Source organism: Paracoccus sp. J55, from assembly GCF_000513975.1.
In the GTDB taxonomy this organism is placed as follows: domain Bacteria; phylum Pseudomonadota; class Alphaproteobacteria; order Rhodobacterales; family Rhodobacteraceae; genus Paracoccus.
Window position 1 is genome coordinate 1 of record NZ_AZVA01000037.1, and the last position, 40703, is coordinate 40703.

Genomic DNA, 40703 nt, shown 5'->3' on the forward strand with positions numbered 1-40703 from the left:
ATCCGGCTGGCGCAGGCGCGCATGCTGCTGGCGCGCACCGACCGCACCGTGACCCGCATCGCCGAGGAGACCGGCTTCTGCGACGCCTCGCACCTGATCCGCGTCTTCCGCGAGACCGAGGGCAGCACGCCCGACCTCTGGCGCCAGAGCCGCGGCCTGCCGGCCGGGGAGGCGCCCTAGCCGCCCGTTGCACGGCCCTTTGCGGCAACGCTGGCGCCTCTGCCGGATAATGGCCCGGCCATTCGGATGAGGAGAGGGACAGATGCCGAACAAAGCCACAGTCAGGGGGGTGCTGGTGGACGCGACGCTCGCCCCGGTCGCCGCGGGCAAGATCGTCGCCACGCTGCAGGGCTCGGACATTTTCGACGGCGGGGTGCGGGTGGTGACGCAGAAGGTCGAGGCGACCACGAATGCGCGGGGCGAATGGGCGCTGGCGCTGATCGTGAACGGCGAGGGCGAGACGGCGGGCACGAGCTGGACCATCGAGGGCTACAACCAGTATGTGGCCAAGGTCTTCGAGGCGAAGGCGCTGTTTCTGGCCTCCGGCCTGGAGATCACCCTGGGCGACCTGGAAAAGACCAGCGCCCAGAACCTGAAGGCGGCGCGCGAGGCCGGCCTCGCCCGGCTGATCCTCGCCGCCGATTACGACAGCTATCAGGCCATGCCGGAAAACCAGAGGCGCCAGAACGATCTCGTGGTGGTCAAGCCGTAGCCACCCGCCCGGCACTGAACTGGCCCGCCTGCCGGAGCTTCGGCAGGCGGGCCACACCTGCCCGCACCACCGGCAGCCGGCGCCGCACGCCCACGCAGAAGGGCCGGAAAAGGTGGCGCTTTTTCTTTGAGCATGCGCCCTGGGGGTCTGGTGCCTGTTCGGCGGCCGAGACCGAAGCCCGTTCCGGGCGGCCTGATCGCAACCTGCAGGCCGCGATGATCGGCCATGTCGTTGATCCCGACCCACTCCGTTACAACAGCCGTGACCTTCGCCCGTTTCCCCCAGACCGCGACCTGGCGGGCGCGGATGATCGCGCTTTCGGATGCAGCGCCCCTGTCTGGGGAATTGAGGACCCCGTGCCCCCGCGCATCCCCAGCCTGAGATCGGCGCAGCGGCCAACGGCTTCGCCTGCATGACGTCGATGGATCACGCCGCGCCGGCAGATTGGGCGGCACACTGACCGAGGTCGTGCCGGAACCGGCGGGAAGCTGGTCGCGAAGATCCCCCCTGCCGACGATGCGATCCCAAAAACATGCGTGATCGCGTTGCCTCTGCGGAAAGGGATGGCCCTTCGAATCCGGTAAATGGAAGGCTGTCACGATCGATGCGAGCAGGCGAATGCCAAGCGTTTCGAGGAAGGCTGCGCAAATCCCTGACAGCGCATCGCACCGGCCCGAGCCGGCGGGTGAAAAAGGAGCGTAGCAGGCTGATCGGGCGAAGGAAGAGGATGAACCCTCGAACGTCACGCGCTTGTCGATGCGCAGGGCCTCGATCCTCCGCGATGACAAGCTGCCCTCTCTGACCAGCCTGTCCCAGGTCGACCGAGTGCCGGCGCAGTGAAGCCATGGCGCTGAATGGTAGAGATGCCCTTGAAAGACAAACGACAAGCAAGCCTGTCAGACCCGGCAAGGCCCCAGCAAACGTCTCAACAGGATCGAGACATGTCCGGCAGGACCAAGGACTGACCGCATCGCCCTCGCCGCAACCGCCCTGTCCGGATTTTGAATCTGACCTCCTGAGGTCCGAGCTCTGCCGGCTTGAGCCCGTCGCCGGATTGCGGGTCGGCATCTGACACTTGTGGCAGCCCCCTGACCTGTCGGCATCACACTCGTCTTGAAAGGCTGATCGCGGCCTTTGCCGGACCACACACCGGACGGAGGACAGTCCATGGCCGCCTCATCGCCAGGGACGGCCCGGGAGAACGGTCAGGGACCAGCTTCCGCCAGCCGTGTCCGAAGCCGCCGGGCGGCCTCATGCAGCACGTTGATCCGGTAGAGGCTCAACTCGTCAGGTTCCTGGCCGAGATTCAATTCGATATCCGCAAGGGCGACATCGGCAGAAACCTCGCGTTCCAGAACCCATGCGATGGTTTCGTCGGGCAGTTCCTCTACTCTGGTCATTCCGAACCTCCTGTCCTGACCGGCGCCGTGGATGCCGGGACAGAGATATTACGACAAAGTTAATCGTTTTTTCAAGAATGAACCGTTCCCCCTGCGGAGAACCAGTTGCCAAATTTGACCCGGGAACGAGAAGAAAATCCCTGCCCGCCGCAAGGACTGGCCGGCAATGTGACGCGGACCTGCCGGCGCCTGCGGCACCATGCGATGCGTCTTGGAGGGAAATGGTAGCGGAGGAGGGATTTGAACCCCCGACACAAGGATTATGATTCCTCTGCTCTAACCAGCTGAGCTACTCCGCCACGGGTGCGTGCGATTTACGGTGAGCGGCGGGGAGCGTCAAGGGGCCGAAAGCAGCTTTGTCAAAGTTTTTGGCCCGGATCGAAAATCGCTCCCCGTCCGGCACCAGGCCCCCCGCCACGCGACCAGGGTCCAGCCTGCGGACGTGCCGCGCCGCTTCGGCGCGAACCTCCCAGAAGGAAAAGGACAGGGGCCCGATGCGGCCGGCTCGTCAGACCGAGATGCCGTTGCGCCCGGCCAGATCGGTGAAGAACTGCCAGGCCACCCGGCCCGAGCGCGCGCCGCGCGTCGCCTGCCACTCGATCGCCTCGGCGCGCAGCTGCTCTTCGGGGACCTGCAGGCCGTAGGCATCGCAATAGCCGCGCACCATGGCCAGATATTCGTCCTGCGAGCAGGGATGAAAACCCAGCCACAGCCCGAACCGGTCCGAAAGCGAGACCTTCTCCTCGACCGCCTCGCCGGGATGGATCGCGGTCGAACGCTCGTTGTCGATCATGTCGCGCGGCATCAGGTGGCGCCGGTTCGAGGTGGCGTAAAGGATCACGTTGGCGGGACGGCCCGAAATGCCGCCGTCCAGCACCGCCTTGAGCGACTTGTATTGCGTGTCGTCATGGCTGAAGGACAGGTCGTCCGAAAACAGCACGAAGCGCCGGTCCCGGGCCCTGCCCAGGATCGCCAGCAGCCGGCCGACCGAACCCAGATCCTCGCGCGCGATCTCGACCAGCACCAGGGGCAGGCCCTGACGCACCGCCTCGGCATGCACCGCCTTGACGAGCGAGCTCTTGCCCATGCCGCGCGAACCCCAGAGCAGGGCGTTGTTGGCCGCATGGCCGCGGGCGAATTGCAGCGTATTGGCCAGAAGCGTGTCGCGCGCCCTGTCGATGCCGATCAACTGCACCAGATCGACGCGGTTGACCTCGGCCACGGGCTCCAACCGGTCGGGATCGGGATGCCAGACATAGGCTGTGGCCTCGGTAAAGCTCGGCTCGGGGGCGGGCGGCGGCGAAAGGCGCTCCAGCGCCTCGGCCACGCGCAGCAGGGCTTGTTCAGACATCGGCTTGCCGTTCCTCCAGTTCGCGCTTCTTCTCGATCCGGCGCACGAGGAAGATCGACGCCTCGTAAAGCCCATAGATCACCGTGAACAGCACGATCTGGCTGATGACATCGGGCGGCGTCACCATGGCGGCCAGCACCAGGATCACCACGACGGCATAGCGCCGCACGCTCGCCAGCCCCTCCGAAGACACCAGCCCCGCCTTGCCCATCAGCGTCAGCGCCACCGGCAGCTGGAAGGACAGGCCGAAGGCCAGGATGAACTTGGTGGTCAGCGTCAGGTATTCCTCGACCGAGCCCTGGAAGACGATGCCGGCCCAGGGTTCCTTGGCCGAGGCCACCGCTCCGGCCGCCTGCGTGGCCGCCGCGGCAGGATCGTCGGGCAGCGCCAGCGGCCCCTGCTGGAAGCCCAGGAAGAAATCGAAGGCCCAGGGCAGGATGATGTAATAGGCGAAAGCCGCACCGATCAGGAACATCACCGGCGAGGCGACCAGGAAGGGCAGCAGAGCGTTCTTTTCGCTGCGATAGAGCCCCGGCGCCACGAACCGCCACAGCTGGTAGCCGACCACGGGAAAGGCCAGCACGAAACCGCCGAAAAAGGCGATGCGCATGGCGACGAAGAACCCTTCCTGCAGCTTCAGCAGGATCAGCCCGCAGGTCTGGTCACGCTTTTCCAGCGCCTGGCAGATCGGCTGGGTCAGGAAGTCGAAGATCGGGTTCCAGATGAAATAGCACGCCACCATCGCCACGACGAAAGCCAGCACGGACCAGATCAGCCGCGTTCGCAGCTCTGCCAGATGCTCGATCAGCGGTGCGGAAGTGTCGTCGATATCGTCCGGCTTGGCTGATTTCATCGCCACGGAGCGGCCTCTTCTGTCAATCGTGTCAAGCGCGGTCCGAGCGGCGCACGGCATGCAGGCGCCGGCGGCCCTCGGCGGTGTCCAGCGCCTCATCCGTCGCAACCGCCGGCGCCGCGATGCCCGGCGCGGGCGGCAAAGGGGCGGGCGTGGCGCTGTCATTGGCCGTGGGCCGCGGCGGCAGCGGGGCCGAAGGATCTGGCAGGGGCGCGGCCTTGCGGCCGGCTTCCTGCTTGGGGTTCAGCGGGTCCCATTTCTCGAACCGCTCGGTGGCGCGCTCCAGCGCGTCAAGGCCAAGCGTGCGTTTCGAACTCAGCGCGTTCACGTCCTTCAGCGTCTTGGCCGCATCGTCGAGGCCCGAGGATTTCGCCGCATCCTCCATGGCGCTGCTGAACTCGCGCGCCATGGACCGGGCGCGCGCCGTGATCCGCCCCAGGCTGTGGAACAGCTTGGGCAGGTCCTCCGGGCCGAGGACGATCAGCGCCACGACGCCGATCAGCAGCAGCTCGCTCCAGCCGATATCCAACATGAGCGCCGGACCCGGGGGATCAGAGCTTGGTGGTGTCGGTCGGCGTCACGTCGCGCAGCGTGCTGTCGGCAGTGGCGCGGGCGCGCTCGGCCTCCAGCTTGGCGCGTTCTGCCGCGATCTCGGCGCGGGCGCGCTCGATATCGTCGGTGGTCTTCAGCTGCTCCAGTTCCTTGGGCTCGCTGCGGGCGGCAGCGTCGATATCCTCGCTGCCCTCCTTGACGCCTTTCTTGAAGGCGGTGATCCCCTTGCCGACCTCGCCCATCAGGGACGAGACCTTGCCGCGCCCGAAAAGAACCAGAACGACGATTGCGATCAGCAATAGCGCCATGGGTGAAGGTGCGTGCATCTGTTTACCTCCGTGGCCGGGCCCCCTTGGGCCCTGCGGTGCCTCTATTCGTTCCGATATAGGTCGGGATCGGCTGTTTCGAAACCCCCAAACGCGTGATCGGACGGTTTGACGCGCGGCCCCGCTTCCCCCTCCGAAGGTTCCGCGCAATACTGCCGGCCATGGAAAGCACACAGATCATCAGCGCCTTCGTCACGCTTTTCGTGGTCATCGACCCGGTGGGGCTGGCGCCGCTCTTCATCGCGCTGACCCGCGGCATGTCGCCGCAAAGGCGGCGGCGAATCGGCTGGCGGGCGCTGGCCATCGCCGCGGCGCTGATGACGCTCTTCGGCCTGGCGGGCGAGGCGATCCTGGCCGGGATCGGCATCTCGCTTTCCGCCTTCCGCATCGCGGGCGGGCTGCTTCTGTTCCTGACCGCGCTCGACATGCTCTTCGAGCGCCGCACCGAGCGACGCGAGGGCCAGGCCAGGGACGACGACGACGACCCTTCGGTCTTTCCGCTGGCGACGCCGCTCCTGGCCGGGCCCGGGGCGCTGGCCTCGATGATCCTGCTGGTCGGCCAGGACGCCAGCCCCGGCCACACGCTGATGATCCACCTCGTGATGCTGGCGGTGCTGGGGATCGCCGCGGCGCTTTTCGCCATGGCCGGGCCGATCGCCCATGTGCTGGGCCGCACCGGCACCATGGTGGTCACGCGGCTCTTCGGCATGCTGCTCGCGGCGCTGTCGATCCAGTTCGTGATCGACGGGCTCAAGGGCTCGGGGCTGGTGTGATGGGCGAGGAATTCGGCCGGCTCGCCTATCTCGTGCTGCTGCTGATCGCGATCGGCGGCTTCCTGCTGGTCGAGCTGCGCAACCGCCCGGGCAAGACCCTGCGGCAGGCGGCGGCCTGGGGGCTGATCTTCCTCGGCGCCGTGGCCCTGGCCGGGCTCTGGGACGACATCCGCGGCGCGGTCTCGCCCCAGGCGCGCATGCTCGAAGGCGGCCGGATCGAGGTCCCGCTGGGCAATGACGGCCATTACCACCTGACGGCCGAGGTGAACGGCACGCCGGTGCGCTTCGTCATCGATACCGGCGCCAGCACCATCGCGCTGGGGCCGAGGGACGCGGCCCGGGTCGGCATCGATCCCGACAGCCTCGCCTATGCCGGCCAGGCGCGCACCGCCAACGGCATCGTCCAGACCGCGACCGTCCTGCTCGATACGGTCGCCATCGGCGAGATCCGCGACAGCCGCGTCCCGGCGGTGGTGCTGCGCGCCGACCTCAGCCAGTCGCTGATGGGCATGTCCTACCTGTCACGCTTCGCCCGCGTCAGCATCGAGGCCAACCGCCTCATCCTCGAACGCTGACCCGCTTCTTTCTTGCCCAAATATCCCGGGGGGAGCGCGCCCTGCGCCCCGCCAAGGGGTGCAGGGCGCGCGGGGGGCAGAGCCCCCGACGCCCCGCGCTACTGCCTGCGTTCCCAGCGCCCCCCCGCCTCGGACCAGTATTCCGCCGCCACGCCTTCGGCCGTCAGCGCCCGCCATTGCGCACGGGCGCGTTCCAGCGCCTCGGGGTCGTTGCCGTCGAACAGGATGCAGGCCCGCTCCAGCGCCCCGCATTCCGCGGCCGAGACCTCGGCGCCCTCCAGCGCGATCAGGCAGCGCGCCGCATTCGCCGCCGCCTGGCCCTCGACCGTCAGCAGCACCGGCTGGCGGGCATCATGCGGTCCGCCGGCCAGGCCGTGCGGCAGGAAGCCCTCGCCCAGCCACAGCCTCTCGTCCAGCGCCACCTGACGCGCCCGGTCCCTGCCCCGCAGCTCGACCCGCCAGCCCGCCTGCAGGCTCTTGCCGATCAGCATCGGCAAGAGCTGCCCGGGACCCGAGCGGGTCAGGTGATAGAACAGGGCCGAACCCATCAGCCCTGCTTCTCGAAACGGTCGCGCACCAGCCGGTCCAGCGTCATCACGCCCCAGCCCGAGGCCCCCTTGGGCGCCAGCGCGGTCTCGGCAGGCGGCAGGGCCACGCCGGCGATGTCCAGATGCACCCAGGGCACGTCCTCGCGCACGAACCGCCGCAGGAACTGCGCGGCGGTGATCGAGCCCGCCGGCCGGCCGCCGGTATTCTTGACGTCGGCCAGCCGCGAATCGATCAGCTTGTCGTAGCCCGGTCCCAGCGGCAGGCGCCAGGCGCCCTCGCCCTCGGCCCTGGCGGCGTTCAGCACCTGCGTGGCGAAGGCGTCGTCGTTCGAGAACACCCCGGCATTCTCATGCCCCAGCGCGATGATCACCGCCCCGGTCAGGGTCGCCAGATCGACGACGGCGGCGGGCTTGAAGCGTTCCTGCGCATACCAGAGCACGTCGGCCAGCACGAGCCGGCCCTCGGCATCGGTGTTGACGACCTCGATCGTGTCGCCCTTCATCGAGCGCACGATGTCGCCCGGACGCTGGGCACGGCCGTCGGGCATGTTCTCGACCAGCCCGACCAGCCCCACCACATTCGCCCTGGCGCGGCGCAGCGCCAGCGCCCGCATGACGCCGGCGACCACGCCCGCGCCGCCCATGTCCATGGTCATCTCCTCCATGCCGGCGGCCGGCTTGATCGAGATGCCGCCGGTGTCGAAGACCACGCCCTTGCCGACCAGCGCCAGCGGCGCGGCCTCGCCGCCGCCGTTCCAGCGCATGACCACCACCTTGGACGGGCTTTCCGAGCCCTGCCCCACGGCCAGCAGCGCCCGCATGCCCAGCCTGGCCAGCTCGTCCTCCTCCAGCACCTCGACCTCGAGCCCCAGCTCGCGCATGGCCAGCAGGCGGTCGGCGAAATCGCTGGTGGTCAGCACGTTCGCGGGCTCGTTCACCAGATCGCGGGTGAAGAACACGCCCTCGGCCACGGCGGCGCCGTCGGCCGCGGCGCGCCCCAGCGCCTCGGGGTCCTTGTGCATGAAGATCACCCGGCCGCGCAGCGTCCCGGCCGGGGCCGCGTCGGCCACAGGCCCGGGCCCGCCGGCGGCATCGGACAGCCGCGCATCCTCGGCCGCGCCGGTGCGGCTGGTGCTGGCGGCGGGCTCGGCGGGCGCTTCGCCCTCGGGGGCGGCGCCATCCCCGGTCTTCCTGGTCTTGTAGGCCGAGAAGTCATAGGCCCTGAGCGCCAGCCCCAGCGCCACCTCGGCGGCGCGGGCATGGTTGCCGGCCAGGACCAGGGTCTCGGCCTTGCCCAGCTTCGCGCCGATGCTGGCGCCCGCGGCCCGGGCCGTCGCCACATCCGCATTGGCGGGCAGCAGGACGAGCTGCAGCGCCTCGGCCTTCAGCCCGGCGGGAAAGGCCAGCTCCAGCGCCTTGCCGGGCTTGACCGCCTTCCACGCCTCCGAGGCGAAGGCCCGCGCCAGCGCCTCGCGCGTGGCGCGCGGCAGGCCGCCCGGCAGCCGCCCGGCCTTCGGCACCAGAATGGCGACGCGGCCGGGCCGCTCGGCCAGCCCCGCGGCATCCATCGCCGTGAAGGAAATTTCGACCGGGTGAGTCATGGTCCTGCCCTCTTGCGTTGCTCCATCTCGGCGGAAACTAGTCACGCGCGGGCGACTTGACCAGAGCCGGGGCTTTCCCAACGCCCGCGCAGCGGCTAATCAGACGGGGTCCGAGCCCGCGAAAGCCCCCATGCCCCGCATCGACCGCTACATCCTGTCGCAATTCCTGACCCTGTTCGGGTTCTTTGCGCTGGTGCTGGTGTCGGTCTACTGGATCAACCGCGCCGTCTCGCTGTTCGAGCAGCTGATCTCGGACGGGCAGACCGCGCTGGTGGTGCTGGAATTCACCGCGCTGACCCTGCCCTTGGTGATCTCGGTCGTGCTGCCCATCGCAGCCTTCGCGGCCAGCGCCTACGGCACCAACCGGCTGGCCTCGGAATCCGAGTTGGTGGCGATGCAGGCGACCGGAATCTCGCCCTGGCGGCTGGCGCGGCCGGTGCTGGTCTTCGGCGTGCTGGTCGGGCTGATGGTGGCGCTGCTGGTGCATTCGCTGGTGCCCATGGCGCGGGGACGGCTGGCCGACCGCCAGGCCGAGATCGCGCAGAACGTCACCGCGCAATTCCTCCGCGCCGGCGCCTTCCAATACCCGGTGCAGGGCGTGACGCTTTACATCCGCGACATCGCGGCGGACGGGCGGCTGGTGGACTTCTTCCTTGAGGACGCCCGCGACCCGGGCAACCAGACCACCTATACCGCGACCGAGGCGCTGCTGGTCCGGACCGAGGCGGGCCCGCGCCTGGTGATGATGCAGGGCATGGTGCAGAACCTGCGCCATTCCGGCGACCGGCAAAGCCTGTCGGTGACGCGGTTTTCCGAGCTGGCCTATGACCTCGGCACGCTGATCGACACCGGGTCGAGCCGCCTGCGCGACCTGCGCGCCTATTCGACCCTGCGGCTGCTGGACCCCGATCCCGAGCTGCTGGCCGCGACCGGCGCCACCCCCGACAAGGCGCTGGCCGAGGCGCATGAGCGGCTGGCCAAGCCGTTCCAGGCGCCGGTCGCGGCGCTGCTGGGCTTTGCCATGCTGCTTCTGGGCGGGTTCAGCCGCTTCGGCGTCTGGCGGCAGGTGATCTGGGCGGTGATCGCCCTGATCGTGGTGCAGTTCCTGGGCACGGCGGCCGAGAACCAGGTGGCCGGCAATGCCGCGCGCTGGCCGCTGATCTATGTCTCGCCGCTGGTGGGCGCGGCGATCTGCGCCGCGGTTCTGTGGCTGGCCGCGCGGCCGCGGCGCCTGCGCGGCGGGGCGAAGGCGGCGGCGGCAAAAGGGGGGCCGGCATGATCCTTTCGACCTATGTCGCGCGGCGCTTCCTGCGCATGCTGGTGATGATCGCCGCGATCTTCGGCGCCATCCTGTTCCTGATCGACATCGTCGAGCAGATCCGCCGCTTCTCGGACGAGAATATCGGGCTTTCCGGCGCGGCGGGCCTGTCGCTGCTGAACATCACCGCCAGCTTCTATTCCATCCTGCCGCTGATCACGGTGCTGGCGGGGATCGCGCTGTTCCTGAACCTGTCGCGCAGCTCCGAACTGGTGGCGATCCGCGCTTCGGGGCGCTCGGGCATCCGGGTGCTCTGCGCGCCGGCGGTCACGGCGGCGCTGGCGGGGATGCTGGCGGTGGCGGTGCTGAACCCGGTGGTGGCGGCGACCACGAAACGCTATGACGACGCGGTGGCGCGCATGCGCAGCGGCGAGGACCAGACCGTCAGCGTCGGCGACAACGCGGTCTGGCTGCGCCAGGCCCTGCCCGCGCGCGACGCGAACGGGGCCGAGACCTCGGGCCAGGTGGTGATCCGCGCCGGCCGCGCCAGCCCCGATGCGACGACGCTTTACGACGCCACCTTCATGGTCTTTTCGCCCGAGACCGGCCCGACCCGGCGCATCGACGCGGCCCGCGCCCGGCTGACCCAGGGCGCCTGGGAGCTGACCGACACCAAGGAATGGCCGCTGACCCAGCCCAATCCCGAGGCCATGGCCCGCACCGCGCCGCGGCTGGAACTGCCGACCGACCTGACCGCCGCCCGCATCCGCGACAGTTTCGGCCGGCCCGAGGCGATTCCGGTCTGGCAATTGCCGGCCTTCATCCAGGGGCTGGAGCGGGCGGGCTTCTCGGCCCAGCGGCACAAGGTCTGGTTCCAGATGGAACTGGCCCGGCCGCTGCTGCTGGCGGCCATGGTGGCCATCGCGGCGGTCTTCACCATGCGCCACATGCGCGGGCGACGGATGGGGCTGCTGGTGCTGGGCGCCTTCGGCTGCGGCATCGGCCTGTTCTTCCTGCGCAACCTGGCGCAGGTGCTGGGCGACAATGGCGGCATCCCGCCGGCCCTGGCCGGCTGGGCGCCGCCCGTCGCGGCGCTGCTCTTTGCGCTGGGGGCACTCTTGCGGCTGGAGGACGGATGATGACGCGCAGGCACAAGACCCGGCTGGGCGCAGGGACGGCGCGCGCCGCGCTGCTGGCGGCGGCCCTGCCCGGCTTGGCGCTGGCCCAGAGCCTGACGCCCGAGGGCCAGACCCTGCCGGTCTACGGCCCGACCGACCCGTTCCTGCAGGACCCGGCCGGCCCCGCCCTGGCCCCGACCGAGGACCCCGGCGCCGTGACCCGCTTTGCCGACGGGACCGAGGCCTCGCATACCCCCAGCGTCGCCAGCCGGCCCGGCACGGTGCGCATCGCCGGCAGCGGCGAGGAAGCCCAGGGCAGCCCGGCGACGCTGCTGGCCGACGAGGTCACGCTGGGCGCCGACGACAAGCTGACCGCCCGGGGCGGCGTGGTGATCTGGTATCGCGGCGCGCGGCTGATCGCCTCGCGCGTGGTCTATGACAACCGGACCGGCGCGGCCGAGATCGAGGGGCCGATCCACCTGACCGAGCCGGCCCGCGCCGGCACGCCGCAGGAAACCATCCTGATCGCCGACAGCGCGCAGCTGGACCCGAACATGCAGGACGGCATCCTGCGCGGCGCCCGGCTGGTGCTGGCGCGCGAGATGCAGATGGCGGCGCGCGAGATGCGCCGCAGCCAGAACGGCGCCGTCACCCGGCTGGACAACGTGGTCGCCTCAAGCTGCCAGATCTGCGCCGAGGACCCGATCCCGCTGTGGGAAATCCGCGCCCGCGCCATCACCCACGACGCCCGCACCCGCAAGCTGCATTTCGACCGCCCGCAGCTGCGCGCGCTTGGCCTGCCCGTCGCCAGCCTGCCCTGGCTGACCGCGCCCGATCCCAGCGTCGAGCGTATGACCGGCTTTCTGCAGCCGCAGTTCCGCACCACCTCGGGGCTGGGCTTCGGGGTCAAGCTGCCCTATTTCGTGACGCTGGGCGACCATGCCGACATCACGCTGACGCCCTATGTCGCCGCCTCGCGCACCAGCACGCTGGAACTGCGCTATCGCCAGGCCTTCAGCAACGGCGCGATGGAATGGAATGGCGCCATCTCGCGCGACGACATCGAGGAGGGCGAGACCCGCGGCTATCTGTTCGGCGGCGCCCGCTTCGAGCTGCCGCGCGGCTATATGCTGGGCCTGCAGATCCAGATGGCCAGCAACCGCGCCTATCTGCTGGATTACGACATTTCCGAGGCAGACCGGCTGTGGAGCGGCCTGACCCTGGACCGCGTGCGCCGCGACCGCATGGTCATGGCGCGGATCGGCAATTACGAATCGCTGCGCGACGACGAACCCGAGGCCTCCACCCCCTCGATCGTGGCCGACGCGCTCTGGAAGCGGCGCTGGACGCCGGACCGGATCGGCGGCATCGCCAGCCTGGAATGGTCGCTGCATGCGCATCACCGCTCGTCCGGCGAGGACGTGCTGGGCCGCGACATGGCGCGCGGCTCGGTGGCCCTGGGCTGGCATCGCAGCGAGATCCTGCGCGGCGGCCTCGTCGGCACCGTCGAGGGCCATGTGAACGCCGACATCTACCGCATCAACCAGGACAGCGACTACGAGGACTGGGTGGCCCGCGCCGATCCGACGCTGGCGGCCGAGCTGCGCTGGCCGCTTGCCCGGTATTCGGGCAGCGTGACGCATATCCTGGAGCCGGTGGCGCAGCTGGTCTGGTCGCCCGAACGCTCGCGCGAGGACGACGTGCCCAACGAGGACAGCCGCCTGATCGAGTTCGACGAGGGCAACCTGTTCTCGCTGAACCGCTTTCCGGGCTGGGACGCACGCGAATCCGGCTTTCGCGCCAATCTGGGCGTCAGCTGGACGCGGATCGACCCGGCCGGCTGGTCGCTCGGCCTGACCGCGGGGCGCGTGTTCCGCACCGAACCCGACCCGGCCTTTGCCCAGGCCGGCCCGGACGGCCCGGCCTTCACCGGGCCGCAGGGCAAGAAACGCTCGGACTGGCTGCTGTCGACCACCTATCAGGGCGCGAACGGGCTGGCGCTGGTCAACCGGGCGCTGTTCGACGACAGCCTGACCATCAGCCGCAACGAGCTGCGGCTGGGATGGTTCAGGCCGGGGCTTCAGGTCTCGGCGGGCTATCTCTGGCTGGACGCGGACGAGAACGAGAATCGCGCCCAGGATGTTTCGGAACTGACCATGGCCGGCGGCTGGCAGGTCGCCCGCGGATGGTGGGCCACGACCGAGACGCGCTACGACTTCACCGCCGACCGGGCGCAGAAGGCGCAGATGGGTCTGGAATACCGCAACGAATGCGTGACCGTCGAGATGTCGGTCGAGCGGCGCTTCACCTCCTCGGAGGAGGTGCGGCCGGACACCCGCTTCGATCTGGGCATCCGGCTGGGCGGCTTTGGCCAGCAGAAGCCGGGTCCGGGAACGGTGGCGCGCCGCGCCTGCCTGCGCTAATGTCCGGCAAAACCATGCGGCGAGGGAGCTGATGCGGCGAATTCTTCTGGGGGCGGCCATGGCCGCGATGCTGGCGGCAAGCGGGGTTTCCCCGGCCTTTGCGCAGGGCAATCCGTTCCAGCCGCTGGTCTATGTCAACGATTCGGCCGTCACCCGCTACGAGCTGGACCAGCGGATGCGCTTCATGCAGCTGCTGCGGGCGCCGGACGCCGACCGGGCCTCGGCCGAGCAGGCGCTGATCGACGACCGGCTGCGGATCTTTGCCGCCCGCCAGCTGGGCATCACCGCCAGCGACGAGCAGATCGACGCCGGCCTCGCCGAATTCGCCGGCCGCGCCAATATGGGCGTCGAGGAATTCGTGCGCGCGCTCGGCCAGGCCGGGGTCGAACGCCAGGCCTTCCGCGATTTCGTCGCCGCCGGCGTGGTCTGGCGCGACGTGGTGCGCCAGCGCGTCGTGCCGCAGGTCCAGGTCGATGATGCCGAGATCGAACAGGAGATGCAGCGCGCGCTGGAGACGCCGCGCGTCACCCATGTCGCCCTGTCCGAACTGATCATCCCCGCCCCGTCCGGCCAGGAAGAGCAGGCCATGGACCTTGCGGAATCGGTGGTGCAGAACGTGCGCTCGGAGGCGGATTTCGCCGCCGCGGCGCGGCGCCATTCCGCGACGCCCTCGGCCCCCGAGGGCGGGCGCCTGCCCTGGACGCCGCTGGCCAACCTGCCGCCCTCGCTGCGGCAGATCATCCTGTCGATGCAGCCGGGCCAGATCAGCCAGCCGCTGAGCGTGCCGGGCGCGGTGGTGCTGTTCTATCTGCGCGACACCCGCGGCACGCTGCGCCCCGGCGCCACAGACCAGGTTCTGGATTTCCTGCGCCTGCGCCTGGCGAGCGCCGAGGAGGCGAACCGCATCGCGGCACTTTCCGATACCTGCGCCGATGTGTTCGTCCATGCCCGCGGCCTGCCGCCCGAGCAGATCCAGCGCCAGACCCTGCCGCAGGGCCAGATCCCGACCGGCGACGCCCTGCGCCTGGCGGTGCTGGACGACAACGAATCCACCGTCATCAATCAGGGCGGCGCGGTCGAGCTGTTGATGCTGTGCAAGCGCCGGCCCGCGCTGCTGGCGGCGGGGGCGCAGGAGGCGGCGGTGCCGGTGACCGCCGAGGAAGAGGGCGCCGCGGCGCCCGGGCCCGACGCGCTGCCCGACCGCGAGGAAGTGCGCAACGTCATCTTCAACCGCAAGGTCGGCCAGGCGGCGGAAAACTATCTGGCCGAGTTGCGGGCCAATGCGATCATCCGCCGGCCGTGAGCCCGGTCGAGGCCGGGGGCGCTTCGCCCCCCGGACCCCCAGAGGGTATTTGGGAAACAGAGAAAATGACTGAAGCCCGGCCGATCATTCTGACCTGCGGCGAGCCTGCGGGCGTCGGGCCGGAGCTGGCCCCCAAGGCGCTGGCCTCGGGCGTGCCCTTCCTGTTTCTGGGCGATCCGCGGCATCTGCCGGAAGGCACCGCCTGGGCCGAGGTCGAGGCGCCGGGCGAGCCGGTGCCGCCGGGCATGCTGGGGGTGCTGCGGCATGATTTCCCGGCCCCGGCCCGACCCGGCCGGCCCGATCCCGCCAATGCGCCCGCGGTCGTCGAGGTCATCGCCCGCGCCGTGGATCTGGCCATGTCCGGCGCCGCCGGCGGCATCTGCACCCTGCCGATCAACAAGGAGGCGCTGAAGCGCGGCGCCGGTTTCGGCTTTCCCGGCCATACCGAATATCTGGCGCATCTGGCCGGCGACGTGCCGGTGGCGATGATGCTGGCCTCGACCTCGGTCGAGCCGGCCTGCCGGGTGGTGCCGGTGACCATCCACATCCCGCTGTCCGAGGTGCCGTTGGCGCTGACGCCCCTGCGACTGGAGCAGGCCGTCCGCATCACCGATGCCGCGATGCGGCGCGACTTCGGCCTGGCGCGGCCGCGTCTGGCCATCGCCGGGCTGAACCCCCATGCCGGCGAGAACGGCGTCATGGGCGACGAGGAGGCGCGCTGGATGGTCCCGCTGATCGAGCGGCTGCGCCGGGAAGGGTTCGACCTGCGCGGCCCGCTGCCGGCCGATACCATGTTCCATCCGGCGGCCCGGGCGCGATACGACGCGGCGCTGTGCGCCTATCACGACCAGGCGCTGATCCCGATCAAGACGCTGGATTTCGCCGGCGGGGTGAACGTGACGCTGGGCCTGCCCTTCGTGCGCACCTCTCCCGATCACGGCACTGCCTTCGACATCGCCGGCCAGGGAATCGCCGATGCGCAGAGCGTCATTGCGGCGCTGCGCATGGCGCATGAGATGGCGGCGCGGCGATGAGCGCCATCGACGGGCTGCCGCCGCTGCGCGAGGTGATCGCGCGGCACGATCTGCGGGCGAAGAAGCAATTGGGGCAGAACTTCCTGCTGGACCTGAACCTGACCGCCAAGATCGCGCGCGCCGCGGGCGACCTGACGGCCTGCGACGTGATCGAGGTCGGGCCGGGGCCGGGCGGGCTGACGCGCGGGCTGCTGGCCGAGGGCGCGCGCCATGTTCTGGCCATCGAAAAGGATGCCCGCGCCCTGCCCGCCCTGGCCGAGATCGCCGCCGCCTATCCCGGCCGGCTGGAGGTAATCCATGGCGACGCGCTGGAGGTCGATCCCCTGGCGCATCTGTCGCCGCCGATCCGCATCGTGGCGAACCTGCCCTATAACGTCGGCACCGAATTACTGATCCGCTGGCTGACGCCGCCGGCATGGCCGCCCTTCTGGCAGTCGCTGACGCTGATGTTCCAGAAGGAGGTGGCCGAGCGCATCGTGGCCCGGCCGGGCGGCAAGGCCTATGGCCGGCTGGCGGTGCTGGCGCAATGGCGGACCGAGGCGCGGATCGTCATGGCCCTGCCGCCCGAAGCCTTCGTGCCGGCACCCAAGGTGCATTCGGCGGTGGTGCAGCTGACCGCCCTGCCCGAGCCGCGCTTCCCGGCCGATCCGGCGGTGCTGAATCGCGTCGTGGCGGCCGGATTCAACCAGCGCCGCAAGATGCTGCGCGCCTCGCTGAAGGGGCTGCATCCGCGCATCGAGGAGCTGCTGGTCGAAGCCGGCATCGCCCCCACCGCCCGGGCCGAGGAGATCGGCCTGGAACGGTTCTGCGCGCTGGCGCGGGGCCTGGCCGCCGCGCCGCGCTGAACTCAATCGCCCGAGGCGCCTTCCGGCTGGCTCTTGGCAGCCTTGGCGCCGCCCCGGCCCGAGGATTTCGCGGCCGCGGTCTTGCCGCCCTCTTCGGCCGGCTTCTTGCGGCTGCGCGGCGCGGCGGTCGTGCTGCGGCTGCGACGGCGCGGGGCCGGTTCGGCGGCGGGCTCTCCGGGGGTTGCCGCGGGCTCTTCCGGGGCCGCGGCAGGCTCGGCCGGAACATCGGCAGGCGCAGCGGCAGTTTCCGGGGTCTCGACCGGGCCGGCGGCATCCTCGTCCGAGGCGATCGCCGGGGGCAGGCCGGGCTGGGCCGCTGCGGGGCGCTCTTCCGCCCGGGGCGCGGGCTGGCGCTCGTCGCGACGGTCGTCGCGGCGTTCCTCGCGCCGGTCCTGGCGGTCCTGGTCGCGACGATCCTGACGGTCCTGGCGATCCTGATGGTGGCGGTGGCCGTTATGGCCGTTGCCGTTCTCGGCCGCAGCGGCCTGACCGCCGGTCTCGGAATCGTCGTCGCGGCTCTGGTGCTGCTGGCTCTGGCGCTCGGCCTGCTCGCGCTGCGCCTCGCCCAGCATCCGGGTGTAGTGTTCTGCGTGCTGAAGGAAGCTCTGCTCCGCCACGCGGTCGTTGGAGAGCTGGGCGTCGCGGGCGAGAGTGAGGTATTTCTCGATGATCTGCTGGGGCGTGCCGCGCACCTTGCCCTCGGGACCCGAGGAATCGAAGACGCGGTTGACGATATTGCCCAGCGAACGCTGTCGGTTCGACTTGTTACGCGAACGGGATTTGGATGATCTCATCAGCTTGTTGTCAGTTTATGTCCGGCAAAGGCCGGCTGAGGTTGGGGTCATTCTAAGGCGGGCGTCAGCGCAGGTGCGGCGTTTTGCTCCGGCTCCCGCGTCACCAGTGAAAGGCTGGGTATCTGAGTGTGACTGACCCGTGCGTGGGCGGTGCGCCCCCGTCACAATTGCGAATAAACACGCCGCAGCGTCGCTTACAAGCGAAAATTTTGTCGAATCCCGCGAAAAACGCGGAAGTTTGCCGGATCAGCGCGGCTTTCTGGCGGCCACGACCCGGTCGCGCCCGTCCAGATCGGGCAGGATGCGGGCTTCGGTCAGCCCGGCCTCGCGCATCAGCGCGGCCACGGCGGCGCCCTGGGTCGGGCCGATCTCGACCAGCAGGCGGCCGCCGGGCGACAGATGCGCAGGCGCGCCGGCGGCAATGGCGCGATAGGCGGAAAGGCCGTCCGCCTCGTCGGTCAGGGCCTTGCGCGGCTCCCATTCCCGGACCTCGGGGGACAGATCCGCCATTTCGTCCAGCGCGATATAGGGCGGGTTCGAGACGATCAGGTCGAACTCTCCGCTGACCGAGGCGAACCAGTCCGATTCCAGGAAATCCGCGCAAACCCCAAGCTTGGCGGCATTTTCCTGCGCCAACTCCAAGGCGGCAGGCGAGATGTCGGTGCCCAGTCCGCGCGCGCCCGGCCGCTCGGCCAGAAGCGAGATCAGGATCGCGCCGGTGCCGGTGCCGAGGTCCAGCACCGCGGCGAAGGGCTCGGCCAGCGCCGCCTCGACCAGCGCCTCGGTCTCGGGCCGCGGGTCGAGCGTGTCGCGGGTCACGCGGAACTCGTGCTTCCAGAAGGCGCGGCGGCCGAGGATCTGGCTGACCGGCTGACGGGCGGCGCGCGCGGCAAGAGCTGCGTCGAAACGTCGCAGCGCCTCGGGCGGCAGGGGCGCGGCCAGCGCGGCAGCCAGGTGGCGGCGCGGCAGTTCGAGGGCATGGGCCAGCAGCAGCCGGGCATCATCGGCGGCCGCCGGAACCCCGGCTGCGGCGAGTCGGGCGGCACCCTGCCGCAGCGCCTCGGCCCCGGTCATGGAATCACGCGCCCTGCGCGGCCAGCCGCGCCGCCTGGTCATGGGCGGCCAGCGCATCGACGATCTCGGCCAGATCGCCCTGCATGATGCGGTCGAGCGCATAGAGCGTCAGCCCGATGCGGTGATCGGTCATCCGGCCCTGCGGGAAATTGTAGGTGCGGATGCGTTCGGACCGGTCGCCCGAACCGACCTGCGACTTGCGGTCGGCGGCGCGTTCCGCATCGGCGCGCGAGCGTTCGATGTCATAGAGGCGGGCGCGCAGCACCGCCATGGCATTGGCGCGGTTCTGATGCTGGGACTTCTCGCTGCTGGTCACCACGATCCCGGTCGGCAGATGGGTGATGCGCACCGCCGAATCGGTGGTGTTGACATGCTGGCCGCCGGCGCCGCTGGCACGCATGGTGTCGATGCGGATGTCGCCGGCGGGGATGTCGATATCCACCTCCTCGGCCTCGGGCAGCACGGCGACGGTGGCGGCGCTGGTGTGGATGCGGCCACCCGATTCCGTCTCGGGGACGCGCTGGACCCGGTGGACGCCGGATTCGTATTTCAGCTTGGCGAATACGCCCTCGCCCTCGATCCGGGCCACGGCCTCGCGCACGCCGCCGAGGTCGGATTCGGCCAGTTCCAGCAGCTGGAACTGCCAGCCTTGCGCCTCGGCGAAGCGGCGATACATGGCGAGCAGGTCGCCGGCGAACAGCGCCGCCTCTTCGCCGCCGGTGCCGGGGCGGATCTCCAGGATCGCGGGCCGGGCATCGGCGGCGTCGCGCGGCAGAAGCGCGATGCGCAGCGCATGTTCCAGCCCGGGCAGCGCGGCGCGCAGCCGGGCCAGCTCGTCCTCGGCCAGCTCGCGCATCTCGGGATCGGCGAGCATGGCCTCGGCCTCCCGGATGCCGGCCGCGGCATCGCGCCATTCCGCGATCTGCGCCACGACCGGCTTCAGCTCGGCATATTCGCGGCTGATCGCGGCGATCTCCTCGGCTGCGGGGCCGGCATTCAGCCGCGCCTCGAGATATTCGAAACGCTCGACGATCTGGGTAAGGCGGTCTTCCGGAAGCATTTGATGCAATTAGCCGTTGCGCCAACGCCCGGCAAGGCGGAACCTCGGCGCGATCTGACCCAGATCAAAGCGCGGCGTGCCGCCAGGGTGCAAAGTCTGCCCACACGCGCCGAACCAAGCCAAGAAGGAGGCATAACGTGAAACTCGTCCCCCTGCTGACAGCGACGAGTCTCGCCCTGTCCGCTCTGCCGGCCATGGCGCAGACCGCAGCCATCGACAGCAGCGCCCTGCGCGAAGAAGCCAAGGGCGTGTTCGAGGCGATTCCGGAAAAACTGACAGCCATCAAGCAGACCGAGGACAATCCCGAAGGCGTCGCCCTGACGGCGGAAAAGATCGAGCTGGGCAAGGCCCTGTTCTTCGATCCGCGCATGTCGCGCTCGGGCCTGATCTCGTGCCAGACCTGCCATAACGTCGGTCTGGGCGGCGTGGACGGCCTGCCGACCTCGGTCGGGCACGGCTGGCAGAAGGGACCGCGCAACGCGCCCACCATGCTGAACGCGATCTTCAACGCCGCGCAGTTCTGGGACGGCCGCGCGCCCGACTTGGCCGAGCAGGCGAAGGGACCGGTCCAGGCCAGCGTCGAGATGAGCAATACCCCCGACGAGCTGGTCAAGACCATCGCCTCGATGCCCGAATATGTCGAGGCGTTCCAGAATGCCTTCCCGGGCGAGAACGATCCGGTCAACTTCGACAACTTCGCCGCCGCGATCGAGCAGTTCGAGGCCACGCTGATCACGCCGAACAGCCCCTTCGACCGCTTCCTGGCCGGTGACGATTCGGCGATGAGCGAGCAGCAGATGCGCGGCTTGCAGGCCTTCATGGAGACCGGCTGCACCGCCTGCCATTACGGCATCAACCTGGGCGGTCAGGATTACTACCCCTTCGGCCTGGTCGCCAAGCCTGGCGCCGAGATCCTGCCCGCCGGCGATACCGGCCGGTTCGAGGTCACCAATACGGTTGACGACGAATACGTGTTCCGCGCCGCGCCGCTGCGCAACGTCGCGCTGACCGCACCCTACTTCCATTCGGGCGTGGTCTGGGACCTGCGCGAGGCGGTGCAGATCATGTCCTCGTCGCAGCTGGGCACCGAGCTGAACGAGGCGCAGGTGGACGACATCGTCGCCTTCCTCGGCGCCGTCACCGGCGAGCAACCCCTGATCGAGCATCCGATCCTGCCGGTGCGCACCCAGGAAACGCCGCTGCCCGCGCCGATGTAGGCCCGAGCGGCTGGAAAAACGGAAAAAAAGGGGCCCGGCGGGCCCCTTTTGCTTGCGATCCCGCGGCGGCTCAGCCGGCCTTGACGGCCTCTACGGTGATCTTGATCTCGACCTCGTCCTCCACCGCCGGAGCGAACTTGCCCAGGTTGAACTCGGAACGCTTGATCTCGGCCTCGGCGTCGAAGCCGGCGGCTTCCTTGCCGGTCATCGGATGGGCGGCGATCTGGTTCAGGTCGACATCCAGCACGACCTGTTTCGTCACCCCGTTCAGGGTCAGATCGCCGGTGACCTTCGCCTCCTTGTCGCCATCGGGCTCGACCTTGGTGGACTTGAAGGTCGCGACCGCCTGGGCCGCGTCGGTGTTGAAGAAATCCGGGCCGAACAGATGCTTGTCCAGCTCTTCCGAGACGGTGCGCAGGCCGGACAGCGGAATGCTCGCCTCGACGCTGGAATTCGCCGGGTTTTCGGCATCAAGGGTCAGCGTACCGGTCACGCCGTTGATGATGCCGGTGCTGGTCGAAAAGCCCATGTGGTTGTATTCGAAAACCACCTGGCTGTGCGAGGGGTCGAAATCATAGACCACGGGCTCGGCCATGGCGGCGGTGGCGCCAAGCAGCGTGATTGCGGCGACAGGGGCGAGGATGGATTTCATGCTGAACTCCCGATGAAAAGGTCATGCGCGTTCTGCCAGAAAATGCCCCAGCATCAACAAGGGTTTCCGACAAGTTTCCTGACATTTTCGTGTTTCGCCGCAGCGCGGAAACTGTATCGCCGCCAGGGCGACTGTCAGGGAGTTTCCGGGGTTTTCCCTTGCATTCCCCGGCACGGCCGCTATAAGGCCGCATCCTTCCGCAAATGCGAAACCGGCGCAGCCTCTCGTGGCGGGGCGCGGAAGGGCTGTCCCGCCGTTGAAGTGCGCCCCGAAAAAAGGTGCAGACATGCCGCTTTATGAGCATGTGCTGATCGCCCGTCAGGACCTGTCGAACACGCAGGCCGAAGGGCTGATCGAACATTTCTCGACCGTGATCGCCGACAATGGCGGCAAGGTCGTGGACAACGAATACTGGGGTGTGCGCACCCTCGCCTACAAGATCAACAAGAACCGCAAGGGCCATTATGCCTTCCTGCGTTCGGACGCCCCCTCGGCCGCCGTGCAGGAGATGGAGCGCCTTGCCCGCCTGCATGACGACGTCATGCGCGTGCTGACCGTCCGCGTGGACGAGCACAAGGACGGCCCCTCGGTCCAGATGCAGAAGCGCGATGAGCGCGAGCGCGGGGATCGTGGCGACCGCGGCGAACGCCGCGAACGCCGCGACCGCGACGACCGGAACTAAGGGAAAGGAACCAGGATCATGGCCAACAAACCCTTCTTCCGCCGCCGCAAGGTCTGCCCCTTCTCGGGCGACAACGCCCCCGCCATCGACTACAAGGACACGCGCCTGCTGCAACGCTATATCAGCGAACGCGGCAAGATCGTGCCCTCGCGCATCACCGCCGTCTCGGCCAAGAAGCAGCGTGAACTCGCGCGCGCCATCAAGCGCGCCCGTTTCCTCGCCCTGCTTCCCTATGCCGTGAAGTAAGGAGAGACGATCATGCAAGTCATCCTGCTGGAACGTGTGGCCAAGCTGGGCCAGATGGGCGAGGTCGTGAAGGTCAAGGACGGTTTCGCGCGCAACTACCTCTTGCCGCAGGGCAAGGCGCTGCGCGCCTCGGACGCCAACGTCAAGGCCTTCGAAGAGCGCAAGGCCGAACTCGCCGCCCGCAACGACGAGAGCCGCGCCGAGGCCGAGAAGATCGCCGCGAAGCTCGACGGCCAGGCCTTCGTCATCATCCGCTCGGCTTCGGATGCCGGCGCGCTCTACGGCTCGGTCACCCCGCGTGACGCCGCGGATGTCGCCAATGCCGAAGGCTTCGCGATCGAGCGCCGTCAGGTCGTCCTGACCGCCCCGATCAAGGAGCTGGGCCTGCACGAGGTCCGCGTGCACCTGCACCCGGAAGTCGACGTGACCATCAAGCTGAACGTCGCCCGCTCGGCCGAAGAGGCCGAACTGCAGGCTTCGGGCAAGTCGATCCAGGAACTGGCCGCCGAAGAGGAAGCCGCCGCGGAATTCGAGATCGCCGAACTCTTCGACGACATCGGCTCGGCCGGCCGCGACGAGGACGAAGCCGCGAACTGATAGCGCCTTCGCCGGAACAGGAAAAACGCGCCGCGATCCGGCGCGTTTTTTCATGCCCGGACGGCAACGCCTCTTGCCCGCGGCGCGCGGCTTGCGGAACATTCCCCGGCTTGCGGGGTTGAACCGCAAAGCACCCTGCCGCCAGAGGATTTTCCGGAATGCGCCACCAGGACGACCCGCCGCCCATCACCCATACCGAGGCCGACGAGACCAGCCAGACCCGCTTCGGCCCGCGCCCGGTGCCCGAGGGCCATCGCCGCCCGTCGGGGCCGATGGAATCGCGCCGCATCCCGCCGCATGGCGATGTCTCCCCCGATGGCAGCCATCCCTGGCCGCATCCTTCGCGCGGCGCGAAATGGCTGGTCTGGGGCGGCACCGGCCTTGTTGCGGCGGCGCTGACCGCCGGCACCGTGATCGCCGCCCGGCATCTGATCGACCTGGTCTCGGAGAAGGACGGGGACCCCCGCCGTCCGGCCGCCCCGCGGGACAGCCTGCCCCCCCGCTACGCCGCGTCCGGGCGCGACATGCGCGAGCCCCCCGCCGCCAGCCGCCCCGACCGCATCCGCGCCGAGGCACAGCCCGGCCGCCCGGCCCGCCCGGCCCGTCGCGCGCCGCGCCAGGGCCTGCTGCAGGAGGTCGAGGCGAATACCGCCAGCCTGTCCCATGGGGTCGAGAACGTCATGCAGGCGCTGACCGCCGCCCTAACCGGTTTCCGCACCGTGGCGGGGCAGGCCGGAACCATCATGCGGGAATTCGGCGATGCCGCCACCCTCGTGCGCGAGATCATCGACCGCAAGCCGGCAGCGCCGCAGCCCCGCAGCACGCCGCGCGCCCGCCGCGACGCGCATCGCGAGGACCGCGCCGATGACCGCCATGGCACGCATATGCCGGACCTGCGCGACGATCCGCTGCTGCACGACCCGATGGAAGGCCCCGATCCCGGCGGTCCCGCCGATCACGACCCGCGCCTGCATCGGCTCTGATCCGACAGTCATTTCTCCGTTTTCCAAATACTCGAATGCCCCGGCGGTGCCGCTTGCCCACCCGCGGAGCTCTTGCCGCCGCCGCTTCGTCCGTCGGCCACGGCGGCGGGCGAAGCCTTGCGGACCTTCCATGCGGCCGCCGGCCTGAAAGCAAAAGGCCGCCCCCGAGGGGACGGCCTTTCTCGTGGCAGTCAAAGCGAGGGATCAGGCTTGATCCAGCGCCTCGATGGCCTTTTCCAGCTCTTCCTTGGTCACCGGCTTTTCCGAAACCTTGGCGCCCTCGACGATATGGTCCACGACCTTGTCCTCGAAGATCGGCGCGCGCAGCTGCTGCTGGGCCTGCGGATTCTGCTGGATGAACTCGAAGAAGGCGCGCTCCTGGCCCGGGAACTGGCGGGCCTGGCGCAGCACGGCCTGGGTCATTTCCTGATCCGAGACGGTGATCTCGGCCTTCTGGCCGATCTCGGCCAGCAGCAGGCCCAGGCGGACGCGGCGCTCGGCAAGCTTCTTGTGCTCGTCCGTCGGTTCGATCTCGCCATGGTCATGGCCATGCTCTTCCGGGTGATCCTCGTGCCAGAGCTGATGCGCGATCTGATGCGCCTCGGCCTCGACCAGCGATTCGGGCAGGTCGAACTGGACCAGAGCGTCCAGCTTGTCCAGCAGCGCCCGCTTCAGCACCTGACGCGAGGCGCCCTTGTATTCCGCCTCCAGCCGCTCGCGGATCTGGCCCTTCAGCGCCTCAAGGCTCTCGGCCCCGAATTTCTTCGCCAGCTCGTCGTCAAGCTCGGCGGGCTTCGGCGCCTTCACCGCCTTGACGGTGGTCTCGAAGACCGCGTCCTTGCCGGCCAGGGCCGGATGGCCGTAATCCTCGGGGAACTTCACCTCGACCTTGATCTCGTCGCCGGCCTTGGCGCCGACCAGCTGGTCCTCGAACCCGGGGATGAAGCTTTTCGAGCCCAGCACCAGCGGATAGTCCTCGGCGGTGCCACCCTCGAAGGCCTCGCCATCGACCATGCCCTTGAAGTCGATCACGATCTGATCGCCTTCCTTGGCCTTGCTGCCCTTCTTGCGGTCCTCGAAGGACTGGGCATTCTTGGCCAGGTTCTCCAGCGCCTCGTTCACCTGCTCCTCGCTGGCCTCGACCACCAGCCGCTCAAGCTCGACGCCCGACAGGTCGGCCTCGGGGATGGCCGGCAGGGCCTCGTAATTCACGGTGACGACGACATCGTCGCCCTCTTTCCAGGTCTCGCCGTTGACCATCTCGATCTTCGGCTGCACGGCGGGGCGGTCGCCGGATTTCTCCAGGTGATCGCGCAGCGCCTTGTCGATGGCCTCCTGCATGGCATCGCCCATGACGCGCTGGCCGAACTGCTTCTTCAGCAGCGCCATCGGCACCTTGCCCTTGCGGAAGCCCTTCATCTCGATCTCGGGCTGGGCCTCTTTCAGCTTCGCATCCACCTGCGCCGCCAGATCGGCCGCGGGCAGGGTGAATTCATAGCCCCGCTTCAGCCCTTCGTTCTGGGTTTCCTTGACCTGCATTTGTCTTCCTTCATTCACGAACCATCGCGCGGGTCGAGGCCGCGCGGCCCCATCGGCGCCCGGACCTGCCGTCCGGCGCCGCCGCCTGTTTCAGCGCGCTAGCTATGGGATTTCGCCCCGCATAGCAAGGACGAAGGCTGGATTCGCCGGGTCTTTGCCGGTGCGGCGGGCAAATGAAATCCGCACCACGGCGGCCCGGCATTGCGGCAAGGCCGCACCGCCGCCGCGCCTTCCGCACCGACCCGGGACGGCGCCGAGGACCGAGGGCATGGACCGGGGGCATGGTCGCTCGCCTCATGGTGGAATTGATCAATTCGGTCTCGCGCGCCAGACTTGAGCCGTCCAAACGGGCTGACGTTGCGTCACTTTCGGCAGGCGGCAATCCGCCGGAACGCGGTTTCCGCAGCCTATGGTTGCACCGCTCGGGAAATCAACAGGCTGCCATTATTAGGTCAGTAAATAATATCTAACTTAAGGATATATTCCCTTCTCCGCGCGGGCGGGGCATACAGGCATCGTTGTGTAAGCGGTTGTTTGTTAACCTTGGTAAGCGGTGCTTTGGTCCTCTGTTCAGACCTGACCGGGCGGACGCGCGTTCCTGCGTCCGCCCGGCCATGAATCCGCGAAACTGCGTCGGATTTCCTCATGCCATGGTTGCAGGGCGGCTTGGCGGGCTTTGACCCGGTTCGCCTGTGGCGATTCCGCCGCCCGCAACCGCGTTCAGGCAAAACATGCAAATCCGGTCCACGGCTTGCGCCGCATGACCGTCCCGGAATGACAAAGGCCGCCCCAGGGACGGCCTTTTCGCGACGATGCGCCGGCGTGCTTCAGCCGCGCGCCCGCACCACCTGCAGCAGCGGCATCACCTCCGACATGTCCGGGCCATGCGCCTGGCCGGTCAGGGCCTTGCGCAGCGGCATGAACAGGCCCTTGCCCTTGCGGCCGGTCGCCGCCTTCACCGCATTGGTGAACTCGCCCCAGGTCGCGTCGGTATAGGGCGGCGGCGGCAAGAGCTTCATCGCCTCGGCGATGAAATCGGCATCCTCGGGATCGACCTGCGGCTCGGCGCCGTTCGAGAAGATCTCCCACCAGCCGGCCAGATCGTCCAGCCTGGTGATGTTCTGCGAAGCGACGCGCCAGAACCGCTCGGCCAGCTCGTCCGGCACGCCAAGCGCGGCGATGCGATCCCTGACCTCGGCGAAGGGACGCGCCTGGTTGGCTTCGCGCGTCAGCGGCCAGAGGTCCTCGGCGTCGAACTTGGTGGGCGAGGCGCCGAACTGGCTCAACTCGAACCCTTCGGCCAACTCGTCCAGCGACATCCTCAGTTCGACCGGCTGCGACGAGCCCAGCCGCGCCATCAGCGACAGCAGCGCCTCGGGCGCCACGCCGCTTTCGCGCAGGTCCTTGATGGACAGCGTGCCGAGGCGCTTCGACAGCTCCTCGCCCTGCGCGCCGGTCAGCAGGCTGTGATGGGCAAAGGCCGGCGGCTCGGACCCCAGCGCGCGGATGATCTGGATCTGCGTCGCGGTATTGGTCACATGGTCGGCGCCGCGCACGATATGGGTCACGCCCATCTCTGCGTCATCGACCGAACTCGCGAAGGTGTAAAGCACCTGACCGTCGGCGCGGATCAGCACCGGGTCCGAGACCGAGGCCGCGTCGATGGAAATCTCGCCCAGGATGCCGTCCCGCCACTCGATCCGCTCCTGGTCCAGCAGGAAGCGCCAGTAGCCGTCGCGGCCCTCGGCGCGCAGCCGGTCCTTGTCCCCGGCCGAAAGCTTCAGCCCGGCGCGGTCATAGACCGGCGGCTTGCCCATGTTGAGCTGCTTCTTGCGCTTCAGGTCCAGCTCGGTCGGGGTCTCGAACACCTCGTAGAGCCGGCCGGCCTGGCGCAGGCCCTGCGCCGCCTCGGTATAGCGGTCCAGGCGGTCCGACTGCCGCTCGATCCGGTCCCATTGCAGACCCAGCCATTCCAGGTCGCGCTGGATGCCGTCGGCATATTCCTGCTTCGACCGCTCGCGGTCGGTATCGTCCAGCCGGAGGATGAAGGTGCCGCCCGCCTTGCGCGCGATCAGATAGTTCATCAGCGCCGTGCGCAGGTTGCCGACATGGATGTGGCCGGTGGGCGAAGGGGCGAAACGGGTGGTGGTCATGGGTGTCTCCTGTCGGCTTCGCTCTTTCACAAACGGCGGTTTTTGTCCATATCGGGACCAAAGACGAGGTTAGCCGATGCTTGACTGGAAAGACGCCGAGGCCCCCGACGCGGCCATGATCGAGGAACTGGCGCGCGAGGCCATCGCCGGGCTGCCGCCGGAATTCGCCGGACCCGCCGCGCAGGTCGTGCTGCGCATCGAGGATTTCGCCAGCGAGGAATTCCTCGACGAGCTGCAGATCGACGACCCGCTGGAACTGACCGGGCTTTACGACGGCGTGCCGATGACCGAGAAATCCGCCAGCGAGCCGCAGCATTTCCCCGACACGGTCTGGCTGTTCCGCCGCGCCATCCTGGACGAATGGGCCTCGCGCGGCGACGTCACGCTGGGCGCGCTGGTCGCGCATGTCGTGGTCCATGAATTCGCCCATCATTTCGGTTGGTCCGACGACGATATCGCCGCCATAGACCGGTGGTGGGAATGATGGAGCAGGCGCCGATCCTCACCATCACCCTGAACCCCGCCCTTGACGTCACCACCGCCGCCGAACGCGTGGTGCCCGACATCAAGCTGCGCTGCGCGGCGCCGCGTTTCGATCCGGGCGGCGGCGGCATCAATGTCAGCCGGGCGATCCGCGCCATGGGCGGCGACAGCACCGCGCTGGTCGCGCTTGGCGGCGCCACCGGCCAGCGCATCGCCGGGCTGCTGGAGGAAACCGGCGTCCCGCTTGTCACCCTGCCCGCTCCGGGCGAGACGCGGCAGTCCCTGACCGTGGACGACCGCACCATCCGCCAGCAATACCGTTTCGTCATGCCCGGCCCGGAATGGTCCGAAGCCGATGTCGAGGCCGCGCTGGAGGCCGCCGCCGACGCCGCCGAGCCCGGTGCGCTGGTGGTGCTGTCGGGCTCGAACCCGCCGGGCGTGCCGGCGGGCTTTGCCGCCCTGCTGGCCGAGCGGCTGCGCGGCAGCGGCGCACGGCTGGTCGTGGACACCTCGGGGCCCGCGCTGGCCGAGGTCGCCGCCGCCAGCGACCGAAGGGTCGAGATCCTGCGCATGGACGACGAGGAGGCCGAGGGACTCGCCGGCCGGCCCCTGCCCTATCGCGCCGACACCGCCGATTTCGCGGCCAGCCTGGTCGCCTCGGGCGCCGCGCATGGGGTGATCGTGGCACGCGGCCGCGACGGCAACATCATCGCGACCGACAAGGGCATCTGGCATGCCGAGGCGGCGCGGGTGCAGGTGGTCAGCAAGGTGGGCGCAGGCGACAGTTTCCTGGCCGGCTTCACGCTGGGCCATGCCCGCGGCTGGCCGGTCTGCGACGCGCTGGGGCTGGCGGCGGCCGCCGCCTCGGCCACGGTGCTGACGCCGGCGACCGAACTCTGCCGGGGCGAGGATGTCGAGCGGCTGTTCGCCGCCCGCGTGGTGACGCAGATGCGCGGCGGCACGGCCGCCTGAATGGGGCCGAGGCCCTAGGCGCGCCCGTCCATGCGCACGAAGTCCAGCACGCTGCCCTGGGCCGGGCCCAGCTCGGACCAGTCGTCGATCTGGAAATCGACCACCAGCGTCGCCGCGGTCGGATAGCGGCGGAAATCCGGGTCGAGCGGCGCGCGCGCCGGCAGCATGGCGGCGAATTCGGCGATGCCGGGATTGTGCCCGATCATCATCACCGTCGGCGCCGAGGCGCTGCGCAGGATCTCCAGCATCTTTTCCGGCGCGGCGTGGTAAAGGCCCGGTTCGTAACGGATATGCGGCCGCACCTCCAGGGGCGCCATGGCGATGCCGGCCCAGGTCTCACGCGTGCGCTCGGCGGTCGAGCACAGCACTTCCTCGGGCTCGTAGCCCCGGCTGGCCAGCCAGTCGCCCAGCTCGCGCGCCGAGCGGCGGCCGCGGGCGTTCAGCGGGCGGTCGTGATCCGGTTGCGCCGGATCGTCCCAGGACGATTTGGCATGACGGGTCAGGATCAGACGGCAGTGTCCGAGAGGGGTCATCGAATTGCCTTTTCGGCCATACGGTTAAGATTGGGCAGCGGGTCCGAGGAGCCTGCCACAGCTTCCGCCGCGCGGGCAAGCCCTGTCTTCGCCCCCGCCCGCCCGGGGTCCTACAGCCCGCTGTCGCCCTGGCGCAACCCGCGCGGCTTGACCCGCGGCTCGGTCGAGCGGATCAGCGAGCCGGCGCCATGTTCGGTGAACAGCTCCAGCAGGCAGGCATTCGGCACCCGCCCGTCCAGGATCACCACGGCGCGCACGCCCTCCTCCAGCGCCTTCAGCGCCGTCTCGGTCTTGGGGATCATGCCGCCGGCGATGGTGCCGTCGGCGATCATCGCCCGCACCTGGTCGGGATGCATCGCCGTTACCACCTCGCCCGAAGCGTCCTTGACGCCCGAGACATCGGTCAGCAGCAGCAGCCGGTCGGCCCGGAGCGCGCCGGCAATCGCACCGGCGGCGGTGTCGCCGTTGACGTTGAAGGTCTCGTTATCCTCCATGCCCGTCGCCACCGGGGCGATGACCGGGATCAGCCCGGCATTGTAGAGGTCGCGGATGATCTGCACGTTCATCTCGACCGGGCGGCCGACGAAGCCCAGCTCCGGGTCGTCCGGCTCGCAGACCATCAGGTCGTCGTCCTTGCCGGAAATGCCGACCGCGCGGCCGCCGGCGTCGTTGATCGCCTGCACGATCCGCTTGTTGACCAGGCCGGACAGCACCATCTCGACCACCTCGACCGTCTCGCGGGTGGTGACGCGCTTGCCGCGCACGAAACGGCTTTCGATGCCCAGCTTGCCCAGCAGGTCGTTGATCATCGGGCCGCCGCCATGGCAGACGACCGGATGGATGCCGACCTGCTTCATCAGCACGATGTCGCGGGCGAATTCGGCCATCGCCTCGTCGTCGCCCATGGCATTGCCGCCGAACTTCACCACCACCACGGCGCCGGAATAGCGCTGCATGTAAGGCAGGGCCTCGGACAGAGTGCGGGCGGTGGCGATCCAGTCACGGTTCATCTTCTGCTTTCTCATCGAAGGCCCCTGTTCGTCGCGCCCGATCCTAGGACGCGGGCGCCGATCAGTCCAGACCGGCGATGATGGCGCGCAGCGTGGCGATGCCCTGGCCCTTGTCCGAGCTTGTGATCACAAGCTCGGGATAGGCGGCGGGATGCTTCTGCAGCGCCTCCTGCACCTGCGCGACGGTGGCCTCCATCGCCTCTCTGCCGATCTTGTCGCCCTTGGTCAGCACCACCTGGAAGGGCACGGCAGAGCGGTCGAGCAGCTTCATGATCTCGTGATCGACGTCCTTCACGCCATGGCGCGAATCGATCAGCGTGAAGGCGCGGCGCAGCGTCGGCCGGCCGGCGAGATAGTTCTTCAGCAGCGCCTGCCATTTCGCCACCACCGCCACCGGCGCCTTGGCGAAGCCATAGCCCGGCAGATCGACCAGATAGGCTTGCTCGCCCAGGGTGAAATAATTGATCTCCTGCGTGCGGCCCGGGGTATTCGAGGCGCGCGCGAGCCCATTCCGGCCGGTCAGGGCGTTGATAAGGCTGGATTTTCCGACATTCGAGCGGCCGGCGAAGCAGACCTCGGGCCGGTCGGCGGGCGGCAGCCCATCCATGGCGACCACGCCCTTGAGGAAATCGACCGGGCCGGCGAACAGCTTGCGTGCCGCCTCGGCGGTGTCGGGATCGGGCTCGGGGGCGACGGGAAAGGCGACCTTCATGCCCGCACCTCGTCACCCAGCGCAATCTCGCCGCCGGTCACCACCTCGGCATAGATGCCGAAATCGCGATGGCCGAACTGCGCCTCCAGCGCCTCGGGCATGTCGATGTCGATGCGGCCGGTCGAGGGATCGGCGCTGGTCGCCGGGCAGCGGCCGATGGCCTCGGTCACCCGCAGTTCGACATCCCCCACGGTCAGGACATGGCCGATCAGATCGCGTTCGGCATAGGGCGCCCAGCCCTCCAGCCAGAGATTGCCGCGCCAGCGTTCGACGCCCAAAGCCATTCCCAGCCGGGATTCCAGATCCGCCAGGCTCGACAGCGACAGGATCGAGACCCAGGGCTGGTTGACATCGGTCCAGCCGGTCGGCCCGCGCACCAGGCGGGTGGGCGCGGGCTTCCCCTCGGACCAGAGCGGGCGGACCCAGTCCACCAGCCGCGCGCCCTCGGTCTCGGGGTCGAAGTCCAGATCGGGCAGGCCGGGATGGGTCAGGCGGATCCGCCCCTCCTCCGCGCCCTCGCCCCAGCCGCCCTGCACCGCCTGCAGCCCGGCCGAGGCCGCGCCGCGCAGGAAGCAGGACTTGGGCAGCCAGCGTTGCGGCTCCGCCCCGGCGTGACGCTCGCCGCCCTCGGTCAGCAGCGCCCAGATGCGGTCGCCGGGCAGGCGCCGCGCCGCGGCCAGACGGGTGCGGCGCAGGTCCTCGCCGCCGATCGCCTTGATCGGGTGCCGGCGGATCCGGGCGATGCAGGCGGTCATTTTCCGCCCTTGTCCCCGCCCTTTTCGCCGGCCTTGGCCTCGGTCTTGGCGCGTGAGGGCAGGCTGGAGCGGATGTTGCCGAAGAAGTCGGGCCGGTGGCCGTGCATCGACATGATCGTATATTGCTGGATGATGGTGATGGTGTTGTTGGTGATCCAGTAAAGCACCAGGCCCGAGGCGAAGCCCCCCAGCATGAACATGAACACCCAGGGCATCCAGGCGAAGATCATCTTCTGCGCCGGATCGGTGGGGGCCGGGTTCAGCTTCTGCTGCATCCACATCGAGATGCCCAGGAGGATCGCCAGCACCGGCAGGGTGAAGCTGTGCAGGAAGCTGCCCTGGCCCGGCGCCGCCCAGGGCAAGAGGCCGAACAGGTTCCACAGGCTGGACGGGTCCGGCGCGGCAAGGTCGCGGATCCAGCCGATCCAGGGCGCGTGCCGCAGCTCGATGGTGACGAAGATCACCTTGTAGAGCGCGAAGAAGATCGGGATCTGCAGCAGCACCGGCAGGCAGCCCGCGGCGGGGTTCACCTTTTCGCGCTTGTAGAGCTCCATCACCTCTTTCTGGAACTTCATCCGGTCGTCGCCGGTGCGCTGCTTGATGGCCTCCATCTCGGGCTGCAGCTCCTTCATCTTGGCCATCGAGATGTAGGATTTGCGCGCCAGCGGGAAGACCAGCAGCTTCAGCACGAAGGTCAGCGCGATGATCGCCCAGCCCATGTTGCCGATCATGCCATGCAGCCAGTGCAGCAGGCGGAAGATCGGCTTGGTCAGGAAATAGAACCAGCCCCAGTCGATGGAATCGACGAAGCGGTCGATGCCGGGATTTTCCTGATAGCCGTTGATGACCTCCCAGACCTTGGCGCCGGCGAAGAGATAGCTGGACGAGGTCCCGGTCGCGCCCGGGGCGACGGTCTGCACCGGCATCCGCGTCTCGGCCTGGTAGATGTCGGCGCCGGGGGCGTATTTCACCACCGCGGTGAAGGACTGGCCGGGGGCAGGCGCCAGCGTGGTCATCCAGTATTTGTCGGTAAAGCCGATCCAGCCGTTTTCCTGCACCTCGATCAGCTGGGCCGGCCCCTCGCCCGCCATGGGGTCGAGCTTGGCCATGTCCTTGTATTTCTCTTCCAGAAGCTTGCCGTCGGTCATGCCGACCGCGCCCTCGTGCAGCACGAAGAAGTTCTGGGTGTCGGGCCTGCCGTGCCGGGCCAGAATGCCGTAGGGCGCGGCCGAGAAGGGTGCGGTCCCGGTATTCTCCAGCGTCTGGGTCACGGTGAACAGGAACTTGTCGTCAAGCTCGTAGGTGCGGCGGAAGACCTGGCCGGCGCCGTTGTCCCAGCGCAGCGTCACCGGCTGGCCGGGGGCGAGCGTCGCGCCGGATTCGACCTCCCACACCGTGGCCGGGCCGGGAACCAGCGCCGGATCGGTGCCGGCGGCGGGCATCCAGCCATAGACCGCGTAATAGGGCTTCTGCACCGCAAGCTGCGCCGCGCCGCCCGGAGCCACCGGGCTGCCTTCGGCCTGCACGGTGGTTTGCGCGGTGGGCGACAGCAGGCGAACAGAGGGGGATTGCGGATCGAGCGTCTCGCGATAGCCGGTCAGCTCGAGGTCGTCGATGCGGCCGCCCGCCAGCGAGATCGTGCCGGCCAGCGAGGGAGAGTCGATCCGCACCCGCCCGGCACCGGCCGAAGGATCGTCGCTGGTCGCGGTCGCCGCCTCAAGCTCCGGCGCCGCGCCCTGCGGCACCGCGCCCGGCGTCGCGGGCGAGCCGGTTTCGGGCGTGGTGGCGCCCTGGGTGCTGGTCGGCGTGGTATCCTGGGCGGGGGGCACCGGCTCGGGGGCGAAGAAAATCGACCAGACAAGCATGACGAGGGCCGAAAGCACCATCGCCAGGATGAGATTGCGGTTGTTGTCTTGCATTCCGGACCAGCCCTTCGTCGTCACCCCAGTCTGAGGGTTCGGGCCGCTTCAACAGAAGCGACCGGCAAAGGTCAAGGGAATTTGCCGGAAAACCGGCGCCGCCGCCACCTCGGTCCCGCGACATCGGCCAGCCCGGCAACGGGCGGGCCCGGCAGCTGTCGCCCGGACGCAGGCCCGAGGTCCATGCCGGAGAAGGCCGCCCGTGCCCTGCAAGCCGCCGCCGCGCGGGCTTGGGCCCGGTGCCCGTCCGCCCGCATTCGCAAGCCGGCACCCGGTGATGCGGAAGCGGGCGGGCGCGGCGCAGGGGCCAGGCGCAGGGGTCAGGCCATGATCGCACCTGCCCCGGTCAAGCGGCCGTCCCCGCGGGCGCTGTGCGTCAGGACCCTGGCCGAGAGCCGCAAGGCAATCGGCAAGCCTATTCACGCCTTGCGGCGCAGGTCGAAGGGCGCGGGCAGGGAATGGCCGTGCGCCAGCAGGAAGTCATCGACCGCCGCGGGCTCGAGCGGCGGCGCCACCGCCAGCCCCTGCACGCCGTTGAAGCCGATCTGCGCCAGAAACGCCTGCTCTTCCTGAGTCGCGACGCCGTCGGCCAGGGTTGCCAGGCCCAGGTGCTCGGCCAGGGCCAGAATGGCCAGGATCATGCGCTGCTGGTCGGCGCGCCGGTCGCAGCCGGCGATGAAGTTGCGGCCGATCCGCACCCGGCGCATGCCAAAGCGGCGCAGGTCGTCCAGCCCGGCGCTGCCGGTGCCGAATTCGCCCAGGGCCACCGCACAGCCCGCGGTGCCCAGGCGCTGGAGGCTGGCGCCGACCGGCAGACGGCCGCCGTGGCGGCCGACCGGCTCGGTCACCTCGACCTCGAGCCGCTCGGGCGGCAGGTCCTGGCGGTCCAGCTCCCACAGGATCGCGTCGGCGGTGGCCGGATCGGCCAGCGCGCGATCCGACAGCGGCAACGACAGCAGCGGCACCCGCGCCCCCATCCTGTCCCAGACCCGCAGGGCGGCAAAAGCCTGGCGCAGCACCTGCGCGGTGACCAGCCCCAGGGTTTCGTCGTCCAGGCGCGGCTGCAGTTCGGCCAGATCGCAGCTGTCCTGATCGTCCATCCGAATCCGCGGCAGAACCCGCAGCGCCAGCACCGCGCCGGTGTCGCAGCAGATCTGCGGCTGGAAGAGCAGCCCGATCCGGTCGGGCGCAAGCGCGGGCAGCGCCACCGGCCCAGCTTGGGGAAGCATCTCGACAAAACGCAGCTGTCCGGCGGCCGAAAACGGGCTGCACCCCTGCAAGGCCGCGCGGCCATGGGCATAAAGCGCCGCCGCATCCTGCCGGCCCGATTCGTCGCTGACGATCACCGCATTCACCACCGGGCAGATGCGCAGGTCGGGCAGGTCAACGCCGGCCGAGCAGATGGTCTGGAGCCGCGCCAGCAGTCCCGGCACCGCCTGCTGGCGCAAAATGCCAAGAATGCCCTGAATCTCGGCCGAGCCGGGACTGCGCGACTGCGGCAGCAGGCGCAGATCCGCCACCAGCCGCCGCAGCAGCCTGTCCAGCATCTGTTCCAGCATGGCCGGGCCGATGCTGGCGCGCAGCATCTCGACATTCTCGACCCGCAGCACCAGCGCAAGCCGTGCCCCGCCCCGCGCCGCCTCCCTGTTCCTGACCAGCCTTGCCAGCCGTGCCGCAACCGCCGCGATTCCGTATGCCATTCCCAGATCCGAATCTTGTTGTCCGGATCGCAGCCTAGCCCCGCGACGCTTTTTGCTCGGTTAATGTTCGCGCAGGATCGGCACGTCTTTTTCGCTAAAATCCGAGGCATCCGGCATCAGTGCCGTGAAGTCGAACAGCTTCGGGTCCGGCAGATGCGAGGGGCGCACATTCATCAGCGCCCGGAACATGACCTGGCGCCGGCCGGGCGCACGCGATTCCCATTCGTCCAGCAGCTTCTTGACCTGCATGCGCTGCAGCCCTTCCTGGCTGCCGCAAAGGTCGCAGGGGATGACCGGATAATTCATCGCCCGGGCGAAACGGTCGCAATCGGCCTCGGCCACGAAGGCCAGGGGGCGCAGCACGTTCAGGTCGCCCTCTTCGTTCAGCAGCTTCGGCGGCATCGAGGCCAGCCTGCCGCCATGAAACAGGTTCATGAAGAAGGTTTCCAGAATGTCGTCGCGGTGATGGCCCAGGACCACCGCCTGGCAACCCTCTTCGCGGGCGATGCGATAGAGGTTGCCGCGACGCAGGCGCGAGCAGAGGGCGCAATAGGTCCGGCCCTCGGGCACCTTCTCCTTCACGATGGAATAGGTGTCCTGATATTCGATGCGATGCGGCACCTGACGCTCGGTCAGGAATTCCGGCAGCACGGTCGCCGGGAAACCCGGCTGGCCCTGATCGAGATTGCAGGCCAGCAGTTCGACCGGCAGCAGGCCGCGCCATTTCAGCTCGTGCAGCACGGCGAGCAGCGTGTAGCTGTCCTTGCCGCCCGACAGGCAGACCAGCCAGCGGTCGCCGGGGCGGATCATGTCATAGGTCTCGATGGCGGCGCGGGTCTCGCGCACCAGCCGCTTGCGCAGCTTGCGGAATTCGGTCGAGGCCGGCGCGCCGCGGAACAGCGGGTGGATCTCCTCTGCCGCGTCGAAGGTCCCGGTCTCGCTGGCGATATTGTCCCGCATCATTCGTCCCCGTGGCGCTTGCGCGCCCTGATTAGCATGAAAGGCGCCGCGGCGTCAGTCCCGCGGCTGTTCCGAGCCCGGCACCGGATCATGGCCATGCCCGCCCCAGGGATGGCAGCGGCAGATGCGCCGCGCCGCCAGCCAGCCGCCCCGGACCGCGCCATGCCGCTCCAGCGCCTCGAGCGCATAGGCCGAGCAGGTGGGCTGGAAGCGGCAGCCATGCCCGACCCAGGGGCTGGCGATCAGCCGATAGCCGCGCACCGGCAGCGCCAGCAGATGCGCCAGCGGGCTCATTTCCCGTGCACCCGCGCCAGCGCGGCGGCAAGATCGGCGCGCAGCTCGGCGAAATCGCGGCTGACCGTGGTGCCCGGCCGCCCGACCAGCACGTAATCCCAGCCGGGCCGAGCGGCGGCCGGCATGACCTCGCGCGCCAAGGCGCGCAGCCGGCGCTTGGCACGGTTGCGGACCACGGCATTGCCGATCTTCCTGGAACAGGTGAAGCCGACCCGGATCGCCTGCCCCGCCTCGCCCTCGGGACGCCGGCGGGCCTGCAGCAGAAATCCGGGCATGCCCTGCCGCCGGGCCGAAGCCGCACGCAGGAAATCCGCCCGCTTGCGCAGGGTTTCCAGCCCGCCCCCCGCACCCGCCTCCGAAACGGCAGAAGCCGCCCTGTCCGGCGTCGGGTCAGCGACGGAACGGTCAGAGGCGGCAGCTTCGGGGGTGCTGTCCATCACGGCAAGCCCACGCCCTGCGGCGCAGGGCTTAGGCGCTGAGGGTCTTGCGGCCCTTGGCGCGGCGGGCGTTGAGCACGCGGCGGCCGCCCTTGGTCGCCATGCGCGCGCGGAAGCCGTGGCGGCGGGCGCGAACCAGGTTCGACGGCTGGTAGGTGCGTTTCGACATCTTTCAACTCCGGGTCAGGGCGTGCCAGGGTATGGGCCATCGGCCCACGCAAGACGCGCCGGTCATTCGAGGCCCGCTGGATAGTCGGGCCCGCCGCCCAAGTCAACCACATTGCACGGATTTCGCCGGCGCCGCAGGTTCCGGGGAACCGGGACCATGTCACGCAGGTTTGAACTGCGTAAGGACAGCCACTATGTGAAGCAGCGGCGCCGAGACCCGAGGGAATTGCAAAGCCTACCATGTCCCTGAATACCTTATCCGGCCGATTCGCCCTGCTCACGGGCATGTTCGTGCTTCTGGCCGAGTTGCTGATCCTGCTGCCCTCGATCGCGAACTACCGGCTGGATTTCCTGGAATCGCGGCTAGAGCGCGCGCAGATCGCCAGCCTTGCGCTGCTGGCGACCGACGAATCGCTGGCCTCGGACCTGGAATCCGAGCTTCTGGAGAATGCCGGCGTCTTCAACGTCGTGCTGCGGCGCAACGACGTGCGGCAACTGGTGCTGTCCTCGCCGATTCCAGGGCCGATCTCGGCCACCTACGACCTGCGCGAGCAGCCGTTCTGGACCTCGATCCGCGATGCCATGGCGCAGCTTCTCGATCCGCGAAACCAGGTGATCCGGGTGATCGGCGCGCCGGTGAACCAGGCCGGCCAGCTGATCGAGATCACCACCGACACCCAGCGGCTGCGCACCGAGATGATCGATTACGGGCTGCGGCTGCTGCTGATCTCGGCCGCCTTCTCGATCCTGACCGCCATCCTGCTGAACGTGGCGGCGCAGAGGCTGCTGCTGGTGCCGATCCGGCGGGTCATCAGCCACATGACCGCCTATGCCGGCGCGCCGGAGGACGCGCGCTCGATCATCACCCCGAACGCGCGGCTAGCCGAGTTGAACGAGGCCGAGACGGCGCTCGCCGCCATGCAGCGCACCGTGACCTCGGCGCTGAAGCAGCAGGCGCGGCTGGCGCAGCTGGGCCAAGCGGTGGCCCGCATCAGCCACGACCTGCGCAACATCCTGACCACGGCGCAGATCTTCGCCGACCGGCTGGAAACCAGCGCCGATCCCGCCGTGCGCCGCGCTGCGCCGAAGCTGGTGAACTCGATCAGCCGGGCGGTGAACCTGTGCGAGACCACGCTGGCCTTCGGCAAGGCCGAGGAACCGGCCCCGGCGCTGTCGCGCTTCAACCTCTCGACGCTGGTGACCGAGGTGACCGAGGGCGAGGCGATGGCGGCGGACCGGCTGGACGGGGCCGAGCCCATCGAGTTCCTGACCGACATTCCGCCCAGCCTGACGATTCGTGCCGACCGCGACCAGCTGTTCCGGGTGCTGTCGAACCTGGTGCGCAATGCGCGCCAGGCGATCGAGGCGACGCGCCAGCCGGGCACCATCGAGATCGGCGCCGGCGAGGACGAGCAGGAATGGTGGATCCGCATCGGCGACACCGGCCCCGGCCTGCCGCAGAAGGCGCGGGACTTCCTGTTCCAGCCCTTTTCGGGCGGCTCGCGCAAGGGCGGCACGGGGCTTGGCCTGGCCATTGCGGCGGATCTGGTGCGCAGCCATGGCGGCCGGCTGGAGCTGCTGCGCAGCGATGCGGAGGGCACGCAGTTCATCCTGCACCTGCCGCGCGAGCTGGCCGGGCTTGCGCAGCGGGCGGAAGCCGCGGCGGGATAGGCTGCTCACGGCGATTTCAGGAAAAGATTTTGCCGAAGGTCATTTTTGGCCTTGCGCCCCCCCGGCCCGCACACTAAATCACCGCCTCACAGCGGACCCGTAGCTCAGCTGGATAGAGCACCAGACTACGAATCTGGGGGTCGGGCGTTCGAATCGCTCCGGGTCCGCCATATAACATCCAGACATCATTGTGTTTCTTCATCGCTCTGCTCCTTCTTCTGGGGGCCGGTTTGCAACTGGTTTGCAAAGGCGGTGGCCGGGCTGCTCTCGAATGCCTGAATCGCGGCCCTCGAAAGCGCGGGCGTCATCGCCAAGTATTTCTCAAGAATGCGAGTCGCCGATTGCAGCGTGTGCCCGGTGATCGACGCGATCTGGGGCACCTCGCAGCCGGCCTCGGCCAGCAAGGTGACCGCTGTGCCTCGCAGGTCATTGAAACGCAGGAACTGAGACTTTTCCTGCTGCGTCAACGCTGCATAGTTCTGGGGACGCAGCCCGCAGACGATCATGTGGGCGGACCATGCCTTGCTCAAGGCCTTATCGTTGGCATCAGTAAACCACGGGCGCCCATCCGCGCGGGTCAGGATGTTCCTGCCTAGCCGTGGCATTCCATCCAGCGTCCGCCGCAAGTTCTGCGAGACATGGATCGGGACCAAGGCGTTGGTTTTCCGCTGGCGCAATAGGATGGTCGTGCCAGAATACTGCGACCATTCCAGCCGGATGAGGTCACCGTAGCGTTGCCCGGTATGCAACGCTAGAATCAATGCGACCTGCAACTCCACAGGAGCATCGGCCATAAAGGTGGTGATGTCGTCAGCTGTCCAGATCTTCTCTGATCTGTCGCCGGAATAAAGGCGCTCGAAATCGTGTAATGGATTGCTTCTGATCTTTCCCTTACGCTTAGCCCGGCTGAAGACGGTGGACAAAACAGAAAGTCGATTGTCCGCCTCGCGTGGTCGCGTGCGGGCTATTTCTTCCTGATAGTCCAAGAACACGCCGGATACTCGCGGGCTCGCGAGCGCCCGAAGGGGTAGCGTTCCGAATTTCTCTCCCAGCGCCAGCAACATCCTTTTATACTCTCTCTTCGTGCTCGCGGCCTTACGCTCGAACGCATAACTTTGGAGGTACTCGCGAATGATGGCGTTCACATTTGCTCCTCCAGCCAGAGGTTGAACGCTTCCCAGCTCGCGAACTCCGGCATCGGCACCATGAAGTTACGCCGCGAATAGCCCACCAGACCCTCGACATTNCCCTTGTCGTTTCCCTTGCCCGGGCGGCCATAGCGATCCCGGATCAGGTAATGCGACAGGAAGCCGCTGAACAGCTCCGCCCGCTTGCGGGTGCCGTCGGGCAGGATCTTCGCCACAAGGCAGCGGTCGTTGTCGTAGAGCACAGACTGGGGAACCGCGCCGAAGAACGCAAA

General features: G+C 68.8%; 42 protein-coding genes, 2 tRNA genes and 1 pseudogene. 19 read left to right on the forward strand and 26 right to left on the reverse strand.

The genetic code is table 11. The features are described from left to right. Both PARJ55_RS22515 and PARJ55_RS0118180 read left to right on the forward strand, forming a co-directional pair. The coding region (locus tag PARJ55_RS22515; protein ID WP_036714474.1) for a helix-turn-helix domain-containing protein at positions 1-180 on the forward strand (180 nt) is incomplete at its 5' end. An 82-nt stretch (positions 181-262) separates the two neighbouring features. After that, entirely contained in the window at positions 263-712 is a 450-nt protein-coding gene (locus PARJ55_RS0118180) for a hypothetical protein (protein ID WP_028714316.1), read from the forward strand. Between the two features lie 1205 nt (positions 713-1917). Here PARJ55_RS0118180 and PARJ55_RS0118190 read toward each other — a convergent pair. The 6 genes from PARJ55_RS0118190 to PARJ55_RS0118215 form a co-directional block, all read right to left on the reverse strand. After that, positions 1918-2112, reverse strand: coding sequence for a hypothetical protein (locus PARJ55_RS0118190; RefSeq protein ID WP_028714317.1), 195 nt, complete (start codon positions 2110-2112; stop codon positions 1918-1920). Positions 2113-2334: 222 nt separating this feature from the next. Next, positions 2335-2411: transfer RNA gene (locus tag PARJ55_RS0118195), tRNA-Met, on the reverse strand. A 209-nt stretch (positions 2412-2620) separates the two neighbouring features. Then, positions 2621-3463 (reverse strand): ATP-binding protein, encoded by an 843-nt coding sequence (locus PARJ55_RS0118200; RefSeq protein WP_028714318.1) that lies wholly within the window; start codon positions 3461-3463, stop codon positions 2621-2623. Beyond that, positions 3456-4316 carry a twin-arginine translocase subunit TatC gene (gene tatC, locus PARJ55_RS0118205; protein ID WP_028714319.1) on the reverse strand — a complete coding sequence of 287 codons (861 nt, stop codon included), beginning with the start codon at positions 4314-4316 and terminating at the stop codon, positions 3456-3458. The genes PARJ55_RS0118200 and tatC overlap by 8 nt, the downstream gene beginning before the upstream one ends. A gap of 31 nt (positions 4317-4347) precedes the next feature. Next, positions 4348-4848: a Sec-independent protein translocase protein TatB gene (gene tatB / locus PARJ55_RS0118210; RefSeq protein WP_028714320.1), complete on the reverse strand. Its 501-nt coding sequence runs from the start codon at positions 4846-4848 to the stop codon at positions 4348-4350. A 19-nt stretch (positions 4849-4867) separates the two neighbouring features. Next, positions 4868-5194, reverse strand: coding sequence for a twin-arginine translocase TatA/TatE family subunit (locus PARJ55_RS0118215; protein ID WP_028714321.1), 327 nt, complete (start codon positions 5192-5194; stop codon positions 4868-4870). 161 nt (positions 5195-5355) lie between these two features. Here PARJ55_RS0118215 and PARJ55_RS0118220 point away from each other — a divergent pair, with 161 nt between their 5' ends. Both PARJ55_RS0118220 and PARJ55_RS0118225 read left to right on the forward strand, forming a co-directional pair. Continuing rightward, complete coding sequence (locus PARJ55_RS0118220) at positions 5356-5967, forward strand: MarC family protein (RefSeq protein WP_028714322.1); 612 nt, start codon at positions 5356-5358, stop codon at positions 5965-5967. Beyond that, entirely contained in the window at positions 5967-6542 is a 576-nt protein-coding gene (locus tag PARJ55_RS0118225) for a TIGR02281 family clan AA aspartic protease (protein WP_028714323.1), read from the forward strand. The genes PARJ55_RS0118220 and PARJ55_RS0118225 overlap by 1 nt, the downstream gene beginning before the upstream one ends. Positions 6543-6640: 98 nt before the next feature. Here PARJ55_RS0118225 and PARJ55_RS0118230 read toward each other — a convergent pair whose 3' ends face one another. Together PARJ55_RS0118230 and PARJ55_RS0118235 are read right to left on the reverse strand one after the other, a co-directional pair. Beyond that, the gene (locus PARJ55_RS0118230) at positions 6641-7090 is read right to left on the reverse strand and encodes a DNA polymerase III subunit chi (RefSeq protein WP_028714324.1); all 450 of its coding nucleotides are present in this window, start codon (positions 7088-7090) and stop codon (positions 6641-6643) included. Beyond that, the gene (locus tag PARJ55_RS0118235; protein ID WP_028714325.1) at positions 7090-8691 is read right to left on the reverse strand and encodes a leucyl aminopeptidase; all 1602 of its coding nucleotides are present in this window, start codon (positions 8689-8691) and stop codon (positions 7090-7092) included. The genes PARJ55_RS0118230 and PARJ55_RS0118235 overlap by 1 nt, the downstream gene beginning before the upstream one ends. A 130-nt stretch (positions 8692-8821) precedes the next feature. Here PARJ55_RS0118235 and lptF point away from each other — a divergent pair, with 130 nt between their 5' ends. The 6 genes from lptF to rsmA all read left to right on the forward strand — a co-directional run bounded on the left by lptF (position 8822) and on the right by rsmA (position 16672). Further along, the gene (lptF, locus tag PARJ55_RS0118240; RefSeq protein WP_028714326.1) at positions 8822-9970 is read left to right on the forward strand and encodes an LPS export ABC transporter permease LptF; all 1149 of its coding nucleotides are present in this window, start codon (positions 8822-8824) and stop codon (positions 9968-9970) included. Continuing rightward, on the forward strand, positions 9967-11088 hold the full coding sequence (gene lptG / locus PARJ55_RS0118245) for an LPS export ABC transporter permease LptG (protein WP_028714327.1): 1122 nt from the start codon (positions 9967-9969) through the stop codon (positions 11086-11088). The genes lptF and lptG overlap by 4 nt, the downstream gene beginning before the upstream one ends. Next, on the forward strand, positions 11088-13490 hold the full coding sequence (locus tag PARJ55_RS0118250) for an LPS-assembly protein LptD (RefSeq protein ID WP_028714328.1): 2403 nt from the start codon (positions 11088-11090) through the stop codon (positions 13488-13490). Before lptG ends, PARJ55_RS0118250 begins: the two co-directional genes overlap by 1 nt. Further along, a complete protein-coding gene (locus tag PARJ55_RS0118255; protein WP_256380443.1) occupies positions 13435-14793 on the forward strand; it encodes a peptidylprolyl isomerase in 1359 nt (452 codons plus the stop codon). The genes PARJ55_RS0118250 and PARJ55_RS0118255 overlap by 56 nt, the downstream gene beginning before the upstream one ends. A gap of 65 nt (positions 14794-14858) precedes the next feature. Continuing rightward, positions 14859-15827 (forward strand): 4-hydroxythreonine-4-phosphate dehydrogenase PdxA, encoded by a 969-nt coding sequence (gene pdxA, locus PARJ55_RS0118260; protein WP_028714330.1) that lies wholly within the window; start codon positions 14859-14861, stop codon positions 15825-15827. After that, a complete protein-coding gene (rsmA, locus tag PARJ55_RS0118265; protein WP_028714331.1) occupies positions 15824-16672 on the forward strand; it encodes a 16S rRNA (adenine(1518)-N(6)/adenine(1519)-N(6))-dimethyltransferase RsmA in 849 nt (282 codons plus the stop codon). The genes pdxA and rsmA overlap by 4 nt, the downstream gene beginning before the upstream one ends. A gap of 2 nt (positions 16673-16674) precedes the next feature. Here the strand turns inward: rsmA and PARJ55_RS0118270 are convergent, their stop codons facing one another. From PARJ55_RS0118270 to prfA, 3 genes are all read right to left on the reverse strand, one after another. Next, entirely contained in the window at positions 16675-17466 is a 792-nt protein-coding gene (locus PARJ55_RS0118270) for a DUF4167 domain-containing protein (protein ID WP_028714332.1), read from the reverse strand. A gap of 246 nt (positions 17467-17712) precedes the next feature. Next, positions 17713-18540, reverse strand: a complete 828-nt coding sequence (gene prmC / locus PARJ55_RS0118275) for a peptide chain release factor N(5)-glutamine methyltransferase (protein ID WP_028714333.1) — start codon at positions 18538-18540, stop codon at positions 17713-17715. A 4-nt stretch (positions 18541-18544) separates the two neighbouring features. Next, on the reverse strand, positions 18545-19600 hold the full coding sequence (prfA, locus tag PARJ55_RS0118280) for a peptide chain release factor 1 (RefSeq protein WP_028714334.1): 1056 nt from the start codon (positions 19598-19600) through the stop codon (positions 18545-18547). 137 nt (positions 19601-19737) lie between these two features. Between prfA and PARJ55_RS0118285 the strand changes: the two genes are divergently transcribed. Further along, the gene (locus tag PARJ55_RS0118285) at positions 19738-20817 is read left to right on the forward strand and encodes a cytochrome-c peroxidase (RefSeq protein ID WP_028714335.1); all 1080 of its coding nucleotides are present in this window, start codon (positions 19738-19740) and stop codon (positions 20815-20817) included. 70 nt (positions 20818-20887) lie between these two features. On the opposite strand, the gene PARJ55_RS0118290 is transcribed toward PARJ55_RS0118285, so the two are convergent. Further along, entirely contained in the window at positions 20888-21469 is a 582-nt protein-coding gene (locus PARJ55_RS0118290; protein WP_028714336.1) for a YceI family protein, read from the reverse strand. A gap of 286 nt (positions 21470-21755) precedes the next feature. Here PARJ55_RS0118290 and rpsF point away from each other — a divergent pair, with 286 nt between their 5' ends. The 4 genes from rpsF to PARJ55_RS0118310 all read left to right on the forward strand — a co-directional run bounded on the left by rpsF (position 21756) and on the right by PARJ55_RS0118310 (position 23977). Further along, positions 21756-22151: a 30S ribosomal protein S6 gene (gene rpsF / locus PARJ55_RS0118295; protein WP_028714337.1), complete on the forward strand. Its 396-nt coding sequence runs from the start codon at positions 21756-21758 to the stop codon at positions 22149-22151. Between the two features lie 18 nt (positions 22152-22169). Continuing rightward, positions 22170-22397 carry a 30S ribosomal protein S18 gene (gene rpsR, locus PARJ55_RS0118300; protein ID WP_011747229.1) on the forward strand — a complete coding sequence of 76 codons (228 nt, stop codon included), beginning with the start codon at positions 22170-22172 and terminating at the stop codon, positions 22395-22397. A 12-nt stretch (positions 22398-22409) separates the two neighbouring features. Beyond that, the gene (gene rplI, locus PARJ55_RS0118305; protein ID WP_028714338.1) at positions 22410-22994 is read left to right on the forward strand and encodes a 50S ribosomal protein L9; all 585 of its coding nucleotides are present in this window, start codon (positions 22410-22412) and stop codon (positions 22992-22994) included. A 158-nt stretch (positions 22995-23152) separates the two neighbouring features. Then, complete coding sequence (locus PARJ55_RS0118310; protein WP_028714339.1) at positions 23153-23977, forward strand: hypothetical protein; 825 nt, start codon at positions 23153-23155, stop codon at positions 23975-23977. 204 nt (positions 23978-24181) lie between these two features. Here PARJ55_RS0118310 and tig read toward each other — a convergent pair whose 3' ends face one another. Both tig and gltX read right to left on the reverse strand, forming a co-directional pair. Beyond that, positions 24182-25516 carry a trigger factor gene (gene tig / locus PARJ55_RS0118315; RefSeq protein ID WP_028714340.1) on the reverse strand — a complete coding sequence of 445 codons (1335 nt, stop codon included), beginning with the start codon at positions 25514-25516 and terminating at the stop codon, positions 24182-24184. Between the two features lie 827 nt (positions 25517-26343). After that, entirely contained in the window at positions 26344-27669 is a 1326-nt protein-coding gene (gene gltX, locus PARJ55_RS0118320; protein ID WP_028714341.1) for a glutamate--tRNA ligase, read from the reverse strand. Positions 27670-27745: 76 nt separating this feature from the next. Between gltX and PARJ55_RS0118325 the strand changes: the two genes are divergently transcribed. Further along, positions 27746-28153, forward strand: coding sequence for a metallopeptidase family protein (locus PARJ55_RS0118325; protein WP_028714342.1), 408 nt, complete (start codon positions 27746-27748; stop codon positions 28151-28153). Continuing rightward, the gene (locus tag PARJ55_RS0118330) at positions 28153-29124 is read left to right on the forward strand and encodes a 1-phosphofructokinase family hexose kinase (RefSeq protein ID WP_028714343.1); all 972 of its coding nucleotides are present in this window, start codon (positions 28153-28155) and stop codon (positions 29122-29124) included. Before PARJ55_RS0118325 ends, PARJ55_RS0118330 begins: the two co-directional genes overlap by 1 nt. A 14-nt stretch (positions 29125-29138) precedes the next feature. Here the strand turns inward: PARJ55_RS0118330 and PARJ55_RS0118335 are convergent, their stop codons facing one another. The 10 genes from PARJ55_RS0118335 to rpmH all read right to left on the reverse strand — a co-directional run bounded on the left by PARJ55_RS0118335 (position 29139) and on the right by rpmH (position 37613). Further along, positions 29139-29657 (reverse strand): histidine phosphatase family protein, encoded by a 519-nt coding sequence (locus tag PARJ55_RS0118335; RefSeq protein ID WP_028714344.1) that lies wholly within the window; start codon positions 29655-29657, stop codon positions 29139-29141. Between the two features lie 110 nt (positions 29658-29767). After that, positions 29768-30667, reverse strand: coding sequence for an acetylglutamate kinase (gene argB, locus PARJ55_RS0118340; RefSeq protein WP_028714345.1), 900 nt, complete (start codon positions 30665-30667; stop codon positions 29768-29770). 61 nt (positions 30668-30728) lie between these two features. Further along, a complete protein-coding gene (gene yihA / locus PARJ55_RS0118345) occupies positions 30729-31379 on the reverse strand; it encodes a ribosome biogenesis GTP-binding protein YihA/YsxC (protein ID WP_028714346.1) in 651 nt (216 codons plus the stop codon). After that, the gene (locus PARJ55_RS0118350) at positions 31376-32134 is read right to left on the reverse strand and encodes an MOSC domain-containing protein (RefSeq protein ID WP_028714347.1); all 759 of its coding nucleotides are present in this window, start codon (positions 32132-32134) and stop codon (positions 31376-31378) included. Before PARJ55_RS0118350 ends, yihA begins: the two co-directional genes overlap by 4 nt. After that, on the reverse strand, positions 32131-34053 hold the full coding sequence (gene yidC, locus PARJ55_RS0118355) for a membrane protein insertase YidC (protein ID WP_028714348.1): 1923 nt from the start codon (positions 34051-34053) through the stop codon (positions 32131-32133). The genes PARJ55_RS0118350 and yidC overlap by 4 nt, the downstream gene beginning before the upstream one ends. A gap of 419 nt (positions 34054-34472) precedes the next feature. Beyond that, complete coding sequence (locus tag PARJ55_RS0118360) at positions 34473-35753, reverse strand: EAL domain-containing protein (RefSeq protein WP_028714349.1); 1281 nt, start codon at positions 35751-35753, stop codon at positions 34473-34475. Between the two features lie 60 nt (positions 35754-35813). Continuing rightward, on the reverse strand, positions 35814-36713 hold the full coding sequence (ttcA, locus tag PARJ55_RS0118365; RefSeq protein WP_051416349.1) for a tRNA 2-thiocytidine(32) synthetase TtcA: 900 nt from the start codon (positions 36711-36713) through the stop codon (positions 35814-35816). Between the two features lie 54 nt (positions 36714-36767). Next, positions 36768-37007: a membrane protein insertion efficiency factor YidD gene (gene yidD / locus PARJ55_RS0118370; protein ID WP_028714351.1), complete on the reverse strand. Its 240-nt coding sequence runs from the start codon at positions 37005-37007 to the stop codon at positions 36768-36770. Then, the gene (gene rnpA, locus PARJ55_RS0118375; RefSeq protein ID WP_036698437.1) at positions 37004-37444 is read right to left on the reverse strand and encodes a ribonuclease P protein component; all 441 of its coding nucleotides are present in this window, start codon (positions 37442-37444) and stop codon (positions 37004-37006) included. Before rnpA ends, yidD begins: the two co-directional genes overlap by 4 nt. Positions 37445-37475: 31 nt before the next feature. Then, a complete protein-coding gene (gene rpmH / locus PARJ55_RS0118380) occupies positions 37476-37613 on the reverse strand; it encodes a 50S ribosomal protein L34 (RefSeq protein ID WP_028714353.1) in 138 nt (45 codons plus the stop codon). Positions 37614-37852: 239 nt separating this feature from the next. Here rpmH and PARJ55_RS0118385 point away from each other — a divergent pair, with 239 nt between their 5' ends. Both PARJ55_RS0118385 and PARJ55_RS0118390 read left to right on the forward strand, forming a co-directional pair. Next, entirely contained in the window at positions 37853-39283 is a 1431-nt protein-coding gene (locus PARJ55_RS0118385) for a HAMP domain-containing sensor histidine kinase (RefSeq protein WP_028714354.1), read from the forward strand. Between the two features lie 93 nt (positions 39284-39376). Further along, positions 39377-39453, forward strand: a tRNA-Arg gene (locus PARJ55_RS0118390). Positions 39454-39468: 15 nt separating this feature from the next. Here PARJ55_RS0118390 and PARJ55_RS22520 read toward each other — a convergent pair. Both PARJ55_RS22520 and PARJ55_RS0118400 read right to left on the reverse strand, forming a co-directional pair. After that, the gene (locus tag PARJ55_RS22520) at positions 39469-40428 is read right to left on the reverse strand and encodes a tyrosine-type recombinase/integrase (RefSeq protein ID WP_051416348.1); all 960 of its coding nucleotides are present in this window, start codon (positions 40426-40428) and stop codon (positions 39469-39471) included. Positions 40429-40430: 2 nt separating this feature from the next. Next, positions 40431-40703: pseudogene (locus tag PARJ55_RS0118400) on the reverse strand (IS21 family transposase); the annotation flags it as partial.

Coding starts and splice junctions, on each gene's coding strand:
- gltX (WP_028714341.1), bottom strand. CDS start 27,669: ATGACCACCACCCGTTTCGCCCCTTCGCCCACCGGCCACATCCATGTC.
- lptG (WP_028714327.1), top strand. CDS start 9,967: ATGATCCTTTCGACCTATGTCGCGCGGCGCTTCCTGCGCATGCTGGTG.
- PARJ55_RS0118330 (WP_028714343.1), top strand. CDS start 28,153: ATGGAGCAGGCGCCGATCCTCACCATCACCCTGAACCCCGCCCTTGAC.
- prfA (WP_028714334.1), bottom strand. CDS start 19,600: ATGCTTCCGGAAGACCGCCTTACCCAGATCGTCGAGCGTTTCGAATAT.
- tatB (WP_028714320.1), bottom strand. CDS start 4,848: ATGTTGGATATCGGCTGGAGCGAGCTGCTGCTGATCGGCGTCGTGGCG.
- rpmH (WP_028714353.1), bottom strand. CDS start 37,613: ATGTCGAAACGCACCTACCAGCCGTCGAACCTGGTTCGCGCCCGCCGC.
- PARJ55_RS0118270 (WP_028714332.1), bottom strand. CDS start 17,466: ATGAGATCATCCAAATCCCGTTCGCGTAACAAGTCGAACCGACAGCGT.
- PARJ55_RS0118200 (WP_028714318.1), bottom strand. CDS start 3,463: ATGTCTGAACAAGCCCTGCTGCGCGTGGCCGAGGCGCTGGAGCGCCTT.
- PARJ55_RS0118310 (WP_028714339.1), top strand. CDS start 23,153: ATGCGCCACCAGGACGACCCGCCGCCCATCACCCATACCGAGGCCGAC.
- PARJ55_RS0118385 (WP_028714354.1), top strand. CDS start 37,853: ATGTCCCTGAATACCTTATCCGGCCGATTCGCCCTGCTCACGGGCATG.
- PARJ55_RS0118335 (WP_028714344.1), bottom strand. CDS start 29,657: ATGACCCCTCTCGGACACTGCCGTCTGATCCTGACCCGTCATGCCAAA.
- rplI (WP_028714338.1), top strand. CDS start 22,410: ATGCAAGTCATCCTGCTGGAACGTGTGGCCAAGCTGGGCCAGATGGGC.
- PARJ55_RS0118350 (WP_028714347.1), bottom strand. CDS start 32,134: ATGACCGCCTGCATCGCCCGGATCCGCCGGCACCCGATCAAGGCGATC.
- rpsR (WP_011747229.1), top strand. CDS start 22,170: ATGGCCAACAAACCCTTCTTCCGCCGCCGCAAGGTCTGCCCCTTCTCG.
- yidD (WP_028714351.1), bottom strand. CDS start 37,007: ATGAGCCCGCTGGCGCATCTGCTGGCGCTGCCGGTGCGCGGCTATCGG.
- tatC (WP_028714319.1), bottom strand. CDS start 4,316: ATGAAATCAGCCAAGCCGGACGATATCGACGACACTTCCGCACCGCTG.
- PARJ55_RS0118290 (WP_028714336.1), bottom strand. CDS start 21,469: ATGAAATCCATCCTCGCCCCTGTCGCCGCAATCACGCTGCTTGGCGCC.
- rsmA (WP_028714331.1), top strand. CDS start 15,824: ATGAGCGCCATCGACGGGCTGCCGCCGCTGCGCGAGGTGATCGCGCGG.
- yidC (WP_028714348.1), bottom strand. CDS start 34,053: ATGCAAGACAACAACCGCAATCTCATCCTGGCGATGGTGCTTTCGGCC.
- rnpA (WP_036698437.1), bottom strand. CDS start 37,444: ATGGACAGCACCCCCGAAGCTGCCGCCTCTGACCGTTCCGTCGCTGAC.
- PARJ55_RS0118325 (WP_028714342.1), top strand. CDS start 27,746: ATGCTTGACTGGAAAGACGCCGAGGCCCCCGACGCGGCCATGATCGAG.
- PARJ55_RS0118225 (WP_028714323.1), top strand. CDS start 5,967: ATGGGCGAGGAATTCGGCCGGCTCGCCTATCTCGTGCTGCTGCTGATC.
- PARJ55_RS0118235 (WP_028714325.1), bottom strand. CDS start 8,691: ATGACTCACCCGGTCGAAATTTCCTTCACGGCGATGGATGCCGCGGGG.
- rpsF (WP_028714337.1), top strand. CDS start 21,756: ATGCCGCTTTATGAGCATGTGCTGATCGCCCGTCAGGACCTGTCGAAC.
- argB (WP_028714345.1), bottom strand. CDS start 30,667: ATGAACCGTGACTGGATCGCCACCGCCCGCACTCTGTCCGAGGCCCTG.
- yihA (WP_028714346.1), bottom strand. CDS start 31,379: ATGAAGGTCGCCTTTCCCGTCGCCCCCGAGCCCGATCCCGACACCGCC.
- PARJ55_RS0118215 (WP_028714321.1), bottom strand. CDS start 5,194: ATGCACGCACCTTCACCCATGGCGCTATTGCTGATCGCAATCGTCGTT.
- lptF (WP_028714326.1), top strand. CDS start 8,822: ATGCCCCGCATCGACCGCTACATCCTGTCGCAATTCCTGACCCTGTTC.
- PARJ55_RS0118230 (WP_028714324.1), bottom strand. CDS start 7,090: ATGGGTTCGGCCCTGTTCTATCACCTGACCCGCTCGGGTCCCGGGCAG.
- PARJ55_RS0118360 (WP_028714349.1), bottom strand. CDS start 35,753: ATGGCATACGGAATCGCGGCGGTTGCGGCACGGCTGGCAAGGCTGGTC.
- pdxA (WP_028714330.1), top strand. CDS start 14,859: ATGACTGAAGCCCGGCCGATCATTCTGACCTGCGGCGAGCCTGCGGGC.
- tig (WP_028714340.1), bottom strand. CDS start 25,516: ATGCAGGTCAAGGAAACCCAGAACGAAGGGCTGAAGCGGGGCTATGAA.
- PARJ55_RS0118250 (WP_028714328.1), top strand. CDS start 11,088: ATGACGCGCAGGCACAAGACCCGGCTGGGCGCAGGGACGGCGCGCGCC.
- ttcA (WP_051416349.1), bottom strand. CDS start 36,713: ATGCGGGACAATATCGCCAGCGAGACCGGGACCTTCGACGCGGCAGAG.
- prmC (WP_028714333.1), bottom strand. CDS start 18,540: ATGACCGGGGCCGAGGCGCTGCGGCAGGGTGCCGCCCGACTCGCCGCA.
- PARJ55_RS0118190 (WP_028714317.1), bottom strand. CDS start 2,112: ATGACCAGAGTAGAGGAACTGCCCGACGAAACCATCGCATGGGTTCTG.
- PARJ55_RS0118180 (WP_028714316.1), top strand. CDS start 263: ATGCCGAACAAAGCCACAGTCAGGGGGGTGCTGGTGGACGCGACGCTC.
- PARJ55_RS0118220 (WP_028714322.1), top strand. CDS start 5,356: ATGGAAAGCACACAGATCATCAGCGCCTTCGTCACGCTTTTCGTGGTC.